Genomic DNA, 57,111 nt, shown 5'->3' with positions numbered 1-57,111 from the left:
AGCCGTGGTTCGGCTCGCAGGACGTGGTCGTCTCCGACCTCGCCGAGACCTTCAACCAGGACGCAAGCGGTGTGGTCTTCGACCCGGCCGACCCGAGTGGCAAGACCCTCTGGGTGGCCCAGAACAAGGCCGGCACCCTCTTCAAGATGACGAAGGACGGCGCCACCTGGGTGCCCGCCGCCGGATGGGCCGGCGGCAAGAACCCGCGCTACGACGACGGCACCGGCGCGCCGGACACCGAGGGCATCACGATCGGGCCCGACGGTGCGGTCTACCTCGCCGCCGAGCGCGACAACAGCGTCAGCGGTGTCAGCAGGAACACCGTGCTGCGCTACGTGCCCGGCACCTCCGCGAGCTCGATGCACGCCACCGACGAGTGGAACCTCAACGACCTGCTCCCGACCCTGGGGGCCAACCTCGGCCTCGAGGGCATCACCTGGATCCCCGACAGCGCGCTCACCGCCGGTGGCTTCCTCGACCAGGCGAAGGGCAAGGCGTACGCCCCGGCCGACTACCCCCACCACGGCACCGGCCTGTACGCCGTCGCGGTCGAGGGCACCGGCCTGGTGTACGTCGTCGCGCTCGAGCAGACCGTGGCCGTCCAGGAGAAGGCGCACCTGGTCGCCACGATCGACCCGCAGCTGGTCACCAACGCAGGCCCGGCCGCGGCGATGGACGTGGCCTGGGACCCGGAGACCGCGCAGCTGCGCGTCCTGTGCGACGACAGCTGCGACGGCACGTCGGTCGCCATGGAGCTCGCCGCCGGTGCCTTCGCGGTCGCCCACGCCTACGACCGGCCGCTGGGCATGCCCAACCTCAACAACGAGGGCATCGCGTTCGCGCCGCAGTCGGCCTGCGTGGGCGGCCGCAAGGAGGTCGTGTGGAGCGACGACGGCGACACCGACGGCCACTCGCTCCGCTCGGGCACGGTCCCGTGCCAGCCGCCGGCGACCACTCCCACCGACCCGACCACGCCTGCCCCCACCACCCCCGCCCCGACCACGCCGGCACCGACGGTCACCCCGGCTCCGACGCCGGTCCCCGTGCCGACCCCGGCTCCTGTCGTCAAGCAGCCCGCCGAGATCCGCGTCGCCACGACCAGGGTGCGCGGCACCGTCGGTGAGCGGATCAGGGTCCGTGTCCGGATCGCCTCCGAGGCCGGACCGGGCACCGGACAGGTCAAGGTCCGGGTCAGGGGGACCAGGTTCGTCTTCAAGGTGCCGGTGAAGAACGGCACGGCCGTCATCAGGCTCCCGCGCTTCCAGCGCGCCGGCGCGAAGAAGATCGTCCTGAAGTATCTGGGCGACGACTCCACCAAGCGCTCGACCACGACGATCCGGGCGATCATCACCGGCTGACCCCGCGCGGTCGTCGTACGCCGTCTCCGACTTTGGTCGGAGGCTCCCTGAGAAGTTGCTGTGATGGGAACAGGCGCCCCCTCGCGGGCGTTTGAACGGGTGTCACCCCGGCTAGAGTGGAGTGACGAGAACAGGTGTCGTCACCACGACGGCGCCGGAGCCTCCGGAACCTCCGGAGGCGGCCTCCAAGGAGAGACCATGAAGAGCAACAACCCGGTGTTCAACCGTTCCGAGGAGTTCAACCGCGCCTCGTCGAACGCCTACGGAAACCAGACCTACCCCGGCTACGGCGACGCCAGCAGCGACCCGTCCACGTGGGGCACCGGCACGCCGGGCCAGGTGGACCAGGGCCGGATGACGGTCGACACCGTGATCCAGAAGACCGCGATCTCGATCGCGGTCGTGTTCGCCACCGCGATCGTCACCTGGTGGTGGATCGGTGACCTGGCCGGCACGAGCGTCGAGGCCAACTCGGCCGCGTCGCGTGCCCTCATGCTCGCCGGACTCGGCGCGGGAGCCGCGTTCCTGCTGTCCCTCGTCAACTCGTTCAAGCGCGTCATCAGCCCGGCTCTCGTGGTCGCCTTCGCGGCCGTCGAGGGCGTGGCACTCGGCGCGATCAGCAAGGTCTTCGAGGCCCAGTTCGACGGCGTCGTCACCAGCGCGGTGCTCGGCACGTTCGGCGCCTTCGCCGGCACGCTCGCGGCCTACAAGTTCTTCAACATCAAGGTGGGCGACAAGTTCCGCCGCGGCGTGATCGCCGGCATGTTCGGCATGGTCGGCCTCGGCCTCCTGTCGCTGGTGCTGAGCTTCTTCGGCATCAACACCGGCCTCTACGGCATGGGCGGCCTCGGCTTCGTCTTCGCCCTCGCCGGCCTGGTGCTCGGTGTGTTCATGCTGATCCTCGACTTCGACTTCGTCGAGAACGGCGTCGCCGCCGGCCTCCCCGAGCGCGAGTCGTGGCGGGCGGCCTTCGCGATGACCGTCAGCCTGGTCTGGATCTACACCAACCTGCTGCGCATCCTCGCGATCATGCGTGGCGACTGATCACCTGTTGATCGCCATGTGAGCTCCGCCGGCCCGCCCGAGTCGTTCTCGGGCGGGCCGGCGTCATTTCGTCGGGGGCTCGGGCGGTGAGTGAGACATCTTTCGGTCGCTCGGAAGATGTCTCACTCACCGCCAGCCGGACGTCCGGTGCTCGGGCGGTGAGTGGCGCAGGTTCTGCGCCGTCAGACGATGTCTCACTCACCGCCCGACGCGCCGTCGGCGGACTCCTCGTGCTCCTCGTGCTCGCCCGGCGACTCGGCGTCGGTGGAGGGGCGCCGGCGACGGTGGCGCAGTTCGACCCAGCGCCCGCGCAGGCCGCGCTGGTTGCCACCGACCTCGGTGCCGTCGACCTCGGTGCCGGGCGTACGCGCGGCGCGGACCGCGGCGGCCGCGACCGGCAGGATGCCCTCGCGCCGCAGCGGCTCGGGCAGGGCCTCGTCGTCGGGCAGCAGGTCGAGGGCGGCCAGGCACGACGGCACGAGCACGGAGGCGAGCTGCCGGTAGCCGTCGGCGGAGGGGTGGAAGCGGTCCGGCCCGAACAGCACCGCCGGCGCCGCGTCGAACTCCGGACCGAGGATGTCGCCCAGGGACACCGAGCGGCCGCCGTTCTCGACGACGGTGATGGTCTGGGCGGCTGCGAGCCGGCGCGACCAGCCGCGGGCGACCTGCTTGAGCGGCGGCGGGATCGGCCGGATCGTGCCGAGGTCGGGGCAGGTGCCCACGACGACCACGACGCCTGCCTCGCGCAGGCGGCGTACGCCCTCGGCGAGGTGCCGCACCGACGCCGAGGGCAGCACGGTGTGGGTGACGTCGTTCGCGCCGATGAGCACGACGGCGAGGTCGGGGTGGGTGGGCAGCGCGTGGTCGACCTGCTCGGCCAGGGCGCTGGACTGCGCCCCGACGACGGCGAAGGAGCGCAGGTGCACGCGACGGTCGGCCTGGTGGGCCAGCCCGCTCGCGAGGTGCGCGCCCGGGGTCTCCTCGACCCGCTCGACGCCGTAGCCCGCGGCACTGGAGTCGCCGAGGAGCGCGATGCGGACCGCGGGCCCGGGCCGTCCCCGGCCGTACCAGCCCGTCGCGTCGGGAGGCGTGTCGGTGGCGTTGCCGATCACCTTGCGCGCGATCCTCGCCTCGGCGACCAGGACTCCGTAGAGCCCGGCCCCGAGGACGGACAGGCCACCACCACCCAGGGCGGCGGCCGATGCCAGCTTGCGTGCTGCTCCTGTCGCCCCCACGGCCCCGAGCGTACGCAACTGGCGTTGCAGGCGTTGGGGCGGTCGGTCGGTACATTGGCCGGGTGCAGTACGCGAACTCTGTCCTCGACCTGATCGGCAACACCCCGCTCGTCCGGCTGGGCCGCACGCTCGACCTGCCGGGGTCCGACTCCGGCGACATCGCCGGCGGGCCGCTGGTGCTCGCGAAGGTCGAGTACCTCAACCCCGGCGGGTCGGTGAAGGATCGCATCGCCACGCGGATGATCGAGGCCGCCGAGGCGTCCGGCGAGCTCCAGCCGGGCGGCACGATCGTCGAGCCGACCTCCGGCAACACCGGAGTCGGGCTGGCGATGGTCGCCCAGCAGAAGGGCTACCGGTGCGTCTTCGTGTGCCCCGACAAGGTCAGCGTCGACAAGCGCAACGTGCTCAAGGCCTACGGCGCCGAGGTCGTGGTCTGCCCGACGGCCGTCGCGCCCGAGCACCCCGACTCCTACTACAACGTCTCGGACCGGCTCGCCTCGCAGCCCGGTGCGTGGAAGCCCAACCAGTACGCCAACCCCCACAACCCGCGCTCGCACTACGAGACCACCGGACCGGAGATCTGGGCTCAGACCGAGGGCCGGATCACCCACTTCGTGTGCGGCATGGGCACCGGCGGCACGATCAGCGGCGTCGGGCGCTACCTCAAGGAGCAGAACCCCGACGTCCAGGTGATCGGTGCCGACCCGGCGGGGTCGGTCTACTCCGGCGGCACCGGCCGTCCCTACCTCGTCGAGGGCGTCGGTGAGGACTTCTGGCCCGACACCTACGACCGCACCGTCGCCGATCGCGTCATCGAGGTCTCCGACGCGGACTCCTTCGCCTTCACCCGCCGCCTGGCCCGCGAGGAGGCGTTGCTCGTCGGTGGGTCCTGCGGGATGGCCGCGTGGGCCGCGCGGCAGGTCGCGCAGGAGCTCGCCGAGGAGGGCCGCACCGACGCTGTCGTCGTCGTCCTGCTGCCGGACTCCGGTCGCGGCTACCTCACCAAGATCTTCAACGACGAGTGGCTCGCCCAGTACGGCTTCGCCACCGGTGCGCAGGCCGACCACCGCACCGTCGGCGAGGTGCTGCGCGGCAAGTCCGGGCAGCTGCCCGACCTGGTGCACACCCACCCCAGCGAGACGATCGCCGAGGCCGTCCACATCTTCCAGGAGTACGGCGTCAGCCAGATGCCCGTCGTGCGTGCCGAGCCGCCGATCGTGGCCGCCGAGGTCGCCGGCGCCGTGTCCGTGTCGACGCTGCTCGACGCGCTCTACGCCGGCACCGCCAAGCTCAACGACCCGGTCGAGGACCACATGTCGTCGCCCATGCCGACGATCGGCTCGACCGAGGCCGCCGCCGACGCCGTGACGCTCCTCGAGAAGTCCGACGCGGTGCTCGTGCAGGAGGACGGCAAGCCGATCGGCGTGCTGACCCGGCAGGACCTCCTGACCTTCGTGGCGGCCTCGTGAGGCACGCGCACCGTCGGGTCGCTCCCGCCCTGGTGGCGCTCGTCTGCCTCGGTGCCCTCAGCGCCTGCGGCGACGACGCCGACGACAGCGCGGAGCCCGTCGAGGTGGAGGTCGGCAAGGCGTTCTCCTGGAACGGCTTCGAGATCGCCGACGGCTGGAAGCTCACCTCGGTCGAGCGCTCCGTCAACGGCGACGCCGTCACGACCCCCAACGTCAAGGGCACGATCACGAACTCCTCAGGTGAGGAGCGGGCCGCGATCTTCGAGATGGTGTTCTCCGCCGACAGCGAGCCGATCGCGACCCTGAGCTGCTCGGCCCCGAAGATGGTCGAGGACCAGTCGCAGCAGTTCGAGTGCCCCGGCCTGAGCGCCACCATGCCCGAGGACTACGACGCCGTCGTCGTGCAGCCCTACGTCCGGGACACCGGCACGGGATCCAGCTCGAGCTCCAGCTCCGGCTGACGTGGGCGACCTGTCCCTGGAGGTCGTCGGGTTCCTGGTCCTCGCCGCACTGGTCGCCGGATTCGTCGACGCCGTGGTCGGCGGCGGGGGGCTGGTGCAGCTGCCCGCCCTGCTCATCGGCCTGCCGGGCGCCTCGGTGGTGCAGATCGCCGCCACCAACAAGCTGGCGTCCTTCTGCGGCACGTCGATCAGCGCGGCGACGTACGTCCGTCGCATCCGTCCCGACCCGCGCACGTTCGTGCCGCTCATGGTCGCAGCCGGGCTCGGTGCTGCCGGTGGCGCGCTGGTCGCCTCGCTGCTGCCGCGCAGCGCGTTCGACCCGATCATCCTGGTCGCGCTGGTGCTCGTCGGAGGATACGTCTGGTTCAAGCCGAGCGTCGGGGAGCTGACCAGCCTGCGGTTCCGCGGTGGCCGGCACCTCTCGGCGGTGGTGGTGACGGGACTGACGATCGGCTTCTACGACGGTGCGATCGGACCCGGCACGGGCTCGTTCCTGGTCTTCGCGCTCGTCGGGCTCCTCGGCTACAACTTCCTCGAGGCCTCGGCCAAGGCGAAGCTCGCCAACTGGGCGACCAACCTCGCGGCGCTCGCCGTGTTCATCCCCCAGGGCGCGGTCATCTGGGACCTCGCCCTGGTCATGGCCGCGGCGAACATCACCGGCGGCTATCTCGGGGCTCGGGTCGCGATGGCGAAGGGCGCCCGGTTCGTCCGCGCGTTCTTCCTCGTGGTCGTGTCGGGCTTCGTCGTCCGCCTCGGCGGGCAGCTGCTCGGCTGGTGGTGATGGTGCGTCGGTGCGGCCCGGGGCGCCCGGAGCGGTAACCTCGCACCCGTGGGAGCGGTGGGGGCAGTCGACAGGTTCCAGCGCCGTCGTTCGGTGCTCGGCTTCCCCTTGGCCGTCATCTACAAGTACTTCGACGACCAGGGCCCCTACCTCGCCTCGGCGCTGACCTACTACGCGTTCATCGCGATCTTCCCGCTGATGCTGCTCGGCACCTCGATCCTCGGGCTGATCCTGCGCGGCGAACCGCAGTGGCAGGAGCAGATCCTCAACTCGGCGCTGTCGCAGTTCCCGATCATCGGCGACGAGCTCGGCCGACCGGAGGGGCTCCAGGGCTCGGTCTCCGGTGTGGTCGTCGGTGCCCTGGCCGCGCTCTACGGTGCGATGGGTCTCGGGCAGGCCCTGCAGAACACTCAGCACGTCGCCTGGTCGGTGCCCCGCAACAGCCGCCCCAACCCGGTCTACGCCCGCGTGAAGACGCTCATCCTGCTGGTGACCGCGGGCTTCTCGCTGCTGGCGGTGACCGTCGTGTCGACCATCGCGAGCACCACCGACCTCTTCGGTGCCGTGGTGGCCGAGGGGCTCAAGACGTTCCTCCCGCTAATCACCGTCGCCGTGGTCGGCACGTTCCTCACGCTGCTCTTCCGGTTCGCCGCCACCGGCCAGCACTCCTTCTGGCGCGCGGCCCCCGGCGGCTACACGCTGGCCGTGATGTGGCAGCTGCTCCAGCTCGCCGGCGCGGCTTACGTCGACCGCGTGCTCGTCAACACCACCTCGATGACCAAGACGTTCGGGCTCGTCCTCGGTCTGATCGGCTTCCTCTGGATCGGCGCGGTGATGGCGGTCCTGGCGATGGAGATCAACGTGGTGTGGGCCCGTCGCCTCTGGCCGCGCGCGCTGCTCACCCCGTTCACCGACAACGTCCAGCTCACCGACGCCGACCGTCAGGCCTACGCCCTCTACGCCCGCATGCAGCGGCACAAGGGCTTCGAGGAGGTCAAGGTGGTCTGGGAGCCCGGGCCCGCCGAGGTCAAGGCCGCCGCGAAGGCGGCGGCCGAGGAGGAGCCCGAGCCGGCCCCGGAGCCAGAGTCACCGTCGCGGGTGGATCCCGCAGACCGGCCGGCGTGACGTCGTACGTCACCGTGGCGCGTGCCGCGACCGGCGAGGTGCAGGACCGTGGCTCGCGCTTCCTCTGCACGCTGCGTCGGGTCGCCGACGAGGACGAGGCGCGGGCGCTCGTCGCTCGCCTGCGCCGCGAGCACGGCGACGCGCGGCACCACTGCTCGGCCTTCGTGCTCGGACCTCGGGGCGAGGTAGAGCGCTCGTCCGACGACGGCGAGCCCGCCGGCACGGCGGGGGCGCCGATGCTCGACGTGCTCCGCGGTGCCGGCGTCAGCGACGTGGCCGCGGTGGTGACCCGCTGGTTCGGCGGCACCCTCCTCGGCGCGGGTGGTCTGGTGCGCGCCTACGGCGACGCGGTCCGCACGGCACTGGCCGAGGCCGGGACGCTGCGCCGCACGCTGCTCACCGAGCTCGCGCTGGAGCTCGACCACGCGGACGCCGGACGGGTCGAGGGTGAGCTCCGCTCACGCGGTGTCACCGTGCTCGGCGTGGCCCACGACGCCCGCGTCCGGCTGCTGCTCGCGGCCGCTCCGACCGAGACCGACCGGCTGCGCGCGATCGTGAGAGCGGCGACCGGGGGAGCGGCGGAGCCGGAGGCGGTCGGCGAGCGCTGGGTGGACGCGCCTACGTGACGTCGCCGTCGACGTAGACCCAGCGCCCGGCACGCTGCTCGAACCGGCTCACCTCGTGCATCGAGCCGCCCTCCCAGCTCGCGACGAACTCGACCGTGCCGCCGGCCGCGGCGACGATCCGCAGGCCGGTCCACCGGGTGTGCGGGTCCGGTCGTACGTCATCGGGACGGGTGCGCGGGTGCCAGGTCCGGAAGAGGTGGTCGGCGTCGCCGCGCACGTGGGCGGTGTAGCGCGAGCGCATCAGCTGCTCGGGGGTCGTCGCCTGCGCGGTGTGGGCGAGCAGCGGCCCGCAGCACCCGTCGTACGTCGTCTCGCTGCCGCACGGGCAGGGCTGCTGGAGTCGATCCACGCGGCCGAGCGTAGTGCGGGAACACGTGGGTCGACCTCACGGTTCAACGGTGTAATCATGTAAGCACTGCAAGAAGGAGGCACATGACGAACGCCAGAGCCGAAGACGAGCACGACGAGGGCCGCGGCCGACGCGGCGAAGGCCGGGGCGAGCGCCGCGGTCCACGAGGTCAGGGGCGGGGCGAGCGCGGCGAGGTCCGCGGTCGCCGTGGAGGCTGGCAGGTCGCCGACCTCCCGCCCGCGGCCGACGCCGCGGACTGGTTCCGGGGGCGGCTGCCGGAGGCCTGGTTCAGCGAGATCGAGGTGAGGTCCGACCGTGAGGAGGTCACGGTGATGGGCACGCTCGCCGAGGAGGCGGACGGCGCCGAGGCGGAGGGCCGCATCGGCCGCTTCCGCTCCGAGACCAAGGCCGAGCGCATCGAGATCGCGCTCGAGGCCGAGGCCCGCTACCAGCGCAAGGTGTCGTGGGGGGTGCGGCTCGGTGAGACCGAGGCGCTCTTCACCCACGTCTCCGCCCCGGTGATGACGCGGCTGCGCCAGCCCGAGCGGCAGGTGCTCGACACGCTCGTCGACGCCGGCGTCGCCCGCTCCCGGTCCGACGCGCTCGCGTGGTCGGTCAAGCTGGTCGGCGAGCACGCCGACGAGTGGCTCGGCCAGCTCCGCGACGCGATGGCCGAGGTCGACAAGCTGCGCGGCGAGGGCCCGACCCTCTGACCGACCAGCCGACCCCACCCGGGCCGCCTCGCCCGATCCGAGCGGGGCGGCTCGTCGTGTCCGGGTGTCCGGTCCGTCGGTCCGCGCACTACGGTGCCGCCATGACGATCGAGCGCCCCGAGCCGTCCTTCAGCGACTCCGAGGTCGGCATGCTCCGCTCCTACCTCGACCACTTCCGCGCGACGGTCCGGTTGCAGGCGAGAGGCCTGACCGACGCCCAGCTCGACCAGACCCTCCCGCCGAGCGACCTCACCCTCGGCGGGATGCTCAAGCACCTCGCCTTCGTGGAGGACTACTGGTTCTCCTACAACCTCGCCGCCCACGAGCCCGCTCCTCCGTGGGACACCGCTCCCTGGGACGACGACCCCGACTGGGACTGGCACAGCGCCGCCGGCGCGTCGCACGCCGAGCTCGACGGACTGCTCGTCGACGCCATCACCCGTTCCGACGCCTGCCTGGACAGCGTGCTGGCGGCTGATCCCGACCTCGCGCAGCGCGTGGCGCGCCCGCGCGACCCGGCCAAGGGGGAGACCGCGACCCTCCGGTGGGTGCTGGTGCACATGGTCGAGGAGTACGCCCGCCACGTCGGGCACGCCGACCTGATCCGCCAGTCGATCGACGGGGCGATGGACATATGAGCATCCGTGTGGCCGCCGAGGCGGACTGGCCGGCGATCTGGCCGTTCTGGCGCGACATCGTCGAGGCCGGCGAGACCTACGCCTACCCGCTGGGCGCGACGTCGGAGCAGGCGCGTGGCTGGTGGCTCGACGGCAGCCACGTGGTCGTGCTGGAGGAGGACGACCGCGTCCTCGGCTCGGCCAAGATGGGCCCGAACCGTCCCGGCCGCGGGGCCCACGTCGGCACCGGCTCGTTCATGGTCGACGGGACCGCGCGGGGGCGCGGGGTGGGTCGCCGGCTCGGCGAGTACGCCGTCCAGTGGCACCGCGACCAGGGGTTCGCCGCGATCCAGTTCAACGCCGTCGTCGAGACCAATACCGCCGCCGTACGCCTGTGGCAGGACCTCGGCTTCGAGATCATCGGCACCGTGCCGCGCGCCTTCGACAGCGCGACCCACGGCCGGGTCGGGCTGCACGTGATGCACCTCGACCTGTCCTGAGGCTGACTTCGAGCGCACTCGACGTTGACGGCCGGGTCTAGCGTGGAAGACGTGACGGACCAGACCCAGCACCCCGACGCCAGCACCCTCGGCCAGCTCCGCGAGAGCGGCCACCAGCTCAAGACGCTCCGCCAGGAGCTCCGCGACAACCTGCTCGCCCGGCTGCGTGCCGGTGAGGACCCGTGGCCGGGCCTCCACGGCTTCTCCGAGACCGTCATCCCGCAGGTCGAGCGCGCCCTGCTCGCGGGCCACGACATCGTCCTGCTCGGTGAGCGCGGCCAGGGCAAGACCCGCCTGCTCCGCTCGCTGGTCGCGCTGCTCGACGAGTGGACCCCGGTGATCTCCGGCTCCGAGCTCGGAGAGCACCCCTACGAGCCGATCACCGTCACCTCCCAGCAGGCGGCCGCGACGTACGGCGAGGACCTGCGCATCTCATGGAGGCATCGCGACGAGAGGTACGCCGAGAAGCTCGCGACCCCCGACACGTCGGTCGCCGACCTCATCGGCGACGTCGACCCGATGAAGGTCGCCGAGGGCCGCCACCTAGGCGACCCGGAGACCATCCACTTCGGCCTCATCCCGCGCAGCCACCGCGGCATCGTCGCGATCAACGAGCTGCCCGACCTCGCCGAGCGGATCCAGGTCGCGATGCTCAACGTTATGGAGGAGCGTGACATCCAGATCCGCGGCTACATCGTGCGGCTGCCACTGGACGTCCTCGTGGTGGCCAGCGCCAACCCGGAGGACTACACCAACCGCGGTCGCATCATCACCCCGCTCAAGGACCGCTTCGGCGCCGAGATCCGCACGCACTACCCGCGCGAGGTCGAGGAGGAGATGGCCGTCATCGAGCAGGAGGCCGACCTCGTCGCCGACGTGCCGACCTACCTCCTCGAGGTGCTGGCCCGCTTCACCCGCAACCTGCGTGACTCCCAGTCGGTCGACCAGCGCTCGGGCGTCAGCGCCCGGTTCGCGATCGCCGGTGCCGAGACCATCGCTGCCGCCGCCCTGCACCGGGCTACCACCCAGGGCGAGGAGCAGGCCGTGGCCCGTGTCGTCGACCTCGAGACCGCCGTCGACGTGCTCGGCGGCAAGATCGAGTTCGAGACCGGCGAGGAGGGGCGCGAGACCGAGATCCTCACCCACCTGCTCCGCACCGCGGTCGCCGAGACGGTGCGTGCCCACCTGGCCGGCATCGACCTGCGACTGCTGGTCGAGGCGATCGAGGAGGGCGCGATGGTCAGCACCGGCGCCCGCGTGGGCGCCCGCGACTTCCTCGCCGGACTGCCGGTGCTGGGTGAGTCCGACCTCTACGACGAGGTGTGCGACCGCGTCGGGGCGACCAACGACGGCGAGCGTGCCGCCGCGCTCGAGCTCGCGCTGGAGGGCCTCTACCTGGCTCGCAAGATCGGCAAGGACACCGACGCCGGGGAGACGGTCTATGGCTGAGGTCCGCTCCGCAGGCACCACCACCATCCGCCCTGGCACCGTTGACGACATCCCCGCGTTCCGCGACCTCGGCGAGGCGGTCGTGCCACCGACCTACGAACCGATCGACGCGGCGTACGCCCAGCGGATGCTCGACGAGTGGTGGGTCCCCGAGGTCTTCGAGAAGTCGCTCGCGCGCAACGCCCACCTCGTCGCCGAGCAGGACGGCGAGGTCGTCGCGCTGGCCAACCTCGGCCGCCTGTCGCAGTCCTATCGCGACTTCCCCTACGTCAGCGGCGACCGCGAGGTGATGTGGAAGCTCTACGTCCACCCCGACCACCAGGGACGCGGCCTCGGGCGTCGGCTGCTCGCCGAGATCGAGGCGATGGTCGAGGGCGACGAGCTGTGGCTCGAGGTGGTCGAGGGCAACGAGCAGGCCTACGACTTCTACCGCGCCCACGGCTTCACGGAGGTCGAGCGCATCGACGGTGACGAGTGGCCCGCGGACATCTGGATGCGCAAGGTGCTGGCTCGATGAGTCGGTTCAAGAAGTACGCCGGCGGCGACCCGCTCGCCCCGCCCGTCGACCTCGCCGAGGCGCTCGACGCCATCGGCCAGGACGTGATGGCCGGCTACTCGCCCGAGCGCGCGATGCGCGAGTTCCTGCGCCGCGGCAGCAGCGACCAGGCCGGGCTCGACGAGCTCGCCCGCCGGGTGGCCGAGAAGCGACGCGAGATCCTGCAGCGCAACAACCTCGACGGCACCATGCGCGAGGTGAAGGAGCTGCTCGACCAGGCCGTCATGGCCGAGCGGGGCCAGCTGGCGCGCGACATCACGATGGACGACGCCGACCGCGACTTCCGCGAGATGATGCTCGACAACCTGCCGACCTCCACGCCGGCCGCGGTGAGCGAGCTGTCGTCGTACGACTGGCAGTCCTCGGAGGCGCGCGAGGCCTACGAGCAGATCAAGGACCTGCTCGGTCGCGAGCTGCTCGACCAGCGCTTCGCCGGCATGAAGCAGGCGCTCGAGGGCGCGACCGAGGAGGACCGGCAGGCCGTCTCGGAGATGCTCTCCGACCTCAACGACCTGCTCGAGAAGCACGCCGCCGGCGGGGTCACGGACGAGGAGTTCCGCGACTTCATGGACCAGCACGGGGACTTCTTCCCGGAGAACCCCCAGGACATGGACGAGCTCCTCGACTCGCTCGCCCAGCGAGCCGCTGCGGCCCAGCGGATGCTGAACTCGATGACGCCCGAGCAGCAGCAGGAGCTGATGGAGCTCTCGCAGCAGGCGTTCGGCTCGCCGCAGCTGATGGAGCAGCTGGCCCGGATGGACGCCAACCTGCAGGCGCTGCGGCCCGGCGAGGACTGGTCGGGCTCGGAGAGCTTCGAGGGTGGCCCCGGGACGGGCATGGGACTCGGCGACGGGACGGGCGCCCTGCAGGACCTCGCCCAGCTCGACGCGCTCGCCGAGCAGCTGGCCCAGTCCCACCAGGGTGCGCGGATGGACGACGTCGACCTCGACGCGCTGGCCCACCAGCTCGGGCAGGACGCGGCTGTGTCGGCGAAGACGCTGCAGGAGCTCGAGCGTGCGCTGCGTGACAGCGGCTACCTCAAGCGCGGCTCCGACGGCGAGCTGCGGCTCTCGCCGAAGGCGATGCGCCAGCTCGGCAAGGCACTCCTGCGCGACGTCGCGGACCGGATGAGCGGACGCTCCGGCGCCCGCGAGACGCGGACGACCGGACTCGCGGGCGAGCCGTCGGGCGCGAGCCGGCGCTGGGAGTTCGGCGACACCGAGCCGTGGGACGTGCCACGCACGATCACCAACGCGGTCCTGCGCGACGCAGGTCGCCCGATCCGGCTCACGGTCGACGACATCGAGGTCGTCGAGACCGAGGCCCGCACCCAGGCGGCGGTCGCCCTGCTGGTCGACACGTCGTTCTCGATGGCGATGGACGGCCGCTGGGTGCCGATGAAGCGGACCGCGCTGGCGCTGCACCAGCTCATCCGGTCCCGCTTCCGCGGCGACGACCTCCAGCTGATCGCCTTCGGTCGGCACGCGCAGGTGATGGAGATCGAGGAGCTCACCGCGCTGGACGCGAAGTGGGACAAGGGCACCAACCTCCACCACGGGCTGCTGCTGGCCAACCGGTTCTTCCGCAAGCATCCCAACGCCCAGCCGGTGCTCCTCGTGGTCACCGACGGCGAGCCCACCGCCCACCTCGAGCAGGACGGCGAGGTGTGGTTCTCCTATCCACCACACCCGCTGACCATCGCCCAGTCGGTGCGCGAGCTCGACGCGTCCGCCCGGCTGGGCGCGCAGGTGACCTTCTTCCGGCTCGGCGAGGACCCGGGCCTGGCCCGCTTCATCGACTCGATGGCGCGACGGGTCGACGGCCGGATGGTCAGCCCCGAGCTCGACGACCTCGGGGCCGCGGTGGTCGGGTCCTACCTCGGCTCCCGCAGCCCGGCGTCGTCGTACCGCGAGCAGTTCGGTGACTGGGCCGGCGGGCGCGGCTTCTGGGTCTGAGCGCTCGAGGGTGGCGGGAAACGACATCGGAACGGGCTCGCGCGATGTCGTACGCCGCCAGGGTGGCGCGAACGACGGCGAACGAGCGGCGTGCTTGGCTGGCCCCATGACCGACCAGCTGACCGCCCGCCGCTTCATCGAGGCGGATCCTTCCGCGATCTTCGCGGTGCTGCGCGACCCGGAGGGCCACGTCGAGATCGACTCGTCGGGGATGCTCCAGGCCGCCGACGGCGACCCGGTGTCCGCGGTCGGCGACCGGTTCACCGTGCACATGGACCGCGAGGCGCTGGGCGACCTGCCGATGGGGCGCTACGACGTCGACGTGGTCATCGACCGCTACCGGACCGACCTCGAGATCGGCTGGTGGATCGACGGCACCATCCAGCCGCCGATCGGCCACACCTACGCCTACCTCCTCGAGGCCGGCGAGGTGGACGGTCGCACCGGCACGTGGGTGACGTCGGTCTACGACTGGTCCGCGGTCACCGACCGGTGGCGCACGATCTTCCCGGTCATCGACCAGACCGCGCTGCGCGCGACGCTCGGCATCCTCGACCGGGTCGTGCGCCGACGGGGTCAGTGACCGGCGGCCTCGAGCATCCGCATCAGCTCGGCCCCCATGTGCTCGATGACGACGTCGAGCGCCTTCTTCGGCCGGACCATCACGGTGAAGTCGACGATCCGGCCGTCGGCGTCCCACGTGATCATGTCGACACCCGAGACGTCGAGGCCGCCGACCTCGCTGCGGAACTGCAGCACCGCCGAGTCCTCACCGAGCCACTCGCGCTCGTAGGTGAGGTGCGGGCCGAGGACGACGAAGGCGGCGGTGAGGTAGCCGACCACGGTGTCGCGACCCTCCTGCGGCGTGTGGACCGCGGGGCTGCGGAAGACTGCGTCCTCGGCGATCAGCGCGGGCAGTCCGGCCGGGTCGCGGGACTCGACGACGGCGTGCCAGCGGGCGAGGGCGTCTGCGGCGGGCGAAGGGGAGGACATGCGCGCCATCGTGCCACCGACGTGCCGCGCCCGTCCCGCGACGCCACCTCGGGGTAGTCCAGTGGCAGACGGTCGTCTTTCGGCCCTCCGGACAGCCATCTGCCACTGGACTACCCCGGCGGGGCAGCCACCTGCCACTGGACTACCGCGCGTGGGAGGTCAGTCAGCGGCGAACCCCGGCAGCGACTCCTCGAGGATCTCCCGGAAGGGGGCGGTGGCGCCGAGCTGGCTGAGCAGCCCGAGGGCGCCGAGCCAGGTGCGGTGGATGAGGAGGTACGACGTCGGGAGGTTGAGCTTGGTGGCCAGCGTGAACGTCTCGGCGCGAGGGTCGTTGATCCGCTCGAACTGCTCGCGCATCCACTCGCGGGTGAAGGAGAACCGCTCCTGCGCGGCCGGCTCCACGAACGGCGCGAGGTAGGCCAGCACGAGCGCCGGGTCGACGGCGGTGCGCTCCTTGATGAAGCCCTCGGCACGCAGGCCGGCGACCAGCGACTCCTCGTCGGACTCCATCGCGACACGGATGAGCCGGCCCATCGCCTCGGGCAGCTGACCCTGCGGGAGGCGGGCCACGGCTCCGAAGTCGAGCACGCCCAGCCGGCCCAGGCCGCCGTCGTCGGCCGGGATCACCCGGAAGTTGCCGGGGTGCGGGTCGGCGTGGAGCATGCCGGTGCGTCGCGGCCCCTCGAACAGGAACCGGACGAAGAGCTCGCCGTAGTGGTCGCGCTCGGCCTGGGTGCCTTCGCGGATGACGTGTGCCAGGGAGTGCGCGGAGTCCATCCACTCCGTGACGATGACCTCGCCGCCCACGGCGACCACGGGTGGGACCACGATGTCGGGGTGGTCGGCGAACGCCTCGGCGTACGCCGACTGCGCCTCCGCCTCGAGGGTGTAGTCGAGCTCGTCGGCGGCCCGCGCCTGCAGCTCGGCGACCAAGGGCTTGATGTCGAGGCCCGGGAAGACCGGCGCGACGCTGCGCGCCAGCCGCGCGATCTGCTTCAGGTCGCCCATCAGCGCCTCGCCGGCACCGGGGTACTGCACCTTGACCGCGACCTCGCGCTCCCCGGTCGTGCCATCGTCCCAGCGACCTCGGTGGACCTGGCCGATCGAGGCCGCAGCGGTCGGCGCGCCGTCGAGCCAGACCAGACGTTCCTTCCAGTCCGCGCCGAGGTGCGCGGCGATCTGCTGGCGCACCGTGGCGGTCGGCATCGGGGGAGCGGAGTCCTGGAGCGCGGTCAGCTGCTCGCGGTAGGGCGCGGCCACCTCCTCGGGCAGCGCGGCCTCGAGCACGCTCAGCGCCTGGCCGAACTTCATCGCCCCGCCCTTGAGCTCGCCCAACGTGCGGAAGAGCTGCTCGGCGGTGCGCTGCTGGACGTCGGTCAGCACCGCCTCGGCCGACTTGCCACCGAGTCGCTTGCCGAGGCCCACGGCCTGGCGTCCGGCGTACCCCAGTGGCAGTGCCGCCAGCCGCGCGGTGCGCGCGGCGGCCTTGCGAGGGAGCTCGGTCATGGCCTCATTGTCCCCCGGTGGCAAGGGGAGCGGCCCATCCGGACGGCTGAGTGCTCCGAACAGGGGAGCGTGACCCTCCGTGACCTGACGCCGCGAGCGTCGTTGAGGAGTCGGAGACGACACCCTCGGGAGGACCTCGTGAGACCAGCTCTGAAGCTCAAGCCCGTGCTCGCCGGAGCTGCCGGCGTCTCCGACTTCCTCGCCGGGCAGTCCGGTCCCCTCGGCACCACGTCGTACGACAGGGGCTACGGCCTCGTCGACGTGGTGGGCGCCGTGGCGGCTCCGGGGTAACCCGGAGCAACGAGAACCTCCTCCAGGGGAGCCGCCGTGCAACAGGGGCGCGGTGGAGGGACGGGCCGGAGTCACCGACTCCGGCCCGTCCCATGCTCGTCGTCACGTCCTTCTGCGAGGCTGGTGCCGTGGAGCTCGAGTTCGTCGGCGAGGTCGTCGAGTGGCGCGGTCCCGCGCCGTTCCACTTCGTCCGGCTCCCGCTCGACGCCGCCGAGCTGGTCGACGAGGTCAAGGCCGACGTCGTCTACTGGGGCGTCGTGCCGGTGCGGGCACGGATCGGCACGACGGAGTTCACCACCGCCATGTTTCCCCGTGAGGAGACGTGGTTCCTCCCGGTGAAGGCCGCCGTGCGCCGGGCCGAGGGCATCGAGCTCGACGACGTGGTCGGGGTGCGGATGCACGTGGGCCGGGACTGAGCAGACGGACAGATGCAACCTCGACCGCGCCTCGCGCGTCTCTCCGTCGTCCCCGCTCGGGGGACGAGCACTCGAGAACGGACAGCACCATGCGCACCACGATCCTGAGCGCCGCGGCCCTGTCGGTCGCCGCCCTCACCCTGACCCAGCTCCCGCCCGCCAGCGCCGACAGCATCGGCGTCTCCGACCCGAAGGACCTCAGGCACGGCGTCGACCTGCGCTCGGTCACCGTGGACCACAAGGCGAAGAACCTCGTGGTCACCACGACGCACACCGACCTGCAGGAGTCGTTCCGCAGCGGCTCCTCGGGTGCGGTGTTCCTCGACACCGACCCCGACACCCCCGGCCCGGAGTACGTCTTCGCCGGCGGCTTCTTCGTCGGCACCGACTACCGCCTGCTGACCACCGAGGGCTTCGCCACCGCGACGTGGGGCCAACCCGTGGAGGGCTCGTACCGGATGAAGGTCGACTACGAGAAGGAGACCGTGCGGTTCCGCATCTCGCGCGCCGCCATCGGCGACCCCGACGAGGTCCGGGTGGCGGTCCGCGTCGCCGGCACGAAGCCCAACGGCAAGGACACCAGGCTCGACTGGCTCGGCTCCCCGCGGACCTTCACCGACTGGGTCGCGTCCAGCTGATCGCCGGGTGGGGAGGTCCGCGCTACTTGACGACGCGGACCTCCTGCGGCCACCCGCATCCCTCGGCGACCTTGGCGGCCCACTCGCGCGCCTCCTCGATGGTCGACACCTCGATGATGGTGATGCCGCCGAGCTGCTCGGTCGTCTCGGTGTAGGGGCCGTCGGTGACCACCGTCGTGCCGCTCGTGCCGTCGGCGCTGAACGCCTGCGACATGTCCTCCACCAGCCCACCGGCGAAGACCAGGACTCCGGCCGCCTCCATCTCGGCGACCACGGCCGTCGACGGCGCGACGCGGCCGAGGAACCACTCCTCGGTGTGGTCCCCGACCCACTGCTGGTGGAAGTAGATGGCGTACCTCGTCATGGCGTCTCCTCGTGGTGCGGACCGCTCGGCGCGGCCCTCCATCACTGTGACGGACGAACCCGCCCCGGATCGACAGGCCGGCGTGGAGAGGGCGCCGCTAGGGTGATCGACGAGGGGCCCTCGATCGCGCGAGGCCGCACGCCCCCGAGACGTGGCACATCCGCCTCGAGGAGCACGACGTGAGGAACAGCAAGGAGCGCAAGGCGCGCAAGCACGCCGAGCGGGAGGAGTGGGAGCGCGAGCAGCGACGTCTGGCCGCGTCTCGCCGACGACGTACGGCGGTCCTCGGCGGTGCAGCCGCCGTGGCGATCGTGGCCCTCGTCGTGGTCCTGGTCGTCGCGCTCGTCTCGCGGGACGACGAGGTGGCCGCGGAGGATCCGACCGAGACCGTCGAGCTCATCCCGGCCGAGGCCGCCAAGGAGGCGCAGGCGTCCGCCGCCGCCCAGGCCTACGACGCCGGCGAGCCGGTCGCCGAGGACTACACCGTCGATCCCGGGGTCGCGGTGGAGGGGGAGGACAAGCCGGTGGCCGACGACCGTCCGGTCGCGTGTGGTGCCCAGGCTCCGGTCAACGTCGGGGAGGCCCGCTCGCGCTATCCCGGTGGTCCCGCGCGGGTCCTCGAGGAGGGAGTGGACTACGTCGCGAGGATCCAGACCTCGTGCGGCCCGATCGTCATCGACCTCCTGGAGACCGACGCGCCCGTGGCGGTGAACTCGTTCGTCTTCCTCGCCCAGCAGGGGTTCTACGACGGTCTCGAGGTCTTCCGGGACTTCGGCGCCATCACCGCCGTCCAGGCCGGCAGCGGCGACAACACCGTCGGGTGGGACATCGGCTACACCCTGCCCGACGAGCTGGACCTCGCCGAGCGTGAGGGCTACCCGGTCGGCACGGTGACGACAGCGGGTTCAGGCCCCTACACGGCCGGCAGCGCGTTCTACATCGCCTACGGAGAGGGTTTCGACCAGGGCTTCCGGACCGACCGGAGCCAGACCACGTTCGGCCGGGTGCTGAGGGGCATGGACGTCATCGAACGGCTGACCGCGTTCGAGCGGGTGGGCATGGGCGGCGAGGCGTTCGCCCAGCGCCTCTTCATGGAGAAGGTCACCATCGAGGAGCGCTGAGCGGGACGGCAGGGGAGCGTCCCACGAGGTGAGTGCCGCCGGTGACGGGCTCTCCACCCCCGGTGCGGCGTTGACGGCGTCGTCGACGCGGTTGACCAGCTCGACGAGCGCGAAGGGCTTCGCCAGCACGTCGTCGGCCCCGGCGTCGCGACAGGCGGCCAGGTGCGCGTCGCCGACGTACCCGCTCACGACGACGACGGCGCCGGCGAACCCTCCGGCTCGCATCTGGCGGCAGGCGTCGGTGCCGCTGATGTCGGGCAGACCTCGGTCGAGCACGACGACGTCGACGGGGTGCTCGCCGGCCAGCACGGCGGTCACGGCGGCGGTGCCCGTGTCGACGGAGACGACGTGGTGTCCGGCGCGCACCAGGACGCGCGTCATCGCGAAGGCCAGGTCGGGTTCGTCCTCGACGAGCAACACGGTTGCAGGCACGGCCGAACGCTACAAGTGAACGTCACAGGGCATCCACAAAACGGTAAAACTGGTGGTGGCCCGGGCCGGCCGCACCGGCGCGGCCGCGGGCCTCGATGGCGTGACCGACCTCAGGCGGTCTCGGGGAACGCCACACCCGTGTTCGCGTGGCAGCGGTAGCCGAAGGGGTTCTTGGCGAGGTACTGCTGGTGCGCGTCCTCGGCGTAGAAGTACGGCGTCTCGGAGGCAGGGCGGATCTCGGTGGTGATCTCGCCGAGGCCACGGCGGGCGAGCTCGTCGCCGTAGACCTTGGTCAGCTCGCGCGCGGTCTGCTCCTGCTCGGGCGTCGTCCAGTAGATCGCCGAGCGGTACTGGGTGCCGACGTCGTTGCCCTGGCGCATGCCCTGGGTCGGGTCGTGGATCTCGAAGAACTTCTTCACCAGGTCGGCGTACGACACCACTGACGGGTCGAAGACGACGCGGATCGCCTCGGTGTGGCCGGTGCGGCCGCTGCACACCTCCTCGTAGGTCGGGTTCGGCGTGCTGCCGCCGGCGTAGCCGACCGACGTCGACCAGACGCCGGGCACCTGCCAGTAGATCTCCTCCGCGCCCCAGAAGCAGCCGAGGCCGAGGATCGCGACCTCGTAGCCGGCGGGCGCGTCCGGCGTGATGACCGGCGCGTCGAGGACCACGTGGTCGCCGAGGCTCCACATCGACTCCGACCGGCCGGGGAGCGCCTGGTCGGGCGTGGGGAGGGTGGAGGGCTTGCCGAATCCGAACATGCCTCCATTGTCGCGCGGCACGCAAGCGGCTACGTAGTTCTACGCGGTCTAGACGTCGTACTGCCACCGATGTGCTCCTCGCCGGAGAGGAGGAGCGTCATCGGTGCGAGCCCACCGCGGGCCGCGGAGGGAAAGGAACAGCACCATGTCCTCACGTCGATCGGCCCGCCACCTGGTCGTGGCCGTCATGCTCGGGGTGCTCGTCGGGGGTGGCCTGATGGCCGTCACGCCGGCGGGCGCCCAGGTCAGCCAGGCCGCCGCCACCAGCTGGAAGAAGATCTGGAAGAAGGAGCTCAAGCCGCTCGCCGACAAGCGCTACTACACCAAGGCGCAGAGTGACACGGCCTTCCAGCAGAAGGGCGCCTACGCGGCGGCCGGGTCGAGCTACACGAAGGCGGAGAGCTACAGCAAGGGCGAGACCTACAGCAAGGCGGAGACCTACTCCCGGTCCGAGCTCGACACGAAGCTCGCACCGCTGATCAACTCAGTGGCCGCGACCGCGGGCGGCGACCAGACCTTGTCGCTCACCAACGTCACCCAGGTCGTCCGCTCGGTGAGCCTGATGCCACCGGCCAACGGCACGGTCATCGTCTCCTCGTCCGGTCAGGTCGAGTTCAACGCGGCCGGCGCCGCACGGTGCTCGATCAGCCGCACCACGGGACTCGACGGCGATGCCTACCAGGTCGTGAGCGGGGCTGCCGGCGCCTACGCGACCGTCGCCGGCACCCGTGGGTTCACCGTCACCAAGGGTGCCCTGCTGACGGTGAACCTGGTCTGCGACCAGTTCTCCGGGACCGAGACGATCCGGGACACGGCCCTGACGGCGATCTTCGCGCCGAGCTGATCAGCGCACCGAGAGCGTGGACGGCCGCCACCCGGGGGGTGTGGCGGCCGTTCTGCGTCCGGCGCGCGGGGACTACCCTCGCCGGGTGACCCAGGAACACCGAAACAAGTCCGGTTTCGAGACGCGTGCGATCCACGCCGGCTACGAGCCGGACGCGATGACCGGGGCGGTCAACCCGCCCATCTACGCCAGCAGCACCTACAAGCAGGACGGCGTCGGCGGCCTGCGCGGCGGCTACGAGTACAGCCGCTCGGGCAACCCCACGCGTACGGCGCTCGAGGGCGCGCTCGCGGCGGTCGAGGACGGCGAGCGCGGGTTCGCCTTCGCCTCCGGCCTGGCGGCCGAGGACGCGATCATCCGCGCGCTGACCGCGCCGGGTGACCACGTGGTCATCCCCGACGACGCCTACGGCGGCACGTTCCGCCTGTTCGACAAGGTCGCCAGGCTCTGGGGGACCGCCTACAGCGCTGCTCCCGTCGCCGACACCGAGGCAGTCGCCGCGGCGATCGAGCCCGGCCGCACCAAGCTCGTCTGGGTGGAGACCCCCACCAACCCGATGCTCACCATCGGCGACATCGAGGCGCTCGCCACGGTCGCCCACGACGCCGGCGCGCTGCTGGTCGTCGACAACACCTTCGCCTCGCCCTACCTCCAGCAGCCCCTCACGCTCGGCGCCGACGTGGTGGTGCACTCGACGACCAAGTACGTCGGCGGGCACAGCGACGTCGTCGGGGGAGCGGTGGTCGTGCGCGACCTCGACCTGGCCGAGAAGATCGGCTTCCACCAGAACGCGATGGGTGCGGTCGCCGGCCCGTTCGACGCGTTCCTGACCCACCGCGGGCTCAAGACCCTGGGCGTCCGCATGGACCGCCACTGCGACAACGCCGAGCGGATCGTGGAGTTCCTCGACGGCGACCCGCGTGTCACGGAGGTCATCTACCCCGGCCTTGCCGCGCACCCCGGCCACCAGGTCGCTGCCCGCCAGATGAGGCGCTTCGGCGGGATGATCTCGTTCCGCGTGACCGGCGGCGAGGCGCAGGCGCTGGCCGTCTGCGACCGCGCCGAGGTCTTCACCCTCGGGGAGTCGCTCGGCGGTGTCGAGTCGCTGATCGAGCACCCCGGCCGGATGACCCACGCCAGCGTCGCCGGCACGGACCTCGAGGTTCCCGCCGACCTGATCCGGCTCAGCGTCGGCATCGAGAGCGTCGACGACCTGGTGGCCGACCTCGACCGAGCGCTGGGGTGAGCGGCACCACCATCGTCTGCGTCGACTTCGGGTCGACGTTCACCAAGGCCGCGCTGGTCGACCTCGCCACCGGCGACCTGCTCGCGACCGCGAGCCACCCCACCACCCTTCCCGACGCGCGGGGGAGCGGCGACGTGCTCGACGGGTACGACGCCTGCGTGGCGGTGCTCGCCGAGCAGGATCCTCGCGCCCACGACGCCGAGGTGGTGGCCTGCTCCAGCGCCGGCGGCGGTCTGCGGATCGCGGTCGTCGGCAACGAGGAGCTGGTCACCGCCGAGGCCGGCCGACGGGTCGCGCTCTCCAGCGGGGGCAAGGTCGTGCTGGTGCTCTCCGGCGGCCTCGACGCCGCCAAGCTGGCCGACCTGCGCGCGGCCGAGCCCGACGTGGTCCTGCTGGTGGGTGGCACCGACGGCGGCAACGCCGAGGTCCTCGAGGGCGACGCCGCCTTCCTCGCCCACACCCCGTGGGCCGGCCCCGTGGTCGTCGCGGGCAACGTCGAGTCGCAGCCGGTGGTCGCCGGGCTCCTCGCGGGCGCCGGCACCCCGCACGTCCTCGCCGACAACGTCGTCCCGCGCATCGGCGTGCTCGCGCCCGACAGCGCCCGCCGCGCGATCCGCGAGATCTTCCTGAGCCACGTCATCGGCGGCAAGCACCTCAGCAGCCGCACCGACGCAAGCGGCCGGAGCTTCACCGAGCTGGTCCGCGGCGCGACGCCCGACGTCGTGCTGACCGGGGTCGAGCTGCTCGCGCGCGGGCTCGACGACCAGCACCCCGGTGCCGGCGACGTGGTCGTGGTCGACGTCGGCGGCGCCACCACCGACGTGCACAGCGTCGTCGAGCTCGACCCCGAGGACAGCGGCCTGGCCCGTGAGGTCGTGGCGACCACGCCCGTGACCCGCACGGTCGAGGGCGACCTCGGGATGCGGTGGTCGGCGATCACGACGGTGGAGGCAGCCGGTCGGGACGACCTCCACACCGCCGCTGTGCGCCGCCGCGAGCAGCCGGACCTCCTCCCCGACTCCGACGCCGAGCGCGAGGCCGACCTCGAGATCGCGGCCGCCGCGGTGCGGATCGCGCTCGAGCGGCACGCCGGTCGCAGCAAGGTGATCGTGAGCCCCGAGGGGCGGGTGGTCGAGCGCAGCGGCAAGGACCTCCGCGAGGTCGACCTGATGGTGGGATCGGGTGGCGTGCTGCGCCACGGTGGCCCCGACGCCGTACGCCGGGTGCTGCTGCCGGCGACCGGTGACGCCTTCGAGGGTGGGTGGCAGCTGCCCCGCGATCCGACGGTCCTGGTCGACCGTGACTACGTGCTGGCTGCTGCCGGTCTGCTGGCCGAGGAGCACCCGAACACGGCGCACCGGCTGGTGGGGCGGCTGCGCCCCGAGGTCGATCTGTAGCGTGGGCTGATGTGAGCGACGAGGGCACCACCGAACCCGACGACCGCGACGAGGAGAGGGGCCGGCGCCGTCTGTTCGCGGCGATGGGTCGCGCCGACGTCGACGAGGACGGTCTGACGGATCGGCTCGTGGCCCAGTGGGCCCAGATGCGGGCCGAGCGACGCGTCGAGCCGCCCCCGACGTTCACCACCGGGCCGTCCAACTTCAGCCGCGCCCAGGTGCCGTGGGGCCTCGACCTGGCCGCCGCCTGGTCGTGGCGACTGGTCATCATCTCGGCTGCGACCTTCGGCGTGCTGTGGCTGCTCGACTACTTCATCGTGATCACGCTGCCGCTCGCGATCGCGCTCCTCATCTCCGCCCTGTGCGTGCCGCTGGTCAACGCGCTGCGCCAGATCGGCGTCCCGCGCGGACTGGCGACCGGACTGGTCATGATCCTCGGCATCGGCGCGGTCTCGCTGCTGCTGACCTTCGTCGGCCAGCAGGTCGCCCAGGGCGCCAGCGACCTCGCCGACTCGGTCGTCGAGGGCCTCGGCCAGATCCGCTCGTGGGTCAGCACCGGTCCGCTCAACATCTCCGACTCGCAGCTCGACGGCTACATCAAGGAGGTGCAGGGGGCGATCACCGACAGCACCGGCCGTGACGGGGTGGTCACTCGGGTGACCGAGGTCGGCACCGCCGTCGGCCACGTCGTCGCCGGCTTCTTCATCGTGCTGTTCTCGACCTACTTCTTCCTCTACGACGGCGAGCGCATCTGGTCGTGGCTGGTGCGCATCGCCCCCCGCGCCGCTCGCGAGCGCGTCGACGCCTCGGGGCGCGTGGCGTGGCGCTCGCTCACCCAGTTCGTCCGGGCCACCGTGCTGGTCGCCCTGGCCGACGCGATCGGCATCATGATCGTGGCCTACTTCCTCGGGGTGCCCTTCATCGTCGCGATCGGTGTGCTGGTCTTCCTCGGCGCCTTCGTGCCGATGATCGGCGCGACCGTCGCCGGCTCCGTCGCGATCCTGGTGGCGCTGGTCGACCAGGGACCGTGGACCGCGCTGCTGATGTTCGGCGGCGTGATCCTCGTCCAGCAGATCGAGGGCCACATCCTGCAGCCGTTCCTCATGGGGCGCTTCGTCTCCCTCCACCCGCTCGGCGTGATCGTCGCGATCGGCTGCGGTGTGCTCGTGGCCGGCATCGCGGGCGCGCTCATCGCCGTACCCCTCGCCGCCGCGGGCAACGCGGTCGCGCAGCACCTCGCGAGCTACACGGCGATCGGCGAGGACGACCACGAGGAGCTGCTCGACGAGGACATCGCGCCACCGCCGACCGAGGCCGACGAGCTGCCGGAGGACGACAGCCCGCTCGCTGGGCCCTCGGCGCCCGAGGAGGACGACGAGCACCAGAAGGACCGGTCATGACCGAGCAGGTGACCCTCGCCGACGTGCTGTCGGCGCGGGAGACCATCGGCGACAACGCCGTCGTCACGCCGATGGAGACCTCGCGCTGGCTGTCCGCACTGGTGGGCGGCCCGGTCACGCTCAAGTGCGAGAACCTCCAGCGCACCGGCTCGTTCAAGTCGCGCGGCGCGTTCGTCCGCATCGCCCGGCTGACGGCCGAGGAGCGAGCCCACGGCGTGGTGGCGGCCTCGGCCGGCAACCACGCCCAGGGCGTCGCGCTCGCGGCCACCACCCTCGGCATCAAGTCGACGGTCTTCATGCCCGAGGGAGCCCCGATCCCGAAGGAGAAGGCCACCCGCGGCTACGGGGCCGACGTGGTCTTCCACGGTCGCTACCTCGAGGACTCGCTCGCTCGGGCGCGGGAGTTCGCCGAGGAGACCGGCGCCGTCCTGATCCACCCGTTCGACCACGTCGACGTCGTCGCCGGCCAGGGCACGCTGGGCCTGGAGGTCCTCGAGCAGTGCCCCGACGTCCGCACCGTGCTGGTGCCGACCGGCGGCGGCGGCCTGCTGGCCGGGGTGGCGATCGCGGTCAAGGCGCTGCGTCCCGACGTGCGTGTGGTGGGGGTGCAGGCCGAGGGGGCCGCCGCCTATCCGGGCTCCCTCGTCGCGGGCCACCCGGTGCCGCTGGAGTCGATGAGCACGATGGCCGACGGCATCGCGGTCGGTCGGCCCGGCGACATCACCTTCGCCGCCGTGCGCGACCACGTCGACGAGATCGTGACGGTCTCCGAGGAGTCGCTGTCGGTCGCGCTGCTGGCGCTGATCGAGCGCGCCAAGCAGGTCGTCGAGCCGGCCGGCGCCGCGGCCGTCGCGGCGCTGCTCGACGATCCGACCGGCTTCGAGACGCCGGCGGTCGCGGTGCTCTCCGGGGGCAACATCGACCCGCTGCTGCTCAACAAGGTCATCCGCCACGGGCTCGCGGCCGCCGGGCGCTACCTCTACCTCCGGGTCAACATCCCCGACCTCCCCGGTGGCCTCGCCGCGCTGCTCGCCGAGGTCGGCGCCGAGGGGGCCAACGTGCTCGAGGTCGCCCACGAGCGGATCTCGCCGATGCTCGACCTCAACGAGGTCGAGGTCCGCATCCAGCTCGAGACCCGGGGCGAGGCGCACGCCGAGCACCTGATGTCCCGGCTGCGCGAGCGCGGCTACCGGGTGCAGGACTGAGTCGTCGTACGCCGAAATGCCGAGGAGCGGTGAGTGAGGCAGGTTCCGCGGCTGCGGAACGTGTCTCACCCACCGCTCCAGAGAGCGATCGAAGCGCTCAGGCCTTGTAGGGCACCGCGTTGACGATCTTCACGCTGAGCTCCTTGCCGTTGGGCGCGGTGTAGGACACCGTGTCGCCCTTCGAGCGGCCGTTGATCGCGGCGCCCATCGCCGACTGCGGCGAGTAGACGTCGAGGTCGTCGCCCTCGGTGAGGTTCTCGCGGGCGCCGAGGAGGAACTTCTCCTCGTCGCCGCCGCCGAAGTCGACGGTGACGACCATGCCGGGCTCGACGACGCCGTCGTTGGCCGGCGTCTCGCCGACCTCGGCGCGACGGAGCATGTCCTCGAGCTGGCGGATCCGGGCCTCCTGCTTGCCCTGGTCGTCCTTCGCGGCGTGGTAGCCGCTGTTCTCCTTGAGGTCGCCCTCGTCACGCGCGGCGGAGATCTTCTCGATGATCTCCTGGCGCTTGGGGCCCCTGAGGTCGTCGAGCTCGGCCTGCAGCTTGTCGTAGGCCTCCTGGGTCAGCCAGATGGTGCCCTGGTCGGTCATGTCACTACTCCTGCTTCACGTAGGCAATCAAGGTGGTACGTCGACGCGGTGTGCCGGGGGTGTGCCACAGCGCAACCGCACCTGGTCGGTGGTTCTCTCTTCCGTCCGATCGGAGTCAGCGCGGCCGCAGACGTGGGCCAGCGCTGCCAGACGGGCAGACCGACAGGCTAGCAAGACGGGCGGCAAAGTGCAGGTCGCGCGCCCGAGGGGGGGTCAGCGGGGGCGGGGCTGGCCCTCGGCCGAGCAGCCGAGCTTCTCCACCGTGGTGGCGCGACGCTCGGTGCGGATCACGACCTCGTTGCTGCCCGGCGTCGGCGTGAAGGCGAGGTCGCCGACGGTGTTGTGGTCCTCGGCGTAGGCCCGCAGCCGGCAGGTGGCGTCGACGTCGGGGTCGCCGAGGCGCACGTCGAGCCGCGCCGAGACGTGGTTGTTGTCGGTCACGTCGAAGGAGACCAGCTCCGAGGTCACTGCGGGGGTCGTGTGGAACCACACCGTCCAGCCGAGCCAGGTGAGGCCGACGACGGCGAGGAAGGCCGCGACGCCGATGGTCACCGGGCGTCGCAACCGCGAGGGCGCGCCGTAGCGATCGGCGAGGTCGGTGGTCACGCACTGAAGCGTAAGTGGGCCCTCCTAGACTCAGGACCATGCCCCAGCCCTCCGTCGTCGACCGGTCCAGCGCCGGACTCCGGCTCATGCACGTGCACGCCCACCCCGACGACGAGTCGAGCAAGGGGGCGGCCTCCACGGCCAGGTACGTCGCGGAGGGGATCGACGTCCACGTCGTCACCTGCACCGGCGGTGAGCGGGGCTCGGTCCTCAACGCCAAGATGGACCGCCCCGAGGTGTGGGACAACATCACCGAGATCCGTCGCCAGGAGATGGAGCGGGCCCGCGACATCCTCGGCATCCGGCAGGACTGGCTCGGCTTCGTCGACTCCGGCTGGCCCGAGGGCGACCCCAAGCCGCCGCTGCCCGAGGGCTGCTTCGCGCTCGTCCCGCTCGAGGAGTCCACCGAGCGCCTGGTGCGGCTGATCCGTGTGTTCCGCCCCCACGTGGTCACGACCTACGACGAGCGCGGCGGCTACCCGCACCCCGACCACATCCGCTGCCACGAGGTCTCCGTCGCCGCCTACCACGCGGCCGGGGACCCGGACCGGTTCCCCGACGCGGGGGAGCCCTGGCAGCCGATGAAGCTCTACTACCACCACGGCTGGAGCTGGGCGAAGACCAACGCCCTGCACGAGGCGATGCTCGCCCACGACCTCGAGTCGCCGTACGCCGAGCGCCTCGAGAAGTGGGAGCGCGAGCCCGACTGGGACGACCGGATCACCACCAAGGTGCCCTGCGGCGACTACTTCGGGGTGCGGGACCAGGCGCTGCTGGCGCACGCGACACAGATCGATCCCGACGGCATGTGGTTCGCGATCCCGCGCGAGATCCAGCAGAACACCTGGCCGACCGAGGACTACGAGCTCGTCGAGTCGACCGTGGAGAGCAGCCTGCCGGAGGACGACCTGTTCGCGGGCATCCCGACTCCCGCTCCGTGACGATCCGGTGAGAGAGTGGTCCTCATGCTCGACCTGCTGATCATCACCTTCCTGGACGACCCGACGCCCAAGCCCAACGAGGTCAAGGCCGGTCCACTGGGCTTCGCGGTGTGGATGTTCATGATCCTCGCGGTCGTGGTCATCGCGTTCAGCCTGGTCAAGCAGCTGCGCAAGGCGCAGGCTGCCAAGGACGCCGGCCTCTACGGCGACGAGCCGGTCGACCGCTCGGCGGAGCAGCCGGAGACCGACAAGCAGGGCTAGCCCGACCGGCCCGGCAGCCACCAGTTCCAGCGGCCCAGCAGCGTCATCGCGGCGGGCAGCATCAGTCCGCGCACGATCGTCACGTCCAGCAGGACCGCCACGGTCATCCCCACGCCGATCTCCTTCACCGCGGTGAGCTCACCGGCGACGAAGCCGAGGAAGACGATGGTGATCGCCACTGCGGCGAGGCTCACCACCGGCCCGGACGCGGTGATCCCGTCGAGCACCGCCCGGTCGCTGAGGGCCCGCGGGTCGTCGTCACGGGCCTTTCCCCTGCTCGCGCGGCGGCGGGGTCGCGCGGCCTCGGCCCGGGCCTCGTCCCACGACTCGCGGATCCGGGAGACGAGGAAGACGTGGTAGTCCATGGACAGCCCGAAGGCGAACATGAACAGCAGCAGGGGAGTGGTGACGTCGAGCGCCCCCCACGAGTCGAAGCGGAGCAACGACGACCCCCAGCCCCACTGGAACACCGCGACCACCACACCCAGCGTGGCAGCGAGGGACAGCAGGTTCATCGCGACCGCCTTCAGCGGCACGACGACGGATCGGGTGAGACGACCCAGCAGCACGGCGGTGAGGAGGGCGACGACCAGGATCGCCACGGGTGCGCGGTCGCCGAGGGCGTCGCGGGTGTCGACCAGCTCCGCCGTCGGCCCGCCCACCAGCGCCTCCGCGCCGAGCGGGGCGGCACGCACCCGGCGTACGAGGTCCTGCGCCTGCGGCCCGTCGTAGTCGCCCGCGGCATCGGGCTCCGGCTCGACCACGAGCCGGGTCGTGTCGTCCGGCAGCGGGTCGAGGAGGAGGACGTCGGCCACGCCGGGGAGGGCGGCCAGCCGGGCCATCGCCTCCGCGGTCTGCGCCGAGTCGAAGGCCGCGTCGACCAGGACCGTGACCGGCGTGGCGATCAGGTCGGGGAAGTCGCGCTCGATCGTGGCCTGCACGAGGCGGGGCTCGCTGTCACGCGGCAGGGAGCGGGTGTCGGAGTTGCGCAGGTCGAGGCTCAGCAGGGGGGCGCTGAGGAGGAGCAGCAGCGCGATGCATCCCGCCAGGACCGGCCAGGGTCGGCGCTGGGCGACGCGGGCGAGGCGAGGCAGGAGCGCGTGCGCGCTGGGGGTGCCGCCGAGCAGCCGGTCCTTCGCAGGTGGCGGGATGCGGGCATGGCCGACCGAGATCAGCACAGGGGTGAGCGTGAGGCCTGCCACGGTGGCCCCCAGCACCGCGACCAGGCCACCGATCGCCATCGGGGAGAGCACCGGGTCGGCCAGCAGGAGGAGCCCGGCCAGTGCCGTGGCGACCGTCAGCCCCGAGACGAGCACCGTGCGACCTGAGGTGGCCAGGGTGCGGCCCAGCACCTCACCCAGCTGCGTACGCCCGGAGGCCGCGGCCCGTTCCTCGCGGAACCGTCCGAGCACGAGCAGGGAGTAGTCCACGGCCAGGCCGAGGCCGAGGAGCGTGACGACGTTGACGGAGTAGTCGCTGACCGGGGTCACCCGGGCCAGCCCGGACAGGGACAGCAACGCGAGGCAGACCGAGCCGAGTGCGGTGATCACGGGCAACGCGCCGGCGACGAGCCCGCCGAGCACGAGCGTCAGCACCGCGAGCAGCACGACGATCGCGACACCCTCGCCCCGCGCGGCGTCCTGGACGGCCTGGTCCGCGAACGCCTCTTCGGCGAGTGCCGGTCCGCCGACCAGGACCTCGGGCATCGGGACCCGTCGCAGCGCCGCATCCACCCGCCCGACCGCGGCGAGTGCTCGGTCGTCGTCGACGGTGGGGTCGATCTCCACCGTGACGACCGTGCTGGTCTGGCCGGGCGCGACGAGGTCCTGCGCCCCGGTCGTCCAGGGGTCGCGCACCTCGACCACGTCGGGCACCTCGGCCACGTCGTGCAGCACCCGACTGGCCTCGTCGATGAGGTCCACGGCGTAGATGTCGGTGCCCGACAGCACGGCCACCACCAGCTCGCCCTCCGGGTCGACGGAGTCGAGGCGCTGCTGCAGCTGGGCGGACTCGGCGTCACGGCGCAGCGGATCGGGCGCCTCAGCCAGGTCGAAGACCGATCCACCGAGGACCGCACCCAGCACGACCGCGACGGCCCACGTCGCGAGCACCCATCGCCGCCACCGGTGCAGGCGGCGTCCCACGGTCTCGAGCACGGGGTGACTGTAGTGGCCCTCACCCCTTTTGACGATTGGCAAACAAAAGTTGTTCCCATTACGCCAGATCGGACCTAGGGTGAGCGTCGTCACATGCGTCCCGGCCGCCCGCCGGGTTCCAGGAGGTTCCAGGTGTCGAAGTCCCCCTTCTCCGCGCGCGGTCGGTTGCGCGCACTGGCCGCCGGTCTGTCCGGCGTCCTCGTCGCAGGCGTGGGAGCGGTCGCGTTCGCGATCCCCGCCGGTGACGAGCCCGGCGTCACGATGCGCGCCTTCCAGCTCGGTGCGCCGATCTCGGCGTTGTGCGACATCAAGTCCGGGCAGACGCCCAACGTCGACCAGCTCAAGCAGACGATCGACTGGAGCTCCCCGGCCGACTTCGGTGGGCTCCAGGACAACTTCGTCGTCCACGTGCTGGCCAACCTGAGCATCGACACGGCCGGCACCTACATGTTCCGGCTGATCAGCGACGACGGCTCGGAGCTGCTCATCGACGGCCAGCAGGTCGTCGACCACGACGGTCTCCACGGCGACACGCCCAAGGACGGGTCGGTCACCCTCACCGCCGGGGTGCACGCCCTGCGCGTCAACTACTTCGAGGCCGGCGGCGGCGAGCGCCTCACGCTCCAGTGGCAGAAGCCCGGCGACACCTCGTTCTCCGCCGTCCCGACCTCGGTGCTCAGCACCGAGGCCGGCGTGACCCGCGTGACGGCTCCGGGCTTCAAGCAGTGCGAGGGCCAGGACGACTCCGAGGGCGACGGCCTCCAGCTCGGCTCGGTCAACCCCGCCTACGACCTGGTCAACCTGCGCCCGGACGGCTTCGAGCCGCAGGTCACCGGTCTCGAGTGGATGGGCGACGACCTGCTCGTCCTCACCTGGGGCGGCAACGGCAACGACCAGGGCAACGTCTCGCTCGGCGAGCTCTACCGGCTCGAAGGCGTCAAGGACGCCGCAGCGCCCGGCGAGGTCACCCGCACCAAGATCGCCGAGGGCCTCAAGGAGCCGCAGGGCATCAAGGTCGTCGACGGCGACATCTACGTCTCGGAAAAGACGGGGCTGGTCAAGCTCGTCGACGCTGACAGCGACGGCGTCTTCGAGACCAAGGCCGAGATCGCGAAGTATCCCTTCGACGGCAACTTCCACGAGTTCGGCTTCGGCATGCTCTACAAGGACGGCAAGTTCCACGTGAACCTGTCGGTCTCGATCAACCTCGGCGGCGCGACGACCGTCCCGCAGGGGTCCGACCACCGAGGCACCCACATCACCATCGAGAAGGACACCGGCAAGATCGACTACGTCGCCGGCGGCCTCCGCACCCCGCACGGCATGGGCTGGGGCCCCCAGGGTGAGATCTTCGTGACCGACAACCAGGGTGGCTGGTTGCCCGCCAACAAGCTCATCCAGATCAAGCCGGGTCAGTTCTACAACCACTTCACCACCGGGCCCAGCGGGCCGGGCGAGTTCGACGACGAGACGGTCACCAAGCCCGTCCTGTGGATGCCGCAGAACGAGATCGCCAACTCCCCGAGCACGCCCGTCGTGGTCGAGGGCGGTCCCTACGACGGCCAGATGTTCATCGGTGACGTCACCTACGGCGGACTCCAGCGTGCGGACCTCGAGAAGGTCGACGACGTCTACCAGGGTGCGCTCTTCCGGATGACCCAGGGCCTCGAGGCCGGCGTCAGCCGGGTCCTCGCGGGCGACGACGGCCAGCTGATCGTCGGTGGCCTCGGCGCCGGCGGCAACTGGGGCCAGAACGGCAAGCTCCGCTACGGCCTGCAGAAGCTCGACCTCAGCGGCGACGTGCCCTTCGACATGCTCTCCATGGACGTCGTCGAGGGTGGCTTCGAGATCGAGTACACCGAGCCGCTGTCGGCCGCGACCATCGCCGGCCTGACCGACGCCTACCAGGCCAAGCAGTGGCGCTACCGGGCCACGGCCCAGTACGGCGGGCCGAAGCTGGACGAGGAGACGCTCGACGTCACCAGCGCGACCGTGTCGTCTGACGGCAAGACCGTCAACGTCCAGGTCGCCGGCATGAAGCCCGACCGGGTCGTCTACCTGCGCTCGCCCCGCCCGTTCTCGTCGGCGTCCGGGCAGTCGCTGTGGAGCACCGAGGCGTGGTACACCCTCAACAGCTACCCCGGCTACGTCGCACCCGACCCGGAGCCCGCTCCGGACGGCATCTACGAGCTCGAGGACGGCGAGCTGTCCGGCACGGCCGGCATCGACACCGAGCACGCGGGCTACACCGGCTCCGGCTTCGTCGACGGCATCCAGACCGTCGGCTCGGGCGTGGCCGTCGACGTCGTCGCCCCTCGCGCCGGAGCGTACGACCTGCAGATCCGCTACGCCAACGGGCCGAACCCGCAGCCCAACCAGGCCAAGAAGATGAGCCTCTACGTCGGCGACCAGCGCCAGCAGATCACGCTGCCGCCGTTCACCGACTGGAAGACCTGGGGGACCTTCACCTCCCGTGTGAACCTGCCGGCCGGCGTGACGCGCATCGAGATCGCCTACGAGCAGGGTGACGACGGCAACGTCAACCTCGACCACGTCAGGGTCGTCGACCCGACGGGCGGACGCGTCGAGGCCGAGGACGGCGCCGTCACCGGTCAGGGCAACCGCGTCCAGACCGAGCACGCCGGCTACAGCGGCACCGGCTACGTCGGTGGTTTCGAGAACGACGGCACCGCGGTGACGTTCGACCTCACCGCCACCGCCGCCGGGTTCCACGCGGTCAAGCTGGGCTATGCCAACGGGCCCAACCCGCAGCCCAACCAGACGAAGGCGATGTCGCTCTACGTCAACGACGTCTTCGTCAAGAAGATGTCGCTGCCGCCGGGCGGGTCGTGGAAGACCTGGCTCACCCTCGAGGACCAGATCGAGCTGAAGGCCGGCAAGAACGTCGTGAGGATCCAGCGCGACGCCGGCGACAACGGCAACGTCAACCTCGACTACCTCGAGCTCGGAGCACGCCAGGCGTGTGCGCCGGGACAGACGCCCACGGCCGACGACGAGTTCGACGGCACCACGCTGGACACCTGCCGGTGGAGCACGATCCTCAACAAGACGTCGACCGGCGTCGCGCTGAGCAACGGCCAGCTCAAGATCAACGCACAGAGCGGTGACCTGTCCGGCGGCGCGGTGGACGCGAAGAACATCATCCTGCAGCCGGCGCCGGCCGACGGCCCCTGGGCCGCCACGACGCAGGTCTCGATGTCGGGCAAGGACGACTTCCTGCAGGGCGGTCTCGTCGCCTGGACCAGTGCGACCAACTACGCCAAGCTCGTCGCGATGCAGCGCCCCGAGGGCAACTGGGTGCTCGAGCTCGGTCGCCGGATCAACGGCGACATGGTCTACGTGAACGCCGACCTGCCCGAGGGGGCCGCTCCTGACCAGCTGCAGCTGCAGATGGTCTCGACCGGCACCGCGATCCAGGGCCGGTACTCCACCGACCAGGGCGTGACCTGGAAGTCCATGGGCGCGGGCTACCCGGCCACCGGGCTCGTCGATCCCAAGGTCGGCGTCGCCGCCTACAACGGCACCGGCAGCCAGGTCGGCACCTTCGACTGGTTCCGGGTCAGCGACGACCCGGTCATCGAGCCCGACACGTGCGAGGCCACGGAGGCCGACCCGGGCTACCGGATGCTCTTCGACGGCACCGCCGAGAGCATGACCGGCTGGAACATGGCGGGTCCGGGGGTGTTCACCCGCGAGGCCGACTGCACGCTGATGGGCAACGGTGGTCTGGGCCTGCTCTGGCACTCCGAGCCCATCGAGGACGACTACTCCCTCCAGCTGGACTGGAAGCTGACCAAGGACGACAACGGCGGCGTGTTCGTCGGGTTCCCCAACCCGGAGACGACGCCCCGCTACGACGGGGACGCGCCGAACCCGGCGGGTGACCCGTGGGTGGCCGTGGATCGGGGCTACGAGATCCAGATCGACGCCACCGACGCCCCGGACCGCACGACAGGTGCGATCTACACCTTCCAGGGCGCCGACGAGGCGGCGCGCAACACGGCACTCAAGCCGGTGGGACAGTGGAACCACTACGAGATCCGGGTCGAGGGCAAGCGCATCCGCGTCTTCCTCAACGACACCCTGGTGAACGACTTCACCAGCCCGGAGGCCGAGACCGGTCGCCTCACGTGGCCGTCGTACATCGGCGTGCAGAACCACGGCGGCGGTGAGAACGTCTACTACCGCGACGTGCAGATCATGGACATCAACGACCCGGAGAACGTCGCGTCGAAGGTGGCCGTCACTGCGCCGGCCGAGGTGGAGACGGGCAAGAAGGCCACCGTGCAGGTCGACGTGACCTCCGCGGCAGCCGCGGCGCCGACGGGCGAGGTGGTGCTGTCGGTCGACGGCGCGGACCTGCCGGCGGTGGACCTGGTGGACGGCAAGGCGAGCATCGAGGTCGGTCCGTTCGCCACGGCCGGCACGGTCGAGCTCGTCGCGAAGTACGCCGGCGACAACGCCGTCGACCCGGGACAGGGCACCGGTCAGCTGAAGGTCGTGGAGCCGGGCGTGGATCCGGACCCGACACCGGACCCGGAGCCGACGAACCCGCCGACACCGACCCCGACCCCGACGCCGACGCCGACGCCCACCCCGACCCCGACGCCCACCCCGGCGCAGCCGACGGTGACGAACAAGGGTCCGGTCGACGCGGTGCCCAACCGGCGCCGGGCGCGAGTGATGCTCGAGTGCGCCACCGGTGGGTGCGAGGGACGGGCCGTGCTCCGCACGCGAGGCGGCAAGCGGCTGGGTGACGGCACGTTCGACTTCGGCACCAAGGACAGGGGCCGGGTGACGATCAAGCTCAACACCCGTGCTCGCGCCAAGCTGAACAAGAAGTCGGTCGTCAAGGCGGTCCTCGTGGTCCGCTTCGAGGACGGTCCCGCCCAGCGGATCAAGCTGCGGCTCAAGCGCTGATCCACGAAAGAGACGCCGCCGGCCCACCCCGCTCAGCGGGTGTGGGCCGGTGGTGTCTCCGGGCAGTGCCTCAGCGGCCGACCCAGGCTCCCGCGCGCATCACCCGGACCACCTCGAGCTCGTCGTCGAGCACCACCAGGTCCGCGCGGCGTCCGGCCTCGATCGCGCCGACATCGGCCAGGCCCCAGACGCCGGCCGGCGCCGTGGTGGCGGCGTGGACGACGTCGAGCAGCGGCAGCCCTGCGGTGCGTACGGCGTAGCGCACCGCGGCGTCCATCGTCAGCGTCGAGCCGGCGATGGCACCCTGACCGTCGTCGGCGGCGAGGCGGGCGACGCCCTCGCGGACCTCGATCGCCATCGGTCCGAGCTCGTAGTCGCCGTCGGGTGCGCCGGCGGCCGCCATCGCGTCGGTGACGAGCACGCAGCGACCGGGCTTCGCGGCGAAGACGGTGCGCAGGACCGCAGGGTGCAGGTGCACGCCGTCGGCGATGAGCTCGACGTCGACGGGGGAGTCGAGGAGCGCTCCGACCGGCCCGGGATCACGGTGGTGGAGCGGGCGCATCGCGTTGAAGAGGTGGGTGCCGAGCCGGGCGCCGGCGTCGATCGCCGTCCGTGACTCGTCGTAGGTCGCGTCGGTGTGCCCGATCGCGGCGACCACGCCGCGGTCGGTGAGGAGGCGTACGGCGTCGATGCCGCCGGGCAGCTCGGGCGCGAGGGTGACCATCCGGACAGCACCGTCGCCGGCGTCGAGCAACGTCTCGACGGCGGCCGGCTCGGGCACGGCCAGCGCACCGGGTTGGTGCGCACCCGAGCGACGCGGGCTCAGCCACGGGCCCTCGAGGTGGATGCCCGTGAGGCGGCCGTCCTGGACGAGCAGGGCGAGCTCGCGCACGGCATCGGCCATCCGCTGCGGAGTGTCGGTGACCAGGCTCGCGGCCATCGACGTCGTGCCGTGCGCGAGGTGGGCGTCCGCCACCACGGCGGCGGCGTCTGCCGTACCGGTGTCGAACGACGCGCCACCTCCGCCGTGCACGTGGAGGTCGATGAAGCCGGGGACGACGGTGGCCGCGCCGAGGTCGCGGTCGGGGGAGCGCGGTGGCACGCCCTCGCCGACCTCGACGATGCGGTCGCCCTCGAGGAGGAGCCACCCCGGCGCGAGGATCCGCGCCGGGGTGACCACCTGTGCTGCGGTCAGGAGCACGTCAGGCCCTGTTGTCCTGCGACTCGGCGCTGAGGCTCATGTGCACCTGGTACCGGTCGCCGCGGTAGCGAGACACCACGTACTCCACCTGTCGGCCGGCCGCGCTGGACACGCGACGGAAGACGAGCAGCGGGGTGTGAGCCGGTGTCTCAAGTCGTCGGGCGATGACTCCCTCGGCGCACTCGCCCCACACCGTCTGCTCGGCTGCGTCGATGACCACGTCGTAGCGATCGGCGAAAAGCGTGTAGAGGGAACCGGAGAGGTCCTTGGTGTCGAGGTCGGGGAGCACGGCCGTGGGGTACCAGCCCTGCTCGATGGCCATGGGCTGACCGTCAGCCAGCCGGACGCGTTCGACCCGCCACGCTGTGCCGCCGCCCCCCAGGCCAAGTGCGCGCGCGATCTCCGCTGGAGGACGCTCCTCGTCGACGAGCATCATCCGGCTGGACGGGACGTGGCCACGGCGACGCATGTCGGCGGAGAACGACGCCAGATGCAGGCGGCTCTCGATCCTGGGTCGCGTGACGAAGGTCCCCTTGCCCTGGAGCCGGTGGAGCAGTCCGTCCGCTGCGAGACCGTCGATCGCCTTGCGCACCGTGGCGCGCGAGACGCCGTATGCGGCCATCAACTCACGCTCGGAGGGGATCGCCGCGCCGGGCTCGAGGTCGCGGGACGCGAGCTCGACCAGCACGTCGCTGAGCTGGACGTGCTTGGGTCGAGGGCCATCGTCCATCATGCGGGCCATCTCGTCCTGCGCCTCCGTCGTCCTCGACCGGTGCTTCGATGCCGGGTGGTACGCAGTGGTACGTACCACGTTGAGGGTCGTTGCACCGGGCGAGGATGTCAAGGTCGCCGAGACTCCCCCACGGCCGCCGTGCCAAGGCTCGTTCAGTGGCTGTGTGGTCGCGGTCTGCCGCTGCTCAGGGGATGGGCCGCGCGTCAAGAGCGCTCAGCAGCCGTGCCAGGTGCGGCGGCTCCGTGCCTCCGAGCTCGCCGTTGACGATGTGCTGAAGTGTGTCGACGTCGCCGAGGACGAGCGACGTCATCGCCAGCGCATCAAGGTGTCGCGAGACCTCGACGGGTTCGGTTACCACCAGCAGTGCGCTTGCCGCGGCAGAGCGCAACCGCGTGGCGGCCGACTCAAGCTCGTGACGCGCGACGAGTGACGAAAGGGCGCTCGAACGACGACCACCGAGATGGTCAGAGCCCTGCGCGATCAGCTCCTCGGCGCGCTCGGTGTCCCCGGCATCGAGCGCGGCCTGCACGAGCCGCTGGAGCGCTGCTCCTCGGGGATCGCCCTGGAACGCGATGTGCTCGTCCGGCGCGGCGATGGCGGCGAGCAGATCGGACTCGACCTCAGCCGGATCGCGCAGCCGCTCGCCGTCACGCGCACGGTAGAAGTGGTCCTTGGCCCGCCCGTCGCCCTCGGCGATGACGCGGTCGAGGATGGCGAGATTCCTCAGCAACCGATCCTCGCCCGCGACCCCGCGGTACCCCGTGTGCAGCACGTCGCAGTCGAGGTCGACCACTATGGGCGCGCTTGCTGTCCGCACGAGCTCCTCGTGCACTGCACCGCGATATCGCACGTCACCGTCGGCACGGAGGATGCGACCGATCCGTGCCGGCTTTCCCGTACCGCCGTCCCAGACACGCAGCGAGGCCGCGAGGGCATGGGATCCGGGGTGTGCCGACAGATGCTGGAGGATCAAGGGGAGCCGTGCTGCGCAGGTCGGCATCAGCACCTCGTCGACATCGACGAAGACGACCCAGCCACGCCCGATGACGTCCACGGCATGGTTGCGGGCAGCGGCGAAATCGTCGCACCACTCGAAGCGGGTGACCTGAACGTCATCGGTGGCAGGACCTAGGTGGTCAGCCGTCGGCCCGGCGGTGCTGGCACTCGTGTCCACCACGAGTCTGGCGCTGCCGGAAGGCAGGGAGGCCAAGCAGCGCCGCAGGTCGGGACCGTCGGCCGGTGCGAGCACGGCGTACGTCACCGGCACGTCCTGGGCGACGTCGACGGCCGGGTCGTCGTGGTCGGCGGTTCGTCGCAGGACGTCCGGCCGGACGATGGATGTCAGCACGTCCACACGGTTCAGGAGTCGTCGCCGCTCCTCGTCGTCGTCGGTGTCGCGCAGAAGAGCGTGGACGGCCGCGAGATCCCATGACCGGTCGCTCACGTGACCTCCATCTCGACCACCCGCGACACCAGCGACTCCAGGGACTCGCTGTGCGAGACGAGAAGGACCGCGTCGCACAGGTCGCGCTCCACGATGGTGTCCACGATCCGGCGCTGGGTCTGCACGTCGAGCATGCGCGTGGCCTCGTCGAGCACCAGAACGGTCGGTCGGCCAGCCAGCGCGCGCGCAATGCCCAGACGCTGGCCCTCGCCGCCGGAGAGCCGCACGTGCGGCGGACCGATCGGGGTGGCGTAGCCGAGAGGAAGTCGCCCGGCCAGGGTTCCCAGACCCACGGCCGTGCAGATCTCGTCGAGTCGAGGGACTTCACGTCCGAAACCGATGTTGCCGACGAGGGTGTCGGCGGTGACGACCACCGAGTCCGGGACGTAGCCGACGTGTCGCTCCCAGTCCGGGGACTCGACGTCATGCATCGCCTCGCCGTCGATCCACACCTCGCCGGACCACTCGTCCTCCATGCCCGCCAGGACCCTGCAGATGGTGGACTTGCCCGATCCGTTCGGCCCTCGGAGCCCGACCACCTCTCCGCGATCGATCCAGAGCTCCGGCAGGTGCGCCAGACGGGCTCCTGCGGCGCGGACCTCGACGTCACGCAGGTGGATGACGTGCTCACCCGCCCCGGAGTCACGGACACCGTCAACCGTGCGCTCGGGTGATGACTCGGCGGATCGGGCGGTCGCGAACGAGATCTCCTCGATGCGCTCGGCGCTGACAGTGGCGCGCTGGACGTCCTGCTGCAACCCGACCAGGGTGAAGGCCGCCGTGCTCATCATCGGAAGCAGCACTGCCAGCGACGCGAGCGACCCCAGGGTGAGGGCGCCCGACTGCACCTGCAGGGCGGCGACCACCATGCACACGACGAGGATCACGGTGCCAGCCAGCCCCGCCGCGGTCTCGAGCATCGAGGAGGACAGGAAGACCCGGCGGGTGCGGGTGATCAACCCGTCGAAGGCAGACGCCAGTCGAGGCGTCTGGTAGTCGCGCCACGCGCTGCCGCGATTCGACACCGATCCCTCGACCATCTCGACCATGGCTTGGGTCAGTTGGCTCTCGGCGGCGGCCGAGCGTCTCTGAAGACCCTCGATCCGGCGTCCACCCCACCAGCGCGCCGCAGCGACGACCGCCACCCCGGTCATGCACATGAGCGCGAGCAGCGGGCTCTGCAGCCCCAGGACGAGCGAGGCACCGAGGAACGTGATCGAGCTGAGGATTCCCGACAGAAGGGAGTCGTGGACGAACGCGCGCATCTCCGACAGGTCGGAGAAACGTGCCATCAGGTCACCGGGGGAGTAGGACCTGAAGGCGGTGCCGCGCAGCGAGACCACGGTGTCGGCGTACCCGACGGCCAGGTCGCGCTCCATGCCGACGGAGCTGGTGAACGCTCGCCGCATGGAGGCATAGCTGGCCGCCGTGCCGAGGGCGGAGACGACGACCGTGCCCGCGCCGAGGACCAGCAGCGTTGCCAGGTCGGCGGCCTCCGCCGTCACCAGGTCGACCAGGACCCGGACGAACTGTGAGACTGCCAGTCCGGCGATCGTCGCGACGATCGACAGCAGCGCGATCACCACCAACCGGCCACGCGCGCCGCGGAGCAACCGGGCGAGGATGGACGCCCCTGAGGGGTCGGAGGCGATCTCGTCGGAGCCTGACGGCTCCACGGTCATGAGGTACCCGGATGTCGCCAGACGGTCGTGGCGCACCCAGGACTGGGTCTCGGCAGGATCGGAGCACCGCACCCATGCGCCGATGCGCCGATCGATCGTGACGAAGTGCCCTCCGCTCTGCTCGAGGTGCACGACCGCGGGAAAGTAGGACGAGCTCACCTCGGCGAGGCGCTCGAACTCGAAGCACCGGGCCGTGAAGCCGTTGGCGGCGGCAACCTGCTGAAGCTCGAGCAGCGACATCGCTGTGTTGGAGCGACCGTAGAGCTGCCACATACGACCCACCGAACGGCGGACCCCGTAGCAGCTCATCGCCGAAGCGAGAGCGGCGACGCCGCAATCGGTGGCCACTCGCTGCTGCACGTGATGGGCCTTGCGCAGCGCGCGCGGACGCCGGACACCGCTCCCGGGGCTGGCGCCCGGACCGGTGACGTCCGTGGGTCGAGTGGCGTCGGAGGTGGAGCGGTCGTCCACGGGCACGGGATCGAGGGACTCCCTGGTCGAACGCTGGGTCACGATGCGTCCGTCCCGGCGCTGTGCGGACGAAGCGACTCGAGGCCGGCGGTGTCCTCGCCCATCAGCTCGGAGAGCGCCACCAGTGCGTCGACGGCCCTGCCTGTGACGTCATCCTCTGGGTCGCCGGCATCGGGCGCTGACAGCAGCAGCTCGGCAATCGCCGACCGGGTGCGCGGCAGTTCCTGGTCGTGGAGGATCATCAGCGCGCGGGCCTTCAGCAGCAGCTCCTCGAGGCCCGGCTCGATGTTGGCGTGCTCCTCGAGCGCGGCGAGGAGGGCGACCGCTCCACCGGACAGGAGCTCGTTGACCAGGAGTGAGAACAGCGCCCCGCGTTGCTCATGCGTGTTGAGACGGGTGTCGGCGAGGGCGGCCCGGAGGTGGTGAGCGCGATCGCGGTCCTGGTCCTCACCGACCAGCTCTTGGGCCAGCGCGGCGTGCGCCCTGCCCGCGGCGGGTTCACGAGTCTGCCAGTCCGCGATGATCCGACGGTTCCGCTCGGCGCGGGCCGCTCCGTCTCGGGTGTACCCGTCGTGGGCGACGGTGACGTCCAAGGCGATGTCGAGGACGGCCGCATCCGGGCTGGCGTGCACCAGGTCCTCGTGCAGTGGATTCGCCCAGCGCACCTCACCAGCCGCACGCACCATCCGAGGGAGAAACGGCGTGATCCCAGCGGTCCGGTCGAGCACGGCCACGCCGCAGCGCATCGCGTCGCGTGCCGGATGACGCTCGAGCAGCTGCGCCGCAGTGCGCACGCGATCTGCGTGACCCGGCAGGAGGAACTCGTCGGCGTCGATGTAGAAGACCCAGCCAGCCGGGACGAGGTCCAGGGCCGCATTGCGCGCCTGCGAGAAGTCGTGGGTCCACTCCCGGGTCACCACTCTGGCGAGCGGCCGGACCCTGGCCACGAGGTCGCACGTGCGGTCATGTGACTCGCTGTCCACCACGAGGATCGACGCGTCTTCCGGGATGCTCTGCACGCATCGCTCCACTGTCTTCTCAGCGTCATGGGTCAAGATGGCGAAGGTGACCATGACAGGTGAGGTGGCGGACATTGGCTCTCGGTCGGCGAAGGCGGGGTCGAGCAGGGTCGTGGCACGTAGGACCGAGAGCGCCTCGAGCACATCGTCGGTGGCGGCAAAGACGTCGTACGACGTCATCGGCATCTCCTAGGGAAAGAAAGACCCGGGTGGCCGTGCGAGGCACGGCCACCCGGGGTTGAGCTCGTCACGACGACACTGCTACTGGCACACGCACGTTCCGCACGGCTGCCGGGGCGGGGTCGGATTGGAATGGTCGATGGCGTACGCCGTCATCCGTCCCATCCACGCTGTGGTCCCGATCCCGGTCAGCCCGGCAGAGCCACACTTCGGCCCATACCGGTAGTACCAGGTGCGGAGGTCGTCGATCCAGCTCCCTCCACGAATCTCGCTCAACTTGTCCTTGTCGATGATTTCCTGAAGCAGGAACTCCCGGGACATGGTGAATCACTCTTTCGTGTTGGTTTGTCGAAGGAATCTCCCACGACACACCCAGTTAACGACGCTCGCGAGGAGCGACGCAACAGGCGCTCGGAATCTTGAGAGTCGAGGACCGAGGGCGACGAGTCGAGCGGTGAGCACCCGGGCAGGCCAGCCTAGGCTGCCCGGGTGACTCTGCCCTCGCCCTCAGGACCTCCGGCGTCCCGCGGTGATGGCGCGCCCGTCTCGGCGCTCCTGCTCGACCTCGACGGCACGCTGGTGAACTCCGAGCCGCTGCACCGTGAGGGCTACCGGGTCTACTTCGCGCAGAAGGGCTGGGACGTCCCCGACCTGACGATCTTCACCGGTCGTCGGGCGCTCGACGTCCTGGCCACCGAGCCTGGTCCGTGGTCGGGGCTGGACCCGCAGGCGGTGCTCGACGAGATCCTCGAGCACGTGCCGGACGAGGACCCCGAGCCCGTGCCGGGGGCACGTGAGCTGATCCTCACGGCCCGCTCGGGCCGCACACCGGTCGCCATCGTGACGTCGGCCGGCCCGGCCTGGGTCGAGCGCTCGCTCGGCTCCCTCGGGCTGGGCCTCGACGACGTCGACCTCGTGGTGACCGCGCTCGACGTGACGGCGGGCAAGCCGGACCCCGAGGGCTTCGCGCTCGCCTGCGAGAGGCTGGGCGCCGACCCCGCCGCTGCCGTCGCGGCCGAGGACTCGCCGGCCGGCATCCGCGCAGCCGTCGCCGCCGGCGTACGACGTGTGCACGGGATCGCGACGACACATGCTCCCGACGAGCTCACCGCCGCCGGCGCGGTCGAGGTGCACGTCGACGCACGGCCGCTTCTCGCGCTGCTGGCCGACTGACCTGCCGTCTCCCCGAGCAGGACGACGACCGCCTCAGCCCAGCGTGGACGTCCGGGCGATCAGCTCGGGGGTGAACTCCACCTGCTGGTGCTCGTGGTCCGGTTCGGTGGTCTCCTCGATGAGCAGCTCGGCCGCCGTGCGTCCCAGGGCCTGGCGCGGCTGGCGCACCGACGTCAGGGGAACGGCTGCCCCGGCGGCGAAGGCGATGTCGTCGTAGCCCACGATGGCCAGGTCCTCCGGGACGCGCTGACCGGTCGAGATCACCTGCTGCAGGAGGCCGAGCGCCACCAGGTCGTTGGCGCAGAAGACCGCGCTGGGGCGACTGCGCCGGGGCAGGCCCGCGAGTCGCTCGCCTGCGACACGTCCCTCCTCGACGGACATCGTCGTGGTCTCGACGTGGAGGAGGTCGGACTCGGCCAGACCGGCCTCGTCCCAGGCGGCTCGCGCGCCCTCGTAGCGGTCCCTGACCTGGCCCATGGTCGACGGACCGCCGACGTAGGCCACGCGCGTGTGGCCGCGGTCGACGAGGTGCTCGATGGCGACTCGTCCGCCGAGCCTGTCGTCGACGGTGACGGAGCAGAACTGGCCGCTGGTGTTGGCGCGGTCCACGATCACCAGTGGCGTGCCCTGCTGCACGATGCGCCGGAGCTGGGGCTCGTCGGGGTCGACCGGAGTGATGAGAATGCCGTCGACGCGCTGCTGCTGGAGGTGCTCGAGGTGGGCGGCCTCGCGAGCGCTGCGCCCGTCGCTGTTGCAGAGGAAGAGCGACAGGTCCGCCTCCTCGGCCGCCAGCTCGATGCCGCGTCCCACGTCGTTGAAGAAGGGGTTGGTCGCATCGAGCATGACGTAGGCGAAGGTGTTGCTACGGCCCATGCGGAGCTGGCGCGCGGACTCGTTGAGCACGAACCCGAGGTCCGACATCGCCTTCTCGACTCGCTCGCGCGTGCCGGTGCTCACGCGGGCAGGCCGGTTGAGCACGTTGCTCACGGTGCCGAGGGACACCTGCGCGAGCTCGGCGACGTCCTTGACCGAGGGCCGGCGACCGTTCGGCAAGGTGCGGCTGGTGGTGGACATCAGGCTCCTCGGATCGGACGGACCTACGGAGACTAGACCAACGAAAGTCTGAATGAAACGTCACAAGAAACTTTCCGCCGACGCTTGACGGATGTGACCACCGCCACCTACCTTCGTCCAGACCTGAAACCTTTCAACCGTCTTCAGCGAAAGAGGCACATGTCCACCAGCAACACCGCCGCACCGGTGCTCGTGCTGCGTGACGTCTCCAAGTCGTTCGGACCCGTGGTGGCCCTGCGGTCCGGCAGCCTGTCCGTCGACGCGGGTTCGATCCACGCGCTCATCGGTGAGAACGGCGCAGGGAAGTCCACCCTCGTCAAGGTCGTCGCCGGAGTCCACCGACGCGACTCGGGCGTCTTCGAGCTCGGCGGCGAGGCCGTCGACTTCGGCTCCACGGCTGACTCCAAGCAGTCGGGCGTCGCGGTGATCTACCAGGAGCCGACGCTCTTCCCCGATCTCTCGGTGACCGAGAACATCTTCATGGGCCGTCAGCCGCTGGCCCGCGGGCGTCGCATCGACCGCCAGGCGATGCACACCGAGGCCGAGGGCCTGTTCCGGCGCCTGGGCGTGCGGATCGACCCGCGCCGACCGGCCGAGGGCCTCTCCATCGCCGACCAGCAGATCATCGAGATCGCCAAGGCGATCTCGCTCGACGCGCGCCTGCTCGTCATGGACGAGCCGACGGCGGCGTTGAGCGGTGTCGAGGTCGAGCGACTCTTCGCGGTCGCCCGGAGCCTGCGCGACGAGGGTCGCGCCCTGGTCTTCATCTCCCACCGCTTCGACGAGGTCTTCGAGCTCTGCGACACCGTCACCGTGATGCGCGACGGCTCCTACATCGACACCCGTCGCATCGACGAGACCACCCCTTCCGACCTGGTCTCGCTCATGGTGGGCCGCGACGTCGACGACCTCTTCCCGAAGGTCGCTGCCGAGGTCGGCGAGCCGGTGCTGGAGGTGCGGGGCCTCAACCGGGCCGGCGTCTTCCACGACATCGACTTCGAGGTCCGTGCCGGCGAGATCGTCGGCCTGGCCGGGCTCGTCGGTGCTGGACGCAGTGAGATCGCCCGCGCCGTGTTCGGCGTCGACGCCTACGACTCCGGCTCGGTCACGCTGTCGGGCAAGGCCGTCCGCGCTCGCGATCCTCGAGCGGCGATCCGCGCCGGGATGGCGTTCATCCCCGAGGACCGCCGCAAGCAGGGCCTGGTCATCGACGCCTCCGTGACCCGCAACGTGGCCGCGGTCATCCGCAACGGCATCGCCAGGGCCGGACTCATCACCGGCTCGATGGAGAACAAGGCCGCCGGCCCGTGGGCCGGACGCCTCGAGGTGAAGACCAACGCCCTCGACATGAACGCCGCCACCATGAGTGGGGGCAACCAGCAGAAGGTCGTCATCGCCAAGTGGCTGGCGACCAACCCGAAGCTGCTGATCATCGACGAGCCGACCCGCGGCATCGACGTCGGCACCAAGTCCGAGGTGCACCGGCTGCTCTCCGAGCTCGCCGGCCAGGGGCTCGCGATCTTGATGATCTCCTCCGAGCTGCCCGAGGTGCTCGGCATGGCCGATCGCGTGCTCGTCCTGTGCGAGGGCCAGATCACCGCCGAGCTCGACCGCGCCGAGGCCACCCCCGAGGCCGTCATGCACGCGGCCACCCACCACCTGGAGGACGTGCGATGAGCCACACCGACATCGAGCGGCCCCAGCCGGGCGCGGGGACCTCGACCAGCGAGGCGCTGCTCGTGGAGCCCAGCCGGCTCTCGCCCACGCGGCGGGCGCTGACGACGGTCCTCCGCTCGCGCGAGCTGTCCATCTTCTTGGTGCTGGTCGCGGTCGTCGTGCTGGCCACGACGAAGAACAACGGCTTCCTCTTCAGCTCCGACGGCTGGCGCAACTTCCTGCTGAACCCGTCGATCCTGCTGCTCCTCGCGGTCGGGCAGGCGGTCGTCATCATCACCCGCAACGTCGACCTCTCGGTCGGCTCGACGATGGCCCTGACGGCGTACCTCACCGGCCGGTTGTTCGTGGACCAGCCCAACATCCCGATCATCGTGGTCGTCCTCGCGTGTCTCGCGATGGGTGCGGTGCTCGGCCTGGTCAACGGCGTGCTCGTGGCCTACGCGGGCGTGCCCGCCCTGGTGATCACGCTCGGCACGCTCTACATCTACCGCGGCATCATGCTCACCTGGGCCGGGAGCGACCGGATCAACGCCGGCGACATGCCGCGCGACTTCCTCAGCCTCGGCACCAAGACGATCCTGAGCATCCCGGTGCTCACGATCATCGCCGTCGTCGTGCTGGCCGTGGTCGGCTACTACCTCCACACCGCCCGGGGTGGCCGCGAGCTCTACGCCATCGGCTCCGACCCCGACGCGGCGCACCTCTACGGCCTGGCCGTACGCCGTCGGTTGCTCGCCGCGTTCGTGCTGAGCGGCGCCCTGGCGGGTCTGGCCGGCGTCCTCTACACCGCCCGTTACGGCACGGTGAGCTCCGGCGTCGGGTCCGGCATCGAGCTCCAGGCCGTCGCCGCGGCGGTCATCGGTGGCATCGCCATCTTCGGTGGCAGCGGCACCGTGTGGGGTGCGGCCATCGGAGCCTTCCTCCTCGTCACCATCAACCGGGCCCTGCCCAGCCTCGGCATCGAGGACTTCTGGCAGCGCGCCGTCGTCGGCGTCCTGATCCTCGGCGCGATCGTCCTCGACCGCGTCCTGGCCCGCCGACAAGCCCGCAAGCTCGCAGAATCGAGGGACCACTCATGAGCGCCACGGCCACCCCGACTGCTCCGGCACGCACATACGCCGCCTACTCGGCCCCGCTGTGGAAGCGCTGGCTGCTGACCCGCGAGACCGCGGTCATCGTCCTCACGGCCGCGGTGATCCTCTACTCGCTGGCCAACGTGCCCAACTTCGACGGCCCGCTGACGATGAAGTTCCTGCTCCAGGACATCGCGCCCATCCTGCTGATCGCGCTCCCGATGACCCTCGTGATCATCACCGGTGAGATCGACCTGTCGGTGGCCAGCATCATGGGCCTGAGCAGCGTGCTGCTCGGCGTCCTCCACGACGCCGGCATGTCCATCCCGACCGCGGCGCTGCTCGCGCTCCTCGCCGGCCTGGCCTGCGGCGCGCTCAACGGCTTCCTGATCGCCTACGTGGGTCTGCCCTCGCTGGCGGTCACGATCGGGACTCTCGCGCTGTTCCGCGGGATCGCGGTCGGGCTGCTGGGCACCACGGCGATCACCGACTTCCCGGACGACTGGTCCAGCCTGGCCACCGGCACCATCGGCGAGTCCCGCATCCCGCTCGTGATGATCCCGTTCGTCGTCCTCGCCATCGGCTTCGTCGTGCTGCTGCACTTCTCGACCTTCGGCCGCGGTGTCTACGAGATCGGGCTCAACGACGAGGCTGCGCACTTCACCGGCGTCAACGTCGCCCGCACCAAGATGGTGCTCTTCCTGCTCTCCGGAGTCGTGTCCGCGCTCGCCGGCATCTACTTCACCCTGCGCTACGGCTCGGCCCGCGGCGACAACGCCACCGGCTACGAGCTGCAGGTCATCGCCGCCGTGCTGCTCGGCGGCGTGTCGATCTTCGGCGGCCGCGGCAGGCTCCACGGCGTGCTCGCCGGCGTCGTGCTCATCGGCGTGATCTCCAGCGCCCTGCGTCTGGAGAGCGTGACGGTCAACGTCACCAACATCATCGTCGGCCTGCTCCTGGTGGCCTCGGTGATCCTTCCCAGCGTCCTTGGGTGGGCCGGCTCGCGGCTGCCCCGCAAGGCATCGGCGGCTCCTGCGGAGCCGCGCCCCGACAAGGACGCGGCGACCGCCGACGTCTGAGACACCCGAAAGGTAGACACAGATGAAGTTCCAGAAGAGGCGGCCCACGGCTCTCGCCGCGCTCCTGCTCACCGCGACCTTCGCCTTTGCCGGCTGCGGCGGTGACGACAGCGGCGACGGTGGCGGCAGCTCGGCCGGAGGCGACGGCGGTGGCGGCGACATGAGCGTCACCATGCTCCCCAAGAACCTCGGCAACGCCTACTTCGACACCAGCACCGACGGCGCCGAGAAGGCCGCCGACGAGCTGGGCGCGGAGTTCGAGGAGGTCGGCCCCGACACCGCCAGCCCCGACGCGCAGGTGCAGTACATCAACACCGTCGCCCAGCAGGGCAAGGACGCGCTCATCATCTCCGCCAACGACCCCGACGCCCTGTGCGACGCGATCGACGAGGCGCGCAGCGCGGACGTGAAGGTCGTCACCTTCGACGCCGACACCAACCCCGACTGCCGCGACCTGTTCATCAACCAGGCCACGTCCGAGGGCATCGCGGCCAAGCAGCTCGAGCTCATCGCCGACCAGATCGGCGGCAAGGGCGAGATCGCGATCCTGTCGGCCTCGGCCAACGCGACGAACCAGAACTCCTGGATCGAGATGATGGAGAAGGAGCTCGCCGACAACCCGGACTACGCCGACATCGAGCTCGTCGACACCGTCTACGGCGACGACGACGACCAGAAGTCGTTCGACCAGACCGAGGCTCTGCTCCAGAACCACCCGAACCTCAAGGGCATCATCTCGCCCACCACGGTCGGCATCGCCGCCGCCGCTCGCTACCTGTCGGACTCCTCGTCCAAGGGCAAGGTCGCGCTGACCGGTCTGGGCACCCCCAACCAGATGCGCGAGTACGTCGACAACGGCACCGTGACGGCGTTCGCGCTCTGGAACCCGGGTGATCTCGGCTACCTGGCGACCTACGCCGCCGCCGCCCTGGTCAACGGTGACATCTCCGGCGAGGAGGGCGACTCCTTCGACGCCGGTGACCTCGGCTCGTTCGAGGTCGGCGCCGACGGCGTCGTGCTCCTCGGTGAGCCGTTCACCTTCGACAAGGACAACATCGCCGACTTCGACTTCTGAGCTGATCGCCCCGGACCGAGCCTGCGAGGGCCGGACCAGGCGATCAGGTTGAGGAGGGTTGCGCAGGCCCGAACCCCCGTGAGGGTCTGCGCAACCCGTCTCGAAACCAGGTCTGGGTCTCGTGACAGGCGCCAGCGCGCCTTCCTCGACCACCGACGAAGGACAGGAACCCCCCCATGCACCGCGTCTGCTTCACCCTGCAGGTCCGGCGTGAGCGGATGGCGGAGTACGCCGAGCGCCACGCCGCCGTGTGGCCCGACATGCTGCGCGCCCTCCACGAGACCGGGTGGCACAACTACTCCCTCTTCCTGCGCGAGGACGGGTTGCTCGTGGGCTACCTCGAGACCCACGACCTCGCCGCGGCGCAGGCGGGCATGGCCCGCACCGACGTCAACGCGCGGTGGCAGGCCGAGATGGCGGAGTTCTTCGAGGAGCTCGACCTCCCGCCAGACCAAGGCTTCTGGCGGCTGACCGAGGTGTTCCACCTCGAGGACCAGCTCGCCATGCACGACCCGGCCATCCCGACCGGTACCTCTTCCACCACGGGCCCCACCACGGGCCCCACCTCAAGCCAGGACCAGTGATGACTTCCTTCTCCGACATCAGCGACCGGCTCGGCGACCTCGCGATCGAGGTCCCGTCCTGGGCCTACGGAAACTCCGGCACCCGCTTCAAGGTCTTCGGCTCGCCGGGCACCCCGCGCAGCGTGGAGGAGAAGATCGCCGACGCCGCCACCGTGCACCGCTTCACCGGCCTCGCGCCGAGCGTGGCGCTCCACATCCCGTGGGACGAGGTCGACGACTACGGCGCGCTGTCGACCTACGCCAAGGAGCACGGCGTCGCGCTGGGCACGATCAACTCCAACACCTTCCAGGACGACGACTACAAGCTCGGCGCGCTCACCCACGCCGACCCCCGCGTGCGCCAGAAGGCGGTCGACCACCACCTCGAGTGCATCGAGGTGATGAACCAGACCGGCTCGCGCGACCTGAAGATCTGGCTAGCGGAGGGCACCAACTACCCGGGTCAGGGCGATATCCGCGCCCGCCAGGACTGGCTCGCCGAAGGGCTCAGCACGATCTACGACCAGCTCTCCGAGGACCAGAGGCTCGTGCTGGAGTACAAGTTCTTCGAGCCGGCGTTCTACCACACCGACGTCCCGGACTGGGGCACGTCGTACGCCCACGTGGCCGCCCTCGGCGACCGCGCGATGGTGTGCCTCGACACCGGCCACCACGCGCCCGGCACCAACATCGAGTTCATCGTGGCCCAGCTGCTGCGGCTCGGGAAGCTCGGCTCGTTCGACTTCAACAGCCGCTTCTACGCCGACGACGACCTCATCGTCGGTGCGGCCGACCCGTTCCAGCTGTTCCGCATCGTCGTCGAGGTCATCCGCGGCGGTGGCTTCGGCCCCGACAGCGAGGTCGCGCTGATGCTCGACCAGTGCCACAACATCGAGGCCAAGATCCCCGGGCAGATCCGCTCGGTGCTGAACGTGCAGGAGATGATCGCCCGCGCGCTGCTCCTCGACACCGACGCCCTGAACGAGGCCCGGAACGCGGGCGACGTCCTGCTCGCCAACGAGATCTTCATGGACGCGTTCTACACCGACGTGCGCGCCGACCTCGGTGCCTGGCGCGAGGAGCGCGGCCTGGCGGCCAACCCGATGCGTGCCTATCTCGACTCCGGCTACCAGGAGCAGATCGAGGCGGACCGCGCCGGCGGCGCCCAGCTGTCCTGGACCTGATCCCGCCCCACGACTCGTCACCCACCCCGCACACCTCCGGAAGGAACCATGACCAACCCCACCCCTGGCGCCGCGGCCGACCTGATCGCCCGGTCCAACCGCCTCGGCGCCGACCCGAAGAACACCAACTACGCAGGCGGCAACACCTCTGCCAAGGGCACCGAGACCGACCCGGTCACCGGTGAGCCGGTCGAGCTCCTGTGGGTCAAGGGGTCGGGTGGCGACCTGGGCACCCTGACCGAGTCCGGCCTGGCCGTGCTCCGGCTCGACCGCATGCGCGCCCTCGTCGACGTCTACCCGGGCGTCGAGCGGGAGGACGAGATGGTCGCGGCGTTCGACTACTGCCTGCACGGCAAGGGCGGTGCGGCTCCGTCGATCGACACTGCGATGCACGGTCTCGTCGACGCCGCGCACGTCGACCACCTGCACCCCGACTCCGGCATCGCGATCGCGACGGCCGCCGACGGGGAGGCGCTGACCTCCACCATCTTCGGCGACCAGGTCGTCTGGGTGCCGTGGCGCCGCCCGGGCTTCCAGCTCGGTCTCGACATCGCCGAGATCAAGGCCCAGAACCCGCAGGCGCGGGGCTGCATCCTCGGCGGCCACGGCATCACCGCGTGGGGCGACACCAGCGAGGAGGCCGAGGCCAACAGCCTCTGGATCATCGACACCGCCGCCGCCCACATCGCCGAGCACTCCAAGGCCGAGCCGTTCGGCCCGGCGCTCGAGGGCTACGCCGCCCTCCCGGAGGACGAGCGTCGCGCCCGCGCCGCCGCCCTGGCGCCGACCATCCGCGGCATCGCCAGCCAGGACCGGCCGATGGTCGGGCACTTCACCGACAGCGACGTCGTCCTCGACTTCCTCGGCTCGGCCGAGCACCCGCGCCTGGCCGCGCTCGGCACGTCGTGCCCCGACCACTTCCTCCGGACCAAGGTCAAGCCCCTCGTGCTGGACCTCCCGGCCTCGACGTCCGTCGAGGACGCGATCGCCCGCCTGCAGGAGCTCGCGGTCGACTACCGCGCCGACTACCAGGGCTACTACGACCGCAACGCCACGCCCGACTCGCCGGCGATCCGCGGCGCCGACCCGCTGATCGTCCTGGTGCCCGGCGTGGGCATGTTCAGCTTCGGCAAGGACAAGCAGACCGCCCGGGTCGCGGGGGAGTTCTACACCAACGCGATCAACGTGATGCGTGGCGCCGAGGGGCTCTCGACGTACGCCCCCATCGACGAGGCGGAGAAGTTCCGCATCGAGTACTGGGCGCTCGAGGAGGCCAAGCTGCAGCGGATGCCGAAGCCCAAGCCGCTCGCCACGCGCGTCGCCCTGGTGACCGGTGCCGCGTCCGGCATCGGCCTGGCCACCGCGAAGAAGCTGGCCGCCGAGGGTGCCGCCGTCGTGATCGCCGACCTCGACCTCGAAAAGGCGCGGTCGGCCGCCGCGGAGATCGGCTCCACCGACGTGGCCGTCGGCGTGCAGGTCGACGTCTCCGAGGCAGCGGCCGTGCAGGCGGCGGTCGACGCGACCGTCCTCGCCTTCGGCGGTGTCGACCTCGTCGTCAACAACGCCGGCCTCTCGCTCTCGCGCTCGCTGCTCGAGACCACCGAGAAGGACTGGGACCTCCAGCACGACGTGATGGCCAAGGGATCCTTCCTGGTCGCGCAGGCCACCGCGAGGGCCATGATCGAGCAGGGGATGGGCGGCGACATCGTCTACATCTCCTCGAAGAACTCGATCTTCGCCGGCCCGAACAACGTGGCCTACGGCGCTGCCAAGGCCGACCAGGCCCACCAGGTCCGGCTGCTGGCCGCCGAGCTCGGCGAGCACGGCATCAAGGTCAACGGCGTCAACCCCGACGGCGTCGTGCAGGGCTCCGGCATCTTCGCCTCGGGCTGGGGCGCCAACCGCGCCGCGGTCTACGGCGTGGAGGAGCAGGACCTCGGCAAGTTCTACGCGCAGCGCACGATCCTCAAGCGCGAGGTGCTGCCGGACAACATCGCCAACGCGGTCTTCGTGCTCTGCACCGACGAGCTCAGCCACACCACCGGCCTGCACATCCCCGTCGACGCCGGCGTGGCCGCCGCGTTCCTGCGATAGCCGGCCCGGTGGTGGACGTGCGAGCGCCGGGGCCGGTCAGCGTCGCTGCGATCGACCTCGGCGCCTCCAGCGGTCGGGTGATGCTGGGCGAGGTGGGCCAGGGAGTGCTGCGCCTCACCGCCGCCGCGCGGTTCGGCAACGACCCGGTCCGCACGCCTGACGGCCTGCACTGGAACCTGCTCGAGCTCTACCGCCAGTCCCTCGCGGGGCTGGGGGCGGCGGCGCGACAGGCAGCCGACACCCCCGCCGGTCGCCTGTCCAGCGTCGGCATCGACAGCTGGGCCGTCGACTACGGCCTGCTGCGCGACGGTCGGCTGCTCGGGCAGCCGTTCCACTACCGCGACGAGCGGCGCGGGCAGGTCGGTCCGGAGCGGGTCCACGCGACGGTCCCGCCGGCCGAGCTCTACGTCCGCAACGGCCTGCAGTTCCTGCCGTTCAACACGCTCTTCCAGCTCGCGGCCGACGACTGGCACCGGGACGCCGGGCGGCTGCTCCTCGTCCCGGACCTGCTGGCCCACTGGCTGACCGGCGTCGAGCGGACCGAGCGCACCAACGCCTCGACGACCGGCCTGCTGGACGTGAGAGCCCGCGCGTGGGACGACGAGCTGCTGGCGCGGCTCGGGCTCGCGCGCTCCCTGTTCACCGACCTCGTCGACCCCGGGGACCTGGTGGGTGCCGTGCTGCCCGGGGTCGGCGAGGCGGTCGGAGCACCCGGCCTCCCCGTCGTGGCCGTCGGTTCGCACGACACCGCCTCGGCCGTCGTCGGAGTGCCGTTCGAGCGCGCCGAGTCGGCGTACGTCTCGCTGGGCACGTGGGGCCTCGTCGGCCTCGAGCTCGACGAGCCGGTGCTCACCGAGGAGAGCCGGCTGGCCAACTTCACCAACGAGGGCGGCGTCGACCAGACGGTCCGGTTCCTGACCAACGTGATGGGCACCTGGCTGCTCAGCGAGTCGCTGCGCACGTGGCGTCGCGACGACCTGACGGCCCTGCTCGCCGCCGCTGCCGACGTGCCCGCCGGGACCGTCCCGCTGGTCGACGTGCAGGACCCCCGCTTCGTCCCGCCCGGCGACATGCCCGGCCGGATCGCCGCCTGGTGCGACGAGCACGACGTCGCGCCACCGAGCGACGCGGCGACCACGGTGCGCTGCATCCTCGAGTCCCTCGCGGTGGCGTACGCCGACGCGCTGCAGGCCGCGACGAAGCTCTCGGGCCGCACGGTCGAGGTCATCCACGTCGTGGGCGGCGGCAGCCAGAACACCCTCCTCTGCCAGCTCATCGCCGACCGCACCGGGCTGCCGGTGGTCGCAGGGCCGGTCGAGGCCACCGCCCTCGGCAACGTGCTCGTGCAGGGCCGCACGGCGGGCGCGATCACCGGCGGTCTCCAGGAGATGCGGGCGCTGATCCGGGCGACGCACGACCTGCGCCGCCACGACCCGGAGCGGCCCCAGGACGACCCGTGACCGAGGCCCGCGGGATCGTCCTGCCAGACGACCAGGTCCGCGTCCTCCGCCTGATGGCGGAGGGTGACACGATCGACGTGGTCGCCCGCAAGCTGGGCATCTCCGAGCGCACGGTCCGTCGCAGGGCGCGCGCAGCGTGTGACACGTTGGGGTGCGAGACCACCATCGAAGCCATCGTCTGGGCCGTCCGTCACGGCCATCTCTGATCCCCGACACACCCCAACGAGCCAGGAAGGAGCCGCGACGTGAGGGTCGCCCTCCAGGTCACGTGCGTCAACGACGCGATGTTCCCCGACACGGGGAAGGCCGTCGTGCGGCTGCTGCGCAGGCTCGGCGTCGACGTCGAGTTCCCCGCGGCGCAGACCTGCTGCGCCCAGCCGATGGTCAACACCGGCTACTTCGACGAGGCCGTGCCCGTCGTGCGCAACTTCGTCGACGCCTTCGCCGGCTACGACGCCGTGGTGACGCCGTCGGGCTCCTGCGCCGGGTCGGTGCGCCACCAGCACGCGCTGGTCGCCGAGCGCTCGGGCGACGCGGCCTTGAAGACCGCCGTCGCCGAGACGGCCCCCAAGACCTACGAGCTCACCGAGTTCATCGTCGACGTGCTCGGGGTCACGGACGTCGGTGCCTACTTCCCCCACCGGGTGACCTACCACCCGACCTGCCACAGCCTCCGGATGCTCGGCGTCGGGGACCGCCCGCAGCGGCTGCTCGAGGCGGTCCGCGGGATCCAGCTGGTCGACCTCCCGCAGGCGGAGGAGTGCTGCGGCTTCGGCGGTACCTTCGCGCTGAAGAACGCCGACACCTCCGTCGCGATGGGCGCCGACAAGGCGCGCCACGTCCGCGACACCGGTGCCGAGGTGCTCGTCGCCGGCGACAACTCCTGCCTGATGCACATCGGCGGGATGCTGTCGCGCCAGCGCGCAGGCGTCCGCGTCATGCACCTGGCCGAGATCCTGGCCAGCACCGAGGGCACGGAGGCGGAGCCGGGCGGCCCGGCCGTCGGCGAGCGGGCCGAGTCCGCGAAGAAGGGCGGCCGGGGATGAGCGGCACCTTCGTCGGCATGCCGGCCTTCCCGACCGCCGCGCGCGCGGCGCTGGGCGACACCCAGCTGCGCAGCAACCTCGCGCACGCCACCCACACCATCCGCGACAAGCGCGCCGCCGTCGTGGCCGAGGTGGAGGAGTGGGAGGAGCTCCGGCTCGCCGGGGCCGGGGTGAAGGAGGCCGCGCTGCGCGACCTCGCCACCCACCTCGAGACCCTCGAGGCCTCGCTCACCCGCGCCGGCGCCACGGTCCACTGGGCCCGCGACGCCGCCGAGGCCTGCGCGATCGTGGCTCAGGTGGCACACAGCCACGGGGTCGACGAGGTCGTGAAGGTGAAGTCGATGGCCACCGGCGAGATCGGCCTCAACGAGGCCCTCGAGGCCGAGGGCATCGCCGCCTGGGAGACCGACCTGGCCGAGCTCATCGTGCAGCTCGGCGAGGACCTGCCCTCCCACATCCTCGTGCCCGCGATCCACCGCAACCGGGCGGAGGTCCGCGAGATCTTCCTGCGGCGCATGGGCGACGTCGGCCGGCCCG

General features: G+C 71.1%; 53 protein-coding genes and 1 pseudogene (2 of these 54 cut by a window edge). 38 read left to right on the top strand and 16 right to left on the bottom strand.

Annotated features, from left to right (window positions below):
* Together IEZ25_RS11265 and IEZ25_RS11260 are read left to right on the top strand one after the other, a co-directional pair.
* Window positions 1–1,358: the 3' portion of a lamin tail domain-containing protein gene (locus tag IEZ25_RS11265; protein WP_191199517.1), read on the top strand. The gene continues 1,252 nt to the left of window position 1, outside the view; the window shows 1,358 of its 2,610 coding nt (coding positions 1,253–2,610); its start codon lies beyond the left edge, outside the window; its stop codon occupies window positions 1,356–1,358.
* A 198-nt stretch (window positions 1,359–1,556) separates the two neighbouring features.
* Window positions 1,557–2,402 carry a Bax inhibitor-1/YccA family protein gene (locus IEZ25_RS11260; RefSeq protein WP_191199516.1) on the top strand — a complete coding sequence of 282 codons (846 nt, stop codon included), beginning with the start codon at window positions 1,557–1,559 and terminating at the stop codon, window positions 2,400–2,402.
* Window positions 2,403–2,596: 194 nt separating this feature from the next.
* On the opposite strand, the gene IEZ25_RS11255 is transcribed toward IEZ25_RS11260, so the two are convergent.
* Window positions 2,597–3,637, bottom strand: coding sequence for an SGNH/GDSL hydrolase family protein (locus IEZ25_RS11255; RefSeq protein WP_191199515.1), 1,041 nt, complete (start codon window positions 3,635–3,637; stop codon window positions 2,597–2,599).
* 62 nt (window positions 3,638–3,699) lie between these two features.
* Between IEZ25_RS11255 and IEZ25_RS11250 the strand changes: the two genes are divergently transcribed.
* From IEZ25_RS11250 to IEZ25_RS22250, 5 genes are read left to right on the top strand one after another with little or no spacing between them, the layout of a single operon-like run.
* Entirely contained in the window at window positions 3,700–5,106 is a 1,407-nt protein-coding gene (locus tag IEZ25_RS11250) for a cystathionine beta-synthase (RefSeq protein WP_191199514.1), read from the top strand.
* The gene (locus IEZ25_RS11245; protein WP_191199513.1) at window positions 5,103–5,567 is read left to right on the top strand and encodes a hypothetical protein; all 465 of its coding nucleotides are present in this window, start codon (window positions 5,103–5,105) and stop codon (window positions 5,565–5,567) included. The genes IEZ25_RS11250 and IEZ25_RS11245 overlap by 4 nt, the downstream gene beginning before the upstream one ends.
* A gap of 1 nt (window position 5,568) precedes the next feature.
* Entirely contained in the window at window positions 5,569–6,348 is a 780-nt protein-coding gene (locus IEZ25_RS11240; RefSeq protein ID WP_191199512.1) for a TSUP family transporter, read from the top strand.
* Between the two features lie 48 nt (window positions 6,349–6,396).
* Window positions 6,397–7,473, top strand: coding sequence for a YihY/virulence factor BrkB family protein (locus IEZ25_RS11235; RefSeq protein ID WP_318152183.1), 1,077 nt, complete (start codon window positions 6,397–6,399; stop codon window positions 7,471–7,473).
* Window positions 7,470–8,099 (top strand): YigZ family protein, encoded by a 630-nt coding sequence (locus IEZ25_RS22250; protein WP_191199511.1) that lies wholly within the window; start codon window positions 7,470–7,472, stop codon window positions 8,097–8,099. Before IEZ25_RS11235 ends, IEZ25_RS22250 begins: the two co-directional genes overlap by 4 nt.
* On the opposite strand, the gene IEZ25_RS11225 is transcribed toward IEZ25_RS22250, so the two are convergent.
* On the bottom strand, window positions 8,092–8,448 hold the full coding sequence (locus tag IEZ25_RS11225) for a YchJ family protein (RefSeq protein WP_191199510.1): 357 nt from the start codon (window positions 8,446–8,448) through the stop codon (window positions 8,092–8,094). The two genes, IEZ25_RS22250 and IEZ25_RS11225, sit on opposite strands and share 8 nt — an antisense overlap.
* Window positions 8,449–8,531: 83 nt before the next feature.
* Between IEZ25_RS11225 and IEZ25_RS11220 the strand changes: the two genes are divergently transcribed.
* From IEZ25_RS11220 to IEZ25_RS11190, 7 genes are all read left to right on the top strand, one after another.
* Window positions 8,532–9,161 (top strand): hypothetical protein, encoded by a 630-nt coding sequence (locus tag IEZ25_RS11220; RefSeq protein ID WP_318152182.1) that lies wholly within the window; start codon window positions 8,532–8,534, stop codon window positions 9,159–9,161.
* A 101-nt stretch (window positions 9,162–9,262) separates the two neighbouring features.
* A complete protein-coding gene (locus tag IEZ25_RS11215; protein WP_191199509.1) occupies window positions 9,263–9,799 on the top strand; it encodes a mycothiol transferase in 537 nt (178 codons plus the stop codon).
* Window positions 9,796–10,278, top strand: a complete 483-nt coding sequence (locus tag IEZ25_RS11210) for a GNAT family N-acetyltransferase (protein ID WP_191199508.1) — start codon at window positions 9,796–9,798, stop codon at window positions 10,276–10,278. Before IEZ25_RS11215 ends, IEZ25_RS11210 begins: the two co-directional genes overlap by 4 nt.
* Window positions 10,279–10,329: 51 nt before the next feature.
* Window positions 10,330–11,727 carry a sigma 54-interacting transcriptional regulator gene (locus IEZ25_RS11205; protein ID WP_191199507.1) on the top strand — a complete coding sequence of 466 codons (1,398 nt, stop codon included), beginning with the start codon at window positions 10,330–10,332 and terminating at the stop codon, window positions 11,725–11,727.
* Window positions 11,720–12,244: a GNAT family N-acetyltransferase gene (locus IEZ25_RS11200; RefSeq protein ID WP_191199506.1), complete on the top strand. Its 525-nt coding sequence runs from the start codon at window positions 11,720–11,722 to the stop codon at window positions 12,242–12,244. The genes IEZ25_RS11205 and IEZ25_RS11200 overlap by 8 nt, the downstream gene beginning before the upstream one ends.
* Window positions 12,241–14,238, top strand: a complete 1,998-nt coding sequence (locus IEZ25_RS11195; RefSeq protein ID WP_191199505.1) for a vWA domain-containing protein — start codon at window positions 12,241–12,243, stop codon at window positions 14,236–14,238. Before IEZ25_RS11200 ends, IEZ25_RS11195 begins: the two co-directional genes overlap by 4 nt.
* 106 nt (window positions 14,239–14,344) lie before the next feature.
* Window positions 14,345–14,821, top strand: coding sequence for an SRPBCC family protein (locus IEZ25_RS11190; protein WP_191199504.1), 477 nt, complete (start codon window positions 14,345–14,347; stop codon window positions 14,819–14,821).
* Here the strand turns inward: IEZ25_RS11190 and IEZ25_RS11185 are convergent.
* Together IEZ25_RS11185 and IEZ25_RS11180 are read right to left on the bottom strand one after the other, a co-directional pair.
* Window positions 14,815–15,231 carry a nuclear transport factor 2 family protein gene (locus IEZ25_RS11185; RefSeq protein WP_191199503.1) on the bottom strand — a complete coding sequence of 139 codons (417 nt, stop codon included), beginning with the start codon at window positions 15,229–15,231 and terminating at the stop codon, window positions 14,815–14,817. The two genes, IEZ25_RS11190 and IEZ25_RS11185, sit on opposite strands and share 7 nt — an antisense overlap.
* A 159-nt stretch (window positions 15,232–15,390) precedes the next feature.
* Window positions 15,391–16,737, bottom strand: a complete 1,347-nt coding sequence (locus tag IEZ25_RS11180; RefSeq protein WP_191199502.1) for an ABC1 kinase family protein — start codon at window positions 16,735–16,737, stop codon at window positions 15,391–15,393.
* A 138-nt stretch (window positions 16,738–16,875) separates the two neighbouring features.
* Here IEZ25_RS11180 and IEZ25_RS11175 point away from each other — a divergent pair, with 138 nt between their 5' ends.
* From IEZ25_RS11175 to IEZ25_RS11165, 3 genes are all read left to right on the top strand, one after another.
* Window positions 16,876–17,028: a hypothetical protein gene (locus IEZ25_RS11175; protein WP_191199501.1), complete on the top strand. Its 153-nt coding sequence runs from the start codon at window positions 16,876–16,878 to the stop codon at window positions 17,026–17,028.
* A 128-nt stretch (window positions 17,029–17,156) separates the two neighbouring features.
* Complete coding sequence (locus IEZ25_RS11170; protein WP_318152181.1) at window positions 17,157–17,444, top strand: DUF1905 domain-containing protein; 288 nt, start codon at window positions 17,157–17,159, stop codon at window positions 17,442–17,444.
* Window positions 17,445–17,533: 89 nt separating this feature from the next.
* On the top strand, window positions 17,534–18,082 hold the full coding sequence (locus IEZ25_RS11165; protein ID WP_191199499.1) for a hypothetical protein: 549 nt from the start codon (window positions 17,534–17,536) through the stop codon (window positions 18,080–18,082).
* A 22-nt stretch (window positions 18,083–18,104) separates the two neighbouring features.
* Here IEZ25_RS11165 and IEZ25_RS11160 read toward each other — a convergent pair whose 3' ends face one another.
* The gene (locus tag IEZ25_RS11160) at window positions 18,105–18,446 is read right to left on the bottom strand and encodes a YciI family protein (protein ID WP_191199498.1); all 342 of its coding nucleotides are present in this window, start codon (window positions 18,444–18,446) and stop codon (window positions 18,105–18,107) included.
* A gap of 179 nt (window positions 18,447–18,625) precedes the next feature.
* Here IEZ25_RS11160 and IEZ25_RS11155 point away from each other — a divergent pair, with 179 nt between their 5' ends.
* A complete protein-coding gene (locus tag IEZ25_RS11155) occupies window positions 18,626–19,567 on the top strand; it encodes a peptidylprolyl isomerase (RefSeq protein WP_191199497.1) in 942 nt (313 codons plus the stop codon).
* Between the two features lie 96 nt (window positions 19,568–19,663).
* Here the strand turns inward: IEZ25_RS11155 and IEZ25_RS22465 are convergent.
* A pseudogene (locus IEZ25_RS22465) lies at window positions 19,664–19,987 on the bottom strand (response regulator transcription factor); the annotation flags it as partial.
* Window positions 19,988–20,109: 122 nt separating this feature from the next.
* The gene (gene msrA, locus IEZ25_RS11150) at window positions 20,110–20,760 is read right to left on the bottom strand and encodes a peptide-methionine (S)-S-oxide reductase MsrA (RefSeq protein ID WP_191199496.1); all 651 of its coding nucleotides are present in this window, start codon (window positions 20,758–20,760) and stop codon (window positions 20,110–20,112) included.
* Between the two features lie 145 nt (window positions 20,761–20,905).
* Here msrA and IEZ25_RS11145 point away from each other — a divergent pair, with 145 nt between their 5' ends.
* From IEZ25_RS11145 to ilvA, 5 genes are all read left to right on the top strand, one after another.
* Window positions 20,906–21,604 (top strand): hypothetical protein, encoded by a 699-nt coding sequence (locus tag IEZ25_RS11145; protein WP_191199495.1) that lies wholly within the window; start codon window positions 20,906–20,908, stop codon window positions 21,602–21,604.
* 85 nt (window positions 21,605–21,689) lie between these two features.
* The gene (locus tag IEZ25_RS11140) at window positions 21,690–22,850 is read left to right on the top strand and encodes a cystathionine gamma-synthase (RefSeq protein WP_191199494.1); all 1,161 of its coding nucleotides are present in this window, start codon (window positions 21,690–21,692) and stop codon (window positions 22,848–22,850) included.
* Window positions 22,847–24,247, top strand: a complete 1,401-nt coding sequence (locus IEZ25_RS11135; RefSeq protein ID WP_191199493.1) for a glutamate mutase L — start codon at window positions 22,847–22,849, stop codon at window positions 24,245–24,247. The genes IEZ25_RS11140 and IEZ25_RS11135 overlap by 4 nt, the downstream gene beginning before the upstream one ends.
* Window positions 24,248–24,258: 11 nt before the next feature.
* On the top strand, window positions 24,259–25,647 hold the full coding sequence (locus tag IEZ25_RS11130) for an AI-2E family transporter (RefSeq protein ID WP_318152180.1): 1,389 nt from the start codon (window positions 24,259–24,261) through the stop codon (window positions 25,645–25,647).
* A complete protein-coding gene (ilvA, locus tag IEZ25_RS11125) occupies window positions 25,644–26,852 on the top strand; it encodes a threonine ammonia-lyase (protein WP_191199492.1) in 1,209 nt (402 codons plus the stop codon). The genes IEZ25_RS11130 and ilvA overlap by 4 nt, the downstream gene beginning before the upstream one ends.
* 97 nt (window positions 26,853–26,949) lie before the next feature.
* Here ilvA and greA read toward each other — a convergent pair whose 3' ends face one another.
* Together greA and IEZ25_RS11115 are read right to left on the bottom strand one after the other, a co-directional pair.
* Window positions 26,950–27,441, bottom strand: coding sequence for a transcription elongation factor GreA (gene greA, locus IEZ25_RS11120; RefSeq protein ID WP_191199491.1), 492 nt, complete (start codon window positions 27,439–27,441; stop codon window positions 26,950–26,952).
* A gap of 213 nt (window positions 27,442–27,654) precedes the next feature.
* Complete coding sequence (locus IEZ25_RS11115; RefSeq protein ID WP_191199490.1) at window positions 27,655–28,047, bottom strand: DUF4307 domain-containing protein; 393 nt, start codon at window positions 28,045–28,047, stop codon at window positions 27,655–27,657.
* Window positions 28,048–28,085: 38 nt separating this feature from the next.
* Between IEZ25_RS11115 and mca the strand changes: the two genes are divergently transcribed.
* Window positions 28,086–28,988 carry a mycothiol conjugate amidase Mca gene (gene mca, locus IEZ25_RS11110; RefSeq protein WP_191199489.1) on the top strand — a complete coding sequence of 301 codons (903 nt, stop codon included), beginning with the start codon at window positions 28,086–28,088 and terminating at the stop codon, window positions 28,986–28,988.
* 24 nt (window positions 28,989–29,012) lie between these two features.
* Window positions 29,013–29,249 carry a hypothetical protein gene (locus tag IEZ25_RS11105; protein WP_191199488.1) on the top strand — a complete coding sequence of 79 codons (237 nt, stop codon included), beginning with the start codon at window positions 29,013–29,015 and terminating at the stop codon, window positions 29,247–29,249.
* On the opposite strand, the gene IEZ25_RS11100 is transcribed toward IEZ25_RS11105, so the two are convergent.
* Entirely contained in the window at window positions 29,246–31,405 is a 2,160-nt protein-coding gene (locus tag IEZ25_RS11100; RefSeq protein WP_191199487.1) for an MMPL family transporter, read from the bottom strand. The genes IEZ25_RS11105 and IEZ25_RS11100 overlap by 4 nt on opposite strands.
* Before the next feature lie 132 nt (window positions 31,406–31,537).
* Between IEZ25_RS11100 and IEZ25_RS11095 the strand changes: the two genes are divergently transcribed.
* Window positions 31,538–36,346, top strand: coding sequence for a family 16 glycoside hydrolase (locus IEZ25_RS11095; RefSeq protein WP_191199486.1), 4,809 nt, complete (start codon window positions 31,538–31,540; stop codon window positions 36,344–36,346).
* Window positions 36,347–36,416: 70 nt separating this feature from the next.
* Here the strand turns inward: IEZ25_RS11095 and nagA are convergent, their stop codons facing one another.
* From nagA to IEZ25_RS11070, 5 genes are all read right to left on the bottom strand, one after another.
* On the bottom strand, window positions 36,417–37,547 hold the full coding sequence (gene nagA / locus IEZ25_RS11090) for an N-acetylglucosamine-6-phosphate deacetylase (protein ID WP_191199485.1): 1,131 nt from the start codon (window positions 37,545–37,547) through the stop codon (window positions 36,417–36,419).
* Between the two features lies 1 nt (window position 37,548).
* Window positions 37,549–38,280, bottom strand: coding sequence for a GntR family transcriptional regulator (locus IEZ25_RS22245; protein ID WP_318152179.1), 732 nt, complete (start codon window positions 38,278–38,280; stop codon window positions 37,549–37,551).
* 184 nt (window positions 38,281–38,464) lie between these two features.
* A complete protein-coding gene (locus tag IEZ25_RS11080) occupies window positions 38,465–39,724 on the bottom strand; it encodes a glycosyltransferase family protein (RefSeq protein WP_191199483.1) in 1,260 nt (419 codons plus the stop codon).
* Window positions 39,721–41,766: a peptidase domain-containing ABC transporter gene (locus IEZ25_RS11075; RefSeq protein WP_318152201.1), complete on the bottom strand. Its 2,046-nt coding sequence runs from the start codon at window positions 41,764–41,766 to the stop codon at window positions 39,721–39,723. The genes IEZ25_RS11080 and IEZ25_RS11075 overlap by 4 nt, the downstream gene beginning before the upstream one ends.
* A gap of 149 nt (window positions 41,767–41,915) precedes the next feature.
* Window positions 41,916–43,076 carry a glycosyltransferase gene (locus tag IEZ25_RS11070; RefSeq protein WP_191199481.1) on the bottom strand — a complete coding sequence of 387 codons (1,161 nt, stop codon included), beginning with the start codon at window positions 43,074–43,076 and terminating at the stop codon, window positions 41,916–41,918.
* A 489-nt stretch (window positions 43,077–43,565) separates the two neighbouring features.
* Here IEZ25_RS11070 and IEZ25_RS11065 point away from each other — a divergent pair, with 489 nt between their 5' ends.
* Complete coding sequence (locus IEZ25_RS11065) at window positions 43,566–44,249, top strand: HAD family hydrolase (RefSeq protein ID WP_191199480.1); 684 nt, start codon at window positions 43,566–43,568, stop codon at window positions 44,247–44,249.
* 33 nt (window positions 44,250–44,282) lie between these two features.
* Here the strand turns inward: IEZ25_RS11065 and IEZ25_RS11060 are convergent, their stop codons facing one another.
* Window positions 44,283–45,323 carry a LacI family DNA-binding transcriptional regulator gene (locus IEZ25_RS11060; RefSeq protein ID WP_191199479.1) on the bottom strand — a complete coding sequence of 347 codons (1,041 nt, stop codon included), beginning with the start codon at window positions 45,321–45,323 and terminating at the stop codon, window positions 44,283–44,285.
* A gap of 159 nt (window positions 45,324–45,482) precedes the next feature.
* Between IEZ25_RS11060 and IEZ25_RS11055 the strand changes: the two genes are divergently transcribed.
* The 11 genes from IEZ25_RS11055 to IEZ25_RS11005 form a co-directional block, all read left to right on the top strand.
* Window positions 45,483–47,000: a sugar ABC transporter ATP-binding protein gene (locus IEZ25_RS11055; RefSeq protein ID WP_191199478.1), complete on the top strand. Its 1,518-nt coding sequence runs from the start codon at window positions 45,483–45,485 to the stop codon at window positions 46,998–47,000.
* Window positions 46,997–48,079, top strand: coding sequence for an ABC transporter permease (locus IEZ25_RS11050; protein ID WP_191199477.1), 1,083 nt, complete (start codon window positions 46,997–46,999; stop codon window positions 48,077–48,079). The genes IEZ25_RS11055 and IEZ25_RS11050 overlap by 4 nt, the downstream gene beginning before the upstream one ends.
* The gene (locus IEZ25_RS11045) at window positions 48,076–49,152 is read left to right on the top strand and encodes an ABC transporter permease (protein WP_191199476.1); all 1,077 of its coding nucleotides are present in this window, start codon (window positions 48,076–48,078) and stop codon (window positions 49,150–49,152) included. The genes IEZ25_RS11050 and IEZ25_RS11045 overlap by 4 nt, the downstream gene beginning before the upstream one ends.
* Before the next feature lie 22 nt (window positions 49,153–49,174).
* Window positions 49,175–50,227: a rhamnose ABC transporter substrate-binding protein gene (gene rhaS / locus IEZ25_RS11040; RefSeq protein WP_191199475.1), complete on the top strand. Its 1,053-nt coding sequence runs from the start codon at window positions 49,175–49,177 to the stop codon at window positions 50,225–50,227.
* Window positions 50,228–50,403: 176 nt separating this feature from the next.
* A complete protein-coding gene (locus tag IEZ25_RS11035) occupies window positions 50,404–50,811 on the top strand; it encodes an L-rhamnose mutarotase (RefSeq protein WP_191199474.1) in 408 nt (135 codons plus the stop codon).
* A complete protein-coding gene (gene rhaI, locus IEZ25_RS11030) occupies window positions 50,811–51,974 on the top strand; it encodes an L-rhamnose isomerase (protein ID WP_191199473.1) in 1,164 nt (387 codons plus the stop codon). Before IEZ25_RS11035 ends, rhaI begins: the two co-directional genes overlap by 1 nt.
* Window positions 51,975–52,022: 48 nt before the next feature.
* A complete protein-coding gene (locus IEZ25_RS11025) occupies window positions 52,023–54,068 on the top strand; it encodes a bifunctional aldolase/short-chain dehydrogenase (RefSeq protein ID WP_191199472.1) in 2,046 nt (681 codons plus the stop codon).
* A gap of 8 nt (window positions 54,069–54,076) precedes the next feature.
* Window positions 54,077–55,528 (top strand): rhamnulokinase, encoded by a 1,452-nt coding sequence (locus IEZ25_RS11020; protein WP_318152178.1) that lies wholly within the window; start codon window positions 54,077–54,079, stop codon window positions 55,526–55,528.
* Window positions 55,525–55,734, top strand: a complete 210-nt coding sequence (locus tag IEZ25_RS11015; protein ID WP_318152177.1) for a helix-turn-helix domain-containing protein — start codon at window positions 55,525–55,527, stop codon at window positions 55,732–55,734. The genes IEZ25_RS11020 and IEZ25_RS11015 overlap by 4 nt, the downstream gene beginning before the upstream one ends.
* 39 nt (window positions 55,735–55,773) lie before the next feature.
* Complete coding sequence (locus IEZ25_RS11010) at window positions 55,774–56,574, top strand: (Fe-S)-binding protein (protein WP_191199471.1); 801 nt, start codon at window positions 55,774–55,776, stop codon at window positions 56,572–56,574.
* Window positions 56,571–57,111: the 5' portion of a lactate utilization protein B gene (locus tag IEZ25_RS11005; protein WP_191199470.1), read on the top strand. Its footprint extends 980 nt past the window's final position; the window shows 541 of its 1,521 coding nt (coding positions 1–541); its start codon is at window positions 56,571–56,573; its stop codon lies beyond the right edge, outside the window. The genes IEZ25_RS11010 and IEZ25_RS11005 overlap by 4 nt, the downstream gene beginning before the upstream one ends.

The sequence above is a fragment of the Nocardioides hwasunensis genome (genome assembly GCF_014779665.1).
GTDB classification, from domain to species: domain Bacteria; phylum Actinomycetota; class Actinomycetes; order Propionibacteriales; family Nocardioidaceae; genus Nocardioides; species Nocardioides hwasunensis.
The sequence above is the reverse complement of the archived record's forward strand: the minus strand, read 5'-3'. Positions and strand labels throughout refer to the sequence as shown.

What these genes read in the sequence shown, in the direction of transcription:
- IEZ25_RS11260 (WP_191199516.1), top strand. Translation starts at nt 1,557, where the DNA reads ATGAAGAGCAACAACCCGGTGTTCAACCGTTCCGAGGAGTTCAACCGC.
- IEZ25_RS11220 (WP_318152182.1), top strand. Translation starts at nt 8,532, where the DNA reads ATGACGAACGCCAGAGCCGAAGACGAGCACGACGAGGGCCGCGGCCGA.
- IEZ25_RS11215 (WP_191199509.1), top strand. Translation starts at nt 9,263, where the DNA reads ATGACGATCGAGCGCCCCGAGCCGTCCTTCAGCGACTCCGAGGTCGGC.
- IEZ25_RS11210 (WP_191199508.1), top strand. Translation starts at nt 9,796, where the DNA reads ATGAGCATCCGTGTGGCCGCCGAGGCGGACTGGCCGGCGATCTGGCCG.
- IEZ25_RS11200 (WP_191199506.1), top strand. Translation starts at nt 11,720, where the DNA reads ATGGCTGAGGTCCGCTCCGCAGGCACCACCACCATCCGCCCTGGCACC.
- IEZ25_RS11195 (WP_191199505.1), top strand. Translation starts at nt 12,241, where the DNA reads ATGAGTCGGTTCAAGAAGTACGCCGGCGGCGACCCGCTCGCCCCGCCC.
- IEZ25_RS11190 (WP_191199504.1), top strand. Translation starts at nt 14,345, where the DNA reads ATGACCGACCAGCTGACCGCCCGCCGCTTCATCGAGGCGGATCCTTCC.
- IEZ25_RS11185 (WP_191199503.1), bottom strand. Translation starts at nt 15,231, where the DNA reads ATGTCCTCCCCTTCGCCCGCCGCAGACGCCCTCGCCCGCTGGCACGCC.
- IEZ25_RS11180 (WP_191199502.1), bottom strand. Translation starts at nt 16,737, where the DNA reads ATGACCGAGCTCCCTCGCAAGGCCGCCGCGCGCACCGCGCGGCTGGCG.
- IEZ25_RS11165 (WP_191199499.1), top strand. Translation starts at nt 17,534, where the DNA reads ATGCGCACCACGATCCTGAGCGCCGCGGCCCTGTCGGTCGCCGCCCTC.
- IEZ25_RS11160 (WP_191199498.1), bottom strand. Translation starts at nt 18,446, where the DNA reads ATGACGAGGTACGCCATCTACTTCCACCAGCAGTGGGTCGGGGACCAC.
- msrA (WP_191199496.1), bottom strand. Translation starts at nt 20,760, where the DNA reads ATGTTCGGATTCGGCAAGCCCTCCACCCTCCCCACGCCCGACCAGGCG.
- IEZ25_RS11145 (WP_191199495.1), top strand. Translation starts at nt 20,906, where the DNA reads ATGTCCTCACGTCGATCGGCCCGCCACCTGGTCGTGGCCGTCATGCTC.
- ilvA (WP_191199492.1), top strand. Translation starts at nt 25,644, where the DNA reads ATGACCGAGCAGGTGACCCTCGCCGACGTGCTGTCGGCGCGGGAGACC.
- greA (WP_191199491.1), bottom strand. Translation starts at nt 27,441, where the DNA reads ATGACCGACCAGGGCACCATCTGGCTGACCCAGGAGGCCTACGACAAG.
- mca (WP_191199489.1), top strand. Translation starts at nt 28,086, where the DNA reads ATGCCCCAGCCCTCCGTCGTCGACCGGTCCAGCGCCGGACTCCGGCTC.
- IEZ25_RS11105 (WP_191199488.1), top strand. Translation starts at nt 29,013, where the DNA reads ATGCTCGACCTGCTGATCATCACCTTCCTGGACGACCCGACGCCCAAG.
- IEZ25_RS22245 (WP_318152179.1), bottom strand. Translation starts at nt 38,280, where the DNA reads ATGATGGACGATGGCCCTCGACCCAAGCACGTCCAGCTCAGCGACGTG.
- IEZ25_RS11070 (WP_191199481.1), bottom strand. Translation starts at nt 43,076, where the DNA reads ATGACGTCGTACGACGTCTTTGCCGCCACCGACGATGTGCTCGAGGCG.
- IEZ25_RS11060 (WP_191199479.1), bottom strand. Translation starts at nt 45,323, where the DNA reads ATGTCCACCACCAGCCGCACCTTGCCGAACGGTCGCCGGCCCTCGGTC.
- IEZ25_RS11055 (WP_191199478.1), top strand. Translation starts at nt 45,483, where the DNA reads ATGTCCACCAGCAACACCGCCGCACCGGTGCTCGTGCTGCGTGACGTC.
- IEZ25_RS11050 (WP_191199477.1), top strand. Translation starts at nt 46,997, where the DNA reads ATGAGCCACACCGACATCGAGCGGCCCCAGCCGGGCGCGGGGACCTCG.
- IEZ25_RS11045 (WP_191199476.1), top strand. Translation starts at nt 48,076, where the DNA reads ATGAGCGCCACGGCCACCCCGACTGCTCCGGCACGCACATACGCCGCC.
- rhaS (WP_191199475.1), top strand. Translation starts at nt 49,175, where the DNA reads ATGAAGTTCCAGAAGAGGCGGCCCACGGCTCTCGCCGCGCTCCTGCTC.
- IEZ25_RS11035 (WP_191199474.1), top strand. Translation starts at nt 50,404, where the DNA reads ATGCACCGCGTCTGCTTCACCCTGCAGGTCCGGCGTGAGCGGATGGCG.
- rhaI (WP_191199473.1), top strand. Translation starts at nt 50,811, where the DNA reads ATGACTTCCTTCTCCGACATCAGCGACCGGCTCGGCGACCTCGCGATC.
- IEZ25_RS11025 (WP_191199472.1), top strand. Translation starts at nt 52,023, where the DNA reads ATGACCAACCCCACCCCTGGCGCCGCGGCCGACCTGATCGCCCGGTCC.